The sequence below is a fragment of the Fodinicurvata fenggangensis DSM 21160 genome, from assembly GCF_000686045.1.
Lineage (GTDB): Bacteria > Pseudomonadota > Alphaproteobacteria > Kiloniellales > DSM-21159 > Fodinicurvata > Fodinicurvata fenggangensis.
Genome location: NZ_JMLV01000005.1, coordinates 115343 through 173013, shown reverse-complemented (window position 1 = coordinate 173013; position 57671 = coordinate 115343). Strand labels below are relative to the sequence as shown.

Genomic DNA, 57671 nt, shown 5'->3' with positions numbered 1-57671 from the left:
CACGAAGGGGGCAGACGGCAGGGACAGGCGTTGCGCCTTCCGGCTGTCGGGCCAACTGAGCGGTGCTCCGTCAAGATAGCGGAGGACATGCTCTTGTGCTTCCGCCGCAGTGTCCGCACAGGCTGCGATTGCCTCCTCTGCGCCCGGATTATTTGCCAGGCTTGCCTGCCGAACGCCAGCACCCAACTCGGCAAGCTGCGTCAGCAATTCCTCGCGAGTCTGCACAGCGGTGGCAAAGCGATGTTTCAGGCCATCGCGGCCCGTGGCGAGGGTGAAAGCGATATCACGCACGGCAAGGCTGCTGTCCCCCAAAATACGATGATGCAGCTTCCTGGCATAGTCACGTAAGGCCGCATCGCTGCCGGCCGAAAGCGCAACGACATAGATCACGCTTGCATCGCCGGGCGCATCCCCTGGCTCGGCGACGACCGGCGGCGCTTCCACCACCAGGTGCGCATTGATTCCGCTCAGGCCAAAGGAACTGACCCCCGCGCGCCGTGCCTGGCCACGATCGGGAAGTTTTTCCAGTCCTTTGGGAACGCGCACCGAAGCACGCTCGAAATCGATCTTGGGATTGGGGCTTTCGAAGTAAGGCTGCGGCGGCGCGTGATCGTGGCGGAGTGCCAGGATAGCCCGGGCAAGGCCAAGCGCCCCCGCGGCACCGTCCAGATGACCGTAATTTCCCTTTCCCGAGCCGATAAAGGCCGCTCCAGGCACCCGGTCACTCCCCTCGAGGGCTCTGGCCAAGCCATCTATCTCGATCGGATCTCCAAGTGAAGTGCCCGTTCCATGTGCCTCGAAATAGGAAAACCTCGAAAGATCGATATCGGCCGAGCTTGCCGCCTGGCGAATGACCTCGGCCTGCATGGCAGGGTTGGGCGCGGAAGCGCCGCTTGATGCGCCGTCTTGATTGACCGCGCTGCCGCGAATGACGGCATGGATGTGATCGCCAGCCTCCATGGCAGCACTCAAGGGCTTCAGGACGAAGATCGCACTGCCCTCGCCCACACCGGTGCCATCGGCCTCTGCATCGAAAGCGCGGGTGCGCGCGGTCGAGGAGTCGATGGCAAAGCCGGTATCGGCATCGGGCGGATAGACGAGCAGCTTCGCCCCGCCGGCCAGGGCAACCTTGCTGCTGCCGTCACGCAAACTCCGGCAGGCGTGGTGGATTGCAACCAGCGAAGAAGAGCAGGCCGTATCGATCACACTGGCCGGACCCTGCCAGTCTTTCAGGAAGGACAGGCGCGTAACGATATTGGACGGGACATTGAGGGCAAAGGCCTGCTCGGCCTTGCCAGCCGCGATCTGCTCCATCGCAAGCCGCCAGGCCGGATTGGCGCCGCCACCGGCGAACACACCCACTCTCTGGCTGCGCAACGCATCGCCACCGTAACCGGCGTCCTCCAGCGCCATCAGGGCCGTTTCCAGGAAGAGCCGCTGCTCGGGGTCCAGCAAGCTGGCATCCATCGGCGCCATGCGAAAACGCTGGGCGTCGAAATCGTAGATGCTCTCAAGATAGGCCGCTTCGCGGAAACGCTGTGGAGCCCTCATGCCGATGGCGGTGAAGAAGGCCCGCGTTTCCGCTTCACGCGATTGCGGAAGCGGGCGGACATGATCCCGTCCGGCTGAGATATCCCGCCAGAAGCTCTCGATATCTTCTGCCCCGGCAAGCTGGACCGCCATGCCGATCACGGCAATCGGTTCGTCAATGGCCAGACTCGGCTCGGCCGCAGGCGCCCGGGCGGCCGTCTTCGGTTCCGACGCCTGCTCCACAAGCAACTCAGCCTGGCGTGCAATCGACGGATTGGCAAAGAGATCGGCAATCCGAAGCTTCCCGGGCCAGCGCGCATCGATCTTCTCGAACAGGCGCAACAGAAGAAGCGAGTTCCCGCCCACATCGAAGAACCCATCCGCACGTGCCGGCGTGACATCCGGCAGCACTTCCTGCCAGAGCTGTGCGAGTTGCGCTTCAAGCAGGCCTGTTTGCGGAGCACTGTCCGCGGCCGGTGCTGCCTTGGCTTCTGCCGCTTCTGCTGCGGCCCCCTTCGAGGTCGCCCCCTTTGTCGCCGCCCCCTTTGTTGCCGCCAGGGGTTTACCGGCAAGCGCCTTGCGATCGACCTTGCCACTGCTGGTCAGCGGCAGGTGCTCCAGGACAAAGAAACGGGCGGGAATCATGTATTCCGGCAAGTGGCCGCGCAGATAGTCGCGCAATTCCAAGGGGGAAAGGTCGTCCCGGCTCAGGATGAAGGCATGCAATTCGTCCAGGCCGCCGACCTTGACGGGCTTGACCGGCGCCCGTTCAAGGGAGGGGTGACTCTCAAGTGCGGCCTCGACCTCGCCGCATTCGATGCGGAATCCGCGGATCTTGACCTGATGGTCGATACGGCCGAGGTACTCGATCGTCCCATCTCGGCGCCAGCGCCCCAGATCGCCGGTTCGATAGAGGCGCTGGCCGGGAGTGCGTGGATCGTCCGGAAACTTCTCTGCAGTCAATTCGGGACGGTTGCGATAGCCCTCCGCAATTTGCACGCCACCCAGGACAATTTCACCGGTCACACCTATTGGCAGGGGCTTCAAGCCCTCTGTCAGGATCTGGGCCGTTGTATTGGCGATCGGCTTGCCAATGGGGACGACGTTTCCGGGCATGCAGGGCGAGCAGGCCTGCCAGGTCACATCGACTGTCGCCTCTGTCGGACCATAGAGATTGTGCAACTCCGTGCCGAACCTGTCGTACAGAAGGCTGTTGAAACGCTCGACAAGCGGGGCATCGAGGGCTTCACCGCTGGCAAAGACGCGCCTGAGGCTGGAAAGCTTGTCGATATCGACCATGCCGCTTTCGATGGCGAACAGGAAGGTCGCAAGCATCGATGGCACGAAGTGCAGGGTCGTGACGCCGTTCTCGCAGATCGTCTCGGCAAGCTGCTGCGGATCGCGTTCAGCCCCCAAGGGCGGCAGGACAAGTTTCGCACCGGTCCACGACCACCAGAAGAGCTCCCAGACCGACACGTCAAAGGTGATCGGTGTCTTCTGCAGAATGACGTCTTCCGGTCCAATCGGGAAGGCGTCCTGCATCCACAGGATGCGGTTCAGCACTCCCCGATGGGCGATCTCGACACCCTTGGGGCGCCCTGTCGAACCGGATGTAAACAGTACATAGGCAAGATCGTCAGGCTCACCGGCAAGCGCGGGAATGTCGGCATCCTCGCTGCCATCGACCACAAGGGTCTGGCCTTCATCGAACAGACTCTCCAGGTCAGCCGTGGTGATCACCAGCCCGTTACCGAGATCCTCCAGCATGTCTCGGCGGCGCTGTTCGGGATGATCTGGATCAAGCGGGCTGTAGGCAGCGCCGGCCAGGAGAATGCCATGGATGGCGGCCAGCATGTCGATTGACCGCCGCAGCGCCACGGCAACCACATCACCCGGCTTGACCGACCTGGCGGCCAGTTCTGCAGCAATTCCCGAGGCGCGCCGGGCGAACTGCCTATAGGTCAGGCTTTCCAGCTCGTCCGAGACCGCGACGGCATCCGGAGTCTCCCGGACCTGATCCAGGAACGGCTCGGGAATGCTGCGCTCGATCGGCAAGTCTCGCGCGGTCGCGTTGAACCGCTCGATCAAGGTCCTTTCGGACTCCGGCATCATGGCCAGGCGCGCAACCGGAGTTTCGTCCGCAGCCGAGAGTGCCGTACGGCACAGGGTATTCAGACGGCCGACAAGAGCCTCAATGGTTTCGCGGTCGAACAGATCGCTATCAAACTCGATCTGACCCTGCAGACGTTCGTGACGACGCCAGAAATAGAAACCCAGATCGAACTTGGCGAAGGGGAACTCGGTTTCAACCAGCGAGAGATCTGCTTCCCCAAGCTTGCCCAGCTCCGGAATGCCGTCCTGCCAGGCAACCAGCACGTCAAAAAGCGGATTGCGGGAAAGCTCGCGCGGTGCGTTGACCGCGTTCACGATTTCCTCGAACGGCACCGCCTGATCGGACAGCGCATCCATGATCGTCTTGCTGGTGGCGGCAAGATGATCCGCAAAGCGCATCTCGGGATCGACCGTCTGGCGGACCAGGACCGTGTTGACGAAAAACCCGATGACGTTATCAAGTGCCCCCTGCTCGCGGCCGGCAACCAGCATTCCCAATGGGATGTCGTTCTGTCCGCAATGACGATGGAGCAGAAGCTGCACCAGGGCCGTCAGGATGCTGAAGGCGGTCGTGCCGTGACGCTCTGCCGTTTCCTCGATCAGTCGCGTCGAGTCCGCATCGAAGTCGAAATCGTGGAAGCCTCCGGCAAATCGCCGTTCCGCGCTGCGGGGTCGGTCCGTTGGCAGGTCGAGCGGCTCGGGAAGCGGTGTCAGGCGCTCTTTCCAGCGCGCAAGCGCGGCCTGGCCATCCGGACCTTTCAGGAAATCATGCTGCCAGCTTGCAAAGTCTTCATAGTGGCGCTCGAGCTCAGGGAGATCTGGTGCCTGGCCTGTGCTTTCAGCTTCGTACAATGCTGCCATTTCCTGCAGCAGGATCGGCATGGACCAGCCATCGCAGATCGCATGATGCAACGAGATCATCAGCCAGTGGCGCTCGGGGGCCAGGGCAATCAGATCGGCACGGGCCATCGGCGCATCATCGAGATCGAACGGCCGGGCCGCTTCGCTTGCGATGAAGTTGCGCGCCGATTCCTCATCCATGCGATGGCGGCGCAAGGTCCAGGAGCCGCCGGGCGCTAGATACTGACTGACACCGTCCGGATGACCGGAATCGCTTCTGAAGCGCAGGCGCAGCGCATGTTGACGGTCTTCCAGTGTATGAAGCGCGCGTTGCAGGACATCGGCATCAATCGGGCCATCGATCTGGAGCGTGGCCGGAACCGAATAAACGGCAAGATCCGGCTGCATACGCTGCAGAACCCAAAGCCGGGCCTGGCCGCTTGATAGCGGGAAGTGATCTCTCTCTGCCTTGGGCAAATTGCCGGTCCCTGTGACGCCCTTTTGGCGGTCCACCAGTGCCGCAATATTCGCAACCGTGCGCGCAGCAAAGAGATCCTGAATCCTGGGGCGGAAACCGGCTTCCTTCTCGATCAGGCCGGCAAGCCGCATGGCGATCAGGCTGTGCCCGCCAAGGGCGAAGAAGTCGGAGGCCGGCGTGATCTCGTCACCGGCAAACAGGTTTTGAAACAGGGCGATGACAAGCCCTTCCGACGGGCTCGACCTGGAGGCCGGCTGTTCGGACTGTGCTTCAGCGCTTGCGATCGTTGAATGCAGGGATTTGCGATCCACCTTGCCACTGGCGTTCACCGGCAAATGATCCAGAACCACCACGCGTTCTGGAATCATGTAATCGGGAAGATCGCGTGAAACCGTGGCAATCCATTCATCGCGTCTGTCGTGATCGGCGGCAATCGCCGCACCAAGAAAGGTATCGGCCCCTGAGCCGAGCGGCATAACGCAAATACTGCGGATATCCTCCAGTTCGGAGAACTTCTGCTCTATCGCTTGAAGCTCGACCCGATGACCACGGATCTTAACCTGGCCATCGTCCCGTCCCCCAAATTCGATCGTGCCATCGACCCGCCAGCGTGCCCGGTCTCCGGTCTTGTAAAGCCGCGCTTCAGCAATGCTGCCAACCTGTACGAAGGACTTATCCGTGCGCTCGGAAGCCCCGCTGTATCCCAGCGCCAGGCCGTCACCCGCGGCATGAAGCTCACCCCAGCAATCGGTCGGAGCAATCTGCCCCCTGCTGTCGAGAATATAGGCCCGAGTGTTGCCGATCGGTCCGCCGATCGGGATAGTGCCGGAGGACAGATCGTCCGCGTTGATGCTGTGCGTGCAGGTGAAAGTGGTGTTCTCGGTTGGGCCATAGCCATTGATGAGCGTCAGATCCGGACAGGCCTGCATGACCTTCCTGACATGAATGGGGCTCAGCGCCTCGCCCCCAATCAGCAGACGTTCCAGCGGCGCAAAGCTTGCCGGTGCGTCATCGACAATCCGGTTGAACAGGCTGGCCGTCAGCCACATGGTCGTGACACCGCTCTTGCCGAGGGCAGCTTTGAGCGCGTTCGGCTCAAACAGCGTATCCTCGTCGACGACACGAAGCCGCCCGCCATTCAGCAGGGCAGCCCAGATCTCGAGTGTGGACGCGTCGAAACCAAGCGACGCGGCCTGTGCGATGACGTCGTCCTGTCCGAAGGACAGTGAGACATTGTTCAGCACCAGACGCGCCACCGCCCGGTTCGGCACCAGCACGCCCTTCGGCTTTCCCGTCGACCCCGAGGTGAACATGACATATGCCAGATCACGCCCGGACCGCTTTGCCGGGACGGCTTCGTAAGCCTTGCTGTCCCGGGCAATACCATCGCCTTTCGGAAGTCCTGCCAACTGGACCCTGCCTTCCAATTCGGACAAGCGATCACGCTCGTTCGAATCGCACAGCAATGTCCTTGCGCCGCACTCGGCCATGAGTTCGGCAATCGCCTTGGCCGGCAGCGATTTGTCGATGGGCAGATAGGCGGCCCCATGCCAAACCAGACCCAGAACCGCAATGATACTGTCCAGGCCGCGCGCGGCGGCAAGACCGACAATATCACCTGCCCTTACACTGTTTTCGTCCAGTTCAGCGGAAATTGCGGCCAGCCTGGCTCCGAGTTCGCGATAGGTAACCCGAGAGGTCCCATCATCGAGGGCCACCCGGTCTGCGGACTCCGGATTGTCGATCCGCTGGGCCAGCAATTCGCCAAGCCCGCGGTCTTGCGGATAATCCGACTGCGTCGCGTTGAACTCCGTTACCAGCAGGTGCTGTTCTTCTGCCGGCAGCAGTTCGATATCGCCAAGCGGTTGCTTTGGATCCCTGGCAAGGGCGCAGGAAAACGTAAGAAAGCGATCCGCAAAGCGCTTGACCCAGCCGGTACTGAACACCGCCGTTTGATGCTCGATCGCCAGATAGGTGCCGGATCTACACTTGACCAGCGCAATCAGCAGCGGGAACTTGCCGGCACCGACATCGATCTCATCGATATCCTCCACGTCTTCATGGATCTCGATGAGGCTGACAGCATCGAACGGCAGATCGACGGGACCCTGCGACTGCTTCGAGAGATCCTGGGTCAACCGCGAGAGCGGATAGTCCTGAACATCCATGATCGAGAGAATTTCGCGCCCGACCTGTTGTAGCAGAGCCTCAAAATCTGCATCCATATCAGGCGTAATGGCAATCGGCAGGACATTTGCAAAACATCCAAGCGCCTGCTGGCTGTCGCCATTCCCACGTCCGGAGAATGGCAGTCCGAGGCTGGCGGCCCCGTTTGCCTTGTGGCGCGCAATGACCGCAATGGAAAGCGCCGACCAGAGTGCTGTTTGGGTGGCTTTGCTTGCATGCTGCGCAAGTGTCTCCAGCGCTTCGGCCTGCTCCGATGTCAGGGCCCACAGCAGACGGTTGGCCTGGTTGTCTTCTCCAGCGAACGGATCGGATGGAAGGCCGGCCTCCAGCAGTTTCTCGTGCCGCTCCTCCCAGAATTCGGTGGCCTCTCTCCCACGCTTGCCGGCCAGTTCCTGATGAGCACGCTTTGACAAGCGCTCGGCACGGATCGCGGCCTGCGGTGTCCCGCCCGCCAACTCTTCAAGCAGTTCCTTGCGCAGCAGCGCAATGGATTGGCCATCGAAGCAGAGATGATCAACGACAACCCCCAGAAGGGGCGGGCACCCATTGCTGGCCTCGATATATCCGAATCGCACGAGCGGACCCGTTTGCAGGTCGAACAGCTCGACCTGCAACTCTTTGAATGCTGTGACCCGGGCAATCGGAATCGGCATTTGTTCATGCACACGCTGGAACAACTGTCCATCCTGCTCAACGAAGGTGGAGCGCAGCGCGTCATGCCGGGCAATGATGCATTCCAGTGCCTGTTTCAGGACCTCAAATTCGGTGTCGGCAGGCAGGCGGAAGCACGTGGCCATATGATAGTCGTCGCCAGGCGGCTGGTCGCGACGGGCAAGCCATTGCCCTTCGATAGCCGGATGAGCCGGAAAGCAGGCAATGATCCCGCCGGTTCCCGGATCGTTATGGGCAGATTTTGATCCCTCCGCCCCCTCGCGCAGAATCCCGATGATCTCGTGCTTTAAAGCGCGCGCCCGCAGCTTGAGATCTTCGTCAAACGCACCGCTTGGCGCATCGAAAACAAGGTCGTGTCCATTCTCGTGAAGCGACAGATGGATATCGCGCTCCGCCAGCGTTTCAAGCAGATCCAGCGCGTCCTGTCGTTGACGGATCGGACTTTCGATATTCATTACAGCGCCCCGTGTTCACGCTTGGGCGAGTCACTCAGTGTTGCTGCCCTCGACAGCTGTTCCACAGCTTCTTGAGGCCCGGTTTCCAGTACACCGGCCAGCCTGTTGGCAGGTTGCACCCCCTGCCCGGCTGATCTCATCAGGTGCCTTGCAAGCGCATTGATGGTGCGGTGTTCGAAAACCTCGACCGCCAAGATCTTTCGGCCGATCAGTTCGCTCAGCCTATACTGGGCACGCGGGACAAGAAGCGAATGCGCGCCGATCTCGAAAAGATCCGTATCGGCCGGAATGTCGTCGGTCTCGATGAGATCAACCCAGATCTTCTTGATTTTTTCCGCAAGTTGACGTTCGTGCAGCTTGTCGGTCGGGGGCAATTGTGAAGGCGGCATCATCGGCGGCTGTTCCTGCTCCCCCTCCCAGAGCAGACTATCGCCATCACTCAGATGCAGTTCGTCCAGATCCTCCGTCACAATTTCGGCAACGGCAGCGATGTCCTGTTCCGGATCGGTGATGACCGCATTGAGAAGACGACGGAAGCGCGCAGCAATCCCTTCAACAGTTTCGCGATCCAGCCGGCTGGCATTGTACTGCCAGATCAGTTCGGCTTCGTTCTCGCTCTCGCTGAGCGCCTGGACAAAATAGACGAGCCCCAAGTCATTAACCGGCGCGTTATAGATATTCATCCGCTTGGCCCTGACGCCATCGAAATCCAAGGGCGTCATGGAATCGAGACTGTTGAAGAAGGCCCCTCCCCCCGCCAGGCTCTTGGGCCCCAGGCGCTCCGCACGCATGCGAACCGGACCGAAGCGAATGTGCCGGACATCCCGGCGTGCACGGGTAAAGATATCCTTGGCCAGTTCGGAAAAGCTTTGATGCGTGCCCAGGTTGATGTCGAATGGCATGACACAGGAGAATGCCCCCGGCGTGTTGCGCTCATCCCGGCCAATCCGGTTAAGCAGCGACAGGGTCAGGATCGGATGGCTTTCCCCGGACATCCGAGCGAGCAGCACCGCAAATATCCCCATCATCAGCGAGGCCGGTGAGGTGCCGCATGTCCTGGCAGCCGCATTTATGGCATCCAGCTCGGCGTTGCTCAGGCTTTGCGGAAACTGTGTGTGTCGTGAGGCCATGGTGTCTGCACGTGCAGAAAAACGTGTGACCGTCCTGTCGTCTTTCAGGCGTTCCTTCCAATAGGCAAGCGCACGCTCGTAGGATTTGCCCTCGGAATAACGTGCATCCGATGTGATGAAATCGCGATAGGAGCGAAAAGAACATTCGGAAATGGCGTCACCTGAGCGAAGTGCGCGATAGATTTCCGAAACGCGGTCGGCCAATAGATGCCCGGCGAAACCGTCACAAACCAGATGGTGGTACACCCGGACCCACCAATAGCTTTCATCTCCCAGACGCAGCAGGCGGTGACGACAGAGGAAGCCCTTTTCCGGATCCAGCAGGTGTGTTCGGGTGGCATCGATTTCCCGGTAGGCAGCCGCCTCGGCATCATCGGAATAGCGAAGGTCAATCACACTGAAATCGGTCGGTCTGCACGCGGCGGCAAAGGACTGGGTAACCTCTCCATCTTCATTGGAAAAACGCAGCCGCAGGGCGTCGTTCTCACGATCTGCCTGCACAACGGCCCGCCATAGTGCATCTACATCAAGGCGACCATCGAAGGGGATGACATTGCAGATATTGTAGCTGGAGGGATCGCAGCCCTTGTTCCAATCCAGCCAGATACCCGCTTGAGGTGTTGTCAGATTGAATTTTTCACTCTCCTCCGCGTCGGCTACCCCCCTGGACTGCTGCACCTTATGCGCTTTCAATGCCTTGCCCTCAACAGCGAACTTTCACCAAGAGTCTTTCAATCCCTGCTTGTTTTTTGCGCAAGGTTTGCGTCTCAAATGTATTTGTGTGACAGACCCAAGAACAATTTTGAGGCAAATATGCCTCCCATTGCTACGCTATTGCAAGCTGCAACATGATCCAATTTGGCTAAATCCACGAGAGCCTTTGTAACTTTCGGTAGGCCTACCTTGAAGACAGCTCCTCCCTGGACGCTGTCCCTCTCTGGACATAACTTGAAAGAGTAGGTTGCTGATAGAGGCCGTTTGCGAAAATGGCTGCGTTGGAATCGAGCTGCCGCTCACACCACTAGTATGCCTGTCATTGACAGCTTGGCAAACCATCCAGAGCGTTTCTCACGGCCGAGAGAAGGATGCATCCATTTCTGAAAGTGACAATCAGAAGCCACTCTATTCGCGAAACATCGTTTCAGGACTTTTCACCTCTCCACCGGCCGTTGCAAAAGCGATGAACCCTTTGTTAACACGATCAGGTCAAGGCTGGTCGCCATGTGCGGACGATCAGAAGTCATTTCATAACCCGACCTGCAGAGGACATGGAGAATGATGTCGACGGGGACCTACGGTCTGGAGCTGACGACACAGCAAAGATCGATCTTTTTCGACCAGATTCTGCACGCAGACGCACCCTGTTACGTCGTGGGGGGATACTACGACTGCCGGTCCGTCTGCCCGGAGCGACTCGACAAGGCGATCCGCCAGGTCCTGGCGCGCAACGATGGACTGCGCGTCGTCATCCGCCAGGACGAGACCGGGCCCTGGCAGGAGATCGCGGAACCGCCTTCGGCACCGGTTCTCACCGTACATGATTTCCGAGAGGCAGGTGACGCAGCAGCCCTAGCCTATCTTAAGCGGGCCTTCCCTGTGCCGATCCCGCTCGACGGCGGACCGCTCTACCGTTTCGAGCTGTGCCACGGCGACACCCAGACCTTCTGGTCCTTCGCTGTGCATCACATCGCAATCGACGGCTATGGCAGTGCTCTGCTGGTGCAGGAAATCGCGGCTGCCTATAACGACGAACCGATGGCGCCGCCTTTCAGTTACAGCCAGGCTGTTGCAGACGATACCGAATACCTCGCATCCAAGGCCTACGAGGCCGATCGCGAATTCTGGCGTGAAGAGATAGGCCAAGTCCAGGAACCGCTGCTGCCGCGCCGGCATGCTGCGACCTATCCGGGAAAGATGCCGCCGAGCGATGTCCTCGACCTGATGCTCTCGCGTGCCTTCTACGACCGGCTGCAAGCACATGCTGCGGCGCGCAGCCTGTCGTTTCAGCACCTGCTGCTTGGCGCTTTTGCCTGCATCTATGCCCGTACCGAGGACCGCGAGACGGTCACCTTCGGTGTGCCGCTTGCCAACCGACGTGGGCAGGTCGCCAAGCAAACGGTCGGTCTCTTTGCCAGCACAGCGCCTGTCGAGATTGCCGTCGATCCGGCCGCCAGCCTTGACGATTTGCTTGCCCACACAAGCCGGGCCCTGCGCCGGATCTATCGCCACCGCCGCCTGCCAGCCGACGAGATATACCGCCTCAGCGACGCAGCAGAACGGCCCGACGGCAAGCTGTTCGACATCACGCTGTCCTACACCAACCTGGACTACACGCTTAATCTTGATGGCGAGACAGTCCATGTCGTTCCGCTGGACAACGGCTGCGAGCAGATGCCGCTGACCCTTCAGGTCCGTGATTTCCAGACCACGGGCGACGTTCGTCTGGCCTTCATGCACAATCTGGCCTTCCTTGACAGAGACGAGGTGCGCGCCCTGCAAGCACGGCTCGTTCATGTCCTGACGGCCATGCTGGAAACGCCCCAGCTTCCCATCGGCGATCTGGATATCCGTCCGCCGGAGGAGCGCAAACTGCTGGCACGTCACGGAACGGGCGCGGACGCTCCCACAGCCGGCGGCCGGACTCTGTTCGATCTGATTGCCCAACAGGCAGAGGAAACACCGGATGCCATCGCGCTCGTCCAGGGCGCCGAGCGTTGGCGCTATGGCGAACTGTTATGCCGGGCAGAGCGCATCGCCGCCGCACTTGCCAATGCAGGTGTCCAGCCCGGACATCCCGTGCTGCACGCTGCACACCGCACACCGGCGGCAATTGCCGGGATTCTCGGCATCTGGCGCGCGGGCGGAGTCTATGTTCCGGCAGAGCCCGATTATCCCGACGCTCGACTTGCCTTCATGGCTGCGGATTGCGGCGCCTACGCGGTCCTGACGGATAGCGACCTGGCGCCACGGCTGAAGGCCGCCCTCGACCTTCCAACAGTCGCACTGGATGAAATCGAGGCAAAGCCTTCCGCGAGTTCACGTCCGATCGGGCCCGATCCCGAGGGTCCCGCCTATGTCATCTACACTTCGGGGTCGACAGGCACGCCGAAAGGCGTGCAGGTCAGCCATTCGGCCATTGCGGGTCACATACTGGGTATGTGCGACCTCTATGAGATGTCCCCGGAGGATGTCGTGCTCGCCTTCTCATCCTTGGCCTTCGACGCCTCCCTGGAAACGATGATGGGGGCGTTCATCTGCGGCGCCGGGGTGGTTGTACGCGACGATACCCTCTGGACGCCGGAGGAACTGCACGACAAGGTGCTGGCAGAAGGCATTTCGGTCGCCAACCTGCCGCCTGCCTATCTTGCGCAGTGGGTCGCGGCATGGTCAGACCTGCCACCGCTTGCCGGCAGTGCGTTGCGCCTCCTGATCTCCGGCGGCGATATCCTGGACAACACCGTGGTTCCGGCGGCCGAGGCAGCAGGCGTGCGGCTTCTGAACGCCTACGGCCCAACCGAGGCGGTCATCACAACGACAATCTTCGAGGCAACCGGGCCGTCAAAGGGCCATGAATCGACAGCCGGTGCCCGGCGCACTCTGCCCATAGGACGGCCGACACCTGGCCGGCAGCTTCATATCCTCGACAGGCATGGGCGCCCGCAACCGCATGGCGCCGAGGGCGAACTTCATATCGGCGGGCCGTTCCTGGCTGATGGCTATCTCGGTCGGCCAGAGTTGTCGGCCGGGCGCTTTGTCCCTGACCCCTTTTCCGTAAAAGCCGGGGCGCGGCTCTACCGTACCGGTGATCTCTGCCGCTGGCTGCCTGACGGGAACCTGGAGTTCCTCGGCCGTCTGGACGACCAGGTGCAAGTGAATGGTTTTCGCGTGGAACTGGGCGAGGTCGAGGCCGCAGCCCGGGACCTTCCGGAGGTATCAGACTGTGCCGCAACTCTGACCCGGGACACCAGCGGCGCCTATCTCGTATTGCATGTGGTAACCAGACATGGACAGGAAGAAGCCTCGGACCAGATGCTGCGAACAGCGCTCGCAAACCGCCTGCCCGGCCATATGGTGCCGACATCCTTCGTGCAACACGCAGAACTGCCACGTCTTTCTTCGGGCAAGATCGACCGTATGGCGCTCGCCGAGCACCAACCAAAACTGGGAGAGGCGACAGATACGGATGCCGCGCCCTCCACCCCTGAGGAAGAACGCCTGTGCACCATCTGGGCAGAGATCCTGGAGCGCCCGGTGCGCAGCGTCCACGAAAGCTTCTTCGCACTGGGCGGGCACTCGCTGCTCGCCATGCAGCTGGTCTCGCAAGTCCGCACGGCCTTCAGCATCGACCTCTCCATGCGCGACGTCTTCGAGGCCCCCACCATCACCGAGATGGCGGCACTTCTGCAGGAGAAGACTCCCACCACAACCGAGTGGGGGATCGAAACGGATGCACCAGACAGCCGTGAGTTCGTGGAGACTTCACGAGAACAGCACCTGATCTGACGTCCATGGAAGACAGACATCAGAAACTTCGGCCTGAGGCAATCGTGTTATGCAAATGCTCCCGGTCAGAGCGCTAAGGAAAGCAACCTTAAACGCCCAACTCCTTGATTGTTCCCTGCGCAGTGCTAAGGGCAAAAGCTGGACGCATTAAGGTCCAGTCTGACAAGGCAAATGAACGCAATCAGCAAGTTGCTCAGTTCAGAGCGTTACTTACAAAGTTGACCGAAGCGCGGCCGACCATGGGATCAAGCGGGTTGACTCCGCGCATGATAACCATGGCCTCTTCCGCCAGTTTTGATTTCATCAAGTCACGCTTGCTTTCCGACAGGCGACTGGTCAGGACGCAACAGCTGATGGCGGCCACAGGATGATCGTTGCGATCACGCACAGCGACCCCCAAGCCTGTGTACTCCGGAAGCACACGACTGCCAGTTCCGCGCGCAAATCCGCTATCACAAACCTGCAGCAACTCGTTCAGCAATCGTTCTCGGTCTATCCCGTATTCCCGTTCCAGGATGGGAAGATTATGTGAGATGATCTCGTCCTGTTCTGCCTTCGTCATGCGCGCCAGGATGGCAATAGAGGCTTGGCCAAGGCCAAGAGGCACCCTCCCTCCAATACCTCTGGTATAGCTGCGCACCGGATAATCGCCATCGCAGATATCGAGACAGACCACGTCGTATCCATCCGGCACGAAGAGAAAGAAGCTGTCTCCAAACTGCCCAGCAAGCCGAAGCAGGCTCGGCCTGGCCAGTTCCCTCAGGTGGGATCTATTGCTAGCTGTCGCGCCCCAGGTTAGAAAGGTAAGCCCCAGATAATAGCTCCGCTTGTCCTCACCCATGGCCAGCAGCCCCTGATCTACGAGGGTCCGTACGATGCGATAGGCCGTCGCCCTGTTCAGGCCGGTCCGCGCGACAATCTCGCGCAGGCGACAGGGAGCTCCCTCGGCAGACGCCACAGCATCAAGCACTGCAACGGCACGCTCTATTACCTGAACAGACACCTGATTTGCCCCTACAGTTACCGGACCGGAAAAATCACTCGAAAGTCTCGCCTCCGTGCAGGCGATCCGCAAGCCAGTCTTTTGTCCGGTTCCAGGTCATGAAGGCGGCGTGCAGGAACGCAAGCCGCCCGGCAGAGCGGTTCACCCCCTTGCGCACTGGCAGGGCAATGTCATCCGCTGTCGTCCCGGTCAAAAGACGCCCCAACTCCACCCCTGCAGCACTTGCAGTGGGAACCCCTCGCCCTGAAAACCCGATACAGGCCCATAAGTTCTCGTCCAGCCAATGGACCTGCGGCAAAGTCAAAGGCTGGGCATCCAGCCGGCCCGACCAGGGATGCTGGAACCGGATTGACTCAATCTGTGGGAACATCCAGCTGGTACGGTCCTCGAGCCACCTTGCTGTCACCTCTGGGTCGCGACCGATACGTCCCTTTGGATAGGCTGTCGTGACCAGCCTGTTATCGTCTGTCCACTTGTAGAGGATAGGATCCTTGTGCGTATCAACGAGAGTCTGATCCCCCGGAAGAACGGTGTGCCGCGTTTCCGCGGGCAGCGGGGCGCTCGCAAAGCCCATGATCGGGACGGGATAGGTTGCGCCCTGCAACAACTCTTTGGCAGGCCCTACGGCATAGGCTCCCGTTGCCAGAAGGACTTTTCGTGCAACGACACCCCCATGCGGTGTCTGCAGTTTCCAACCTTCGGCCTGGCGCGCAAGATTTGTAACCGGCGAGTCCTGAAAGAGTTGCGCACCTTCCTGAAGGGCCGCACGCGCCAACCCACGTGCATAGGCAGTGGGGTTCAGGTGTCCTGCACCTTTCAGAAGCCAGCCGCCATGGGCCCGTGGCGATCCCGACAGTTCCCGTGCTGCAGCCGCGTCGAGAATCTCGCCTTCCAGGCCCAAGGACTCGTAGAGTTCCTTTTTCTCCGATAGCTCCGAAAGCCGGTGGGGGCCATGAGCGATGCGCAGATAGCCGTTGCGCTTTGCTTCACAGGATATCTGGTAACGCTCAATTAACGAGAAGACCTGTTCCGCCCCGGACACCTGCAGGTGCGTCAACTGATCCGCCTTTGCCTTTCCCAATCGCTTTCTGAGTTTATCGGGAGAGGTGAGGTGAAATGTTGGTGTACAATGCCCGGCATTGCGGCCTGAAGCTCCGAAACCGATATGCCTGGCTTCCAGCACGACACACTCAACACCTGTGCGCGCCAGGTCGATCGCCGTACTCAGTCCGGTATAACCACCGCCAACAATGGCAACTTCACAAGTAACTGTTTCTTGCAGGGACTGGAGTTCCGGTCCTTTGGGTGCGGAGCGCCACCATATGCAATCTTCCTGCTCCCAGGGAATGTGTCCCAAGTCATCTGCAGCCATGCCTCAGACACCCTCCACCTGTTCACCCATCACTGAAGGATCATGCAGGTGGCAGGCCACGTGCCGGCCGGGTTCCACTTCGCGCATTTCGGGATAAACTTCACGGCAATGCGGCATTGCCTTCGGGCAACGTGGGTGGAAATGACATCCCTGGGGGGGATCGAGCGGAGATGGCACCTCTCCGGCCACTTTGACCGTGGCACGCGCAGTTTTCGGATCCGGCGAAGGTGAGGCCTCTCTCAGCATCCGTGTATAGGGATGCAGGGGCCGATCCAGCATGTCACGGGTCGGACCGCTCTCCACCAGACGCCCCAGATACATGACGCTGCCGCGTTGGCAGAAATAGCGCAGGACGCCCAGGTCATGGGTAATGAAAAGGAAACTGAGATTTCGTTCGGCCTGGAGCTTCTGAAGCAGCAGCAGAATCTGCGCCTGAATGGAGACATCCAGTGCCGAAACCGCCTCGTCCGCGACAATGAACTCGGATTCCAGAGCCAGGGCCCGGGCGATACCGATACGCTGCCTCTGGCCACCACTGAATTCATGCGGGTACTTTGTCGCCGCTTCAGCAGGCAAGCCCACGCTCGTCAGCAGGCTTGCAACGCGCTCGGGTATCTCGGCATCGGTGACGATCTTGTGGACCTTCAGCGGCTCTGCCAACAGGTCCCCAACCAGCTGTTTCGGATTCAAGGACGCATAGGGATCCTGGAAGATGATCTGTATATGCCGTCTCAATTCACGCAAGTGTCGCTTGGAAGCGGAGGTGACAGATTGGCCCTTGAACTCCACCTCTCCGGAATCGGGCTCGATCAGTCGCAGGAGCGCACGACCGGCCGTGGACTTCCCGCAGCCGGACTCGCCGACCAGGCCATAGGCTTCACCGGCCTTGACTTCGAAAGAGATGCCGTCAAGAGCATGAACCTTGGCCTTGCGGCCCAGGAAACCGCTTCGACTGTCAAACGTCTTGCGCAGTTGGGTAACCTTCAGGATTGCGTCATCGCTCATTGCCCCGTCTCCCCGTTTTCAGATTCGTAGAGCCAGCAGCGCACCTCAGTGGACCCAACCTGGAAACGGGGCGGCGCTTCCTGACGGCAGCGAGGCATTACGTGAGGACATCGCTCTGCAAATCGGCATGCCTCGGGAAAATCTACAATGGAGGGCACCTGCCCCGGTATGACCTGCAAGTCCTCCTTGTCGCTTTCCACGGAGGGGATGCTGGCAAGCAAGGCCTGTGTATAGGGATGGCGGGGTTCCTTGAAGACAGTCTCCACCTCCGCAACCTCGACCACTTCCCCGGCATACATGACCGCCACACGGTCCGCGACAGCCGCGACAACGCCCATGCTGTGCGTAATGAAGATAACGGACATCTGATTGCGCTCGCGAAGTTCGCGCAACTCGGAAAGGACCTGTGCCTGGATCGTTACGTCCAGGGCCGTCGTCGGCTCATCGGCCAGAAGAACGCTTGGCTGGCACGCCAAAGCCATCGCGATCACCACCCGTTGGCGCATTCCACCGCTGAACTGGTGGGGATAATCACGATACCTTTGCTCTGGAGCCGGGATCCTGACGGACTCCATCAGCTCCAGCGTTCTGCGCCTGGCCTCTGCCCCGGAGACCTGCATGTGGCTGGTTATGGCCTCCGAGATCTGCTCCCCGACACGCATGACCGGGTTCAGTGCGGTCATCGGTTCCTGAAAGATCATGGCCAGATCCTTACCACGGATGTGCTGGAACTTCCTGTCCGGCAAACCGACCAGTTCCTGGCCCTTGAAGTTGATTGAACCACGCGTACGAGAGCCTGGCTCGTCCACCAGCCCCAGAATGGCACGGCAGGTGATTGACTTTCCGCAGCCGGATTCCCCCACGAGGGCCAGTGTTTCGTCGGCCTTGAGTTCGAAATCGACGTTTCGGGTTGCCGCATACCACTTCCTGCCAATGCGGAACTCGATTCGAAGATCCTCGACTTTCAGGATCGTATCCTTTGCGCTCTGCACAGCATTCTCTGGCATCATTTTTCGCCCTTCAGCCGCGGATCCACGGTGTCACGCAATCCATCTCCCAGCATGTTCAAGGCAAACACGAGGATCAGGATTGCCAAACTGGGGAATATTGCGAGCCAAGGGGAATCCAGAATGTTCTTGAATCCATCCCGGATCATGCCGCCCCAGGTCGGGGTGGGAGGTCGAACACCCAGACCGATGAAGGCAAGAGAGGCCTCGACGCGAATGGCCGTTGCCAGCCACAAGGACCCCATCACCAGAACTTCGGGAAAGATATTAGGCAAGACATGGCGATACATGATGCGCAGGTCCGAGTATCCAAGCGCGCGGCCTGCCTGGATGAAATCCCGTTCACGCAGTGAAAGCGTTGGTGCCCGCGCAACGCGCGCGAACTGCGGAACCGTGGTCAAGGCGATCGCAATAATCAGGTTCGGCATGGTCGGACCCAGAATGGCAACGATCATGAGACCCAGAATCAGGGAGGGAAAGGCCAGCAGAACATCGGTTATCTGCGTTACGAGCTGATCGATCTTTCCACCATAATATCCCGCCAGAACGCCCATGGCGGTTCCGACAATCATGGCCAGTCCAACGGAAACCAGGCCGATGATCAGCGAGATGCGCGCCCCGTAGAGAATCCGTGAATAAATGTCACGGCCGACCGCATCTGTTCCCATCCAGTGCTCCGCCGATGGCCCCTGCAGGCGGAAAAGGATGTTCTGCTGTACCGGGTCATGAGTTGCAAAGATCGGCGCCAGCAGGGCCGCAATCACGATCAAAAGGAATACACTCATCCCAATCAAGGAATTGGTATTCCCCACGATAGCTCCAAGCGCATTACTGGCGGCATGTCGAAAGCGTGCTGTGCGGCTCGTCGCCGGGTTGTAGGGCATTGAAGTCATTGGTATTTCACCCTTGGATCAAGCAGTCCGTATACCAAGTCAGTTGCCAGGTTCACCAGAATTACGAGCAGGGTATAGAGCACCATCAAACCCTGGAGCATCGGATAGTCCCGCTGATTCATCGAACCGACGATCAACTTGCCGATCCCCGGGCGATTGAAGACGATCTCTGTCAGTACGGAATTTCCAATCAGGATTCCCACGTACAGGCCGATCACCGTGACAACCGGTATTATGGCGTTGCGCAAGGCATGGCGTCTGATGATCAGATGCCGTGCGACCCCCTTTGCCCGGGCTGTCTGGACATAATCCTCGCCCAGGACTGCAAGCATTGACGAGCGCGTCATGCGTGCGATGTAAGCAGCCATCAAGATACCAAGGTTCACGGTAGGAAGTGCCAGACTGAGTAGGCGATCCTCGAAACTGCCGCCACGCGCCGTGCTCAGCACAGGGAACCAACCGAGCCAGATCCCGAATACCAGTAGAAGCATGATTCCCGATACGAAGGCGGGAAAGGACAACCCCAGCAAGGAGCCGATGCGCGTCGCATAGTCTATGAATCGATTCCGGTGAAGTGCCGCCCAAATACCAAAGGGAATCCCCACAACGGCGCCGAACAAGAGGGAAGCCGCCGTCAGTTCAAGGGTGTAGGGCAACACCTCAAGTATGGAGTTCAGCACAGGTTCACGCGTATAAAGCGATGTTCCCCAGTCCCCTTGAGCCAAGCCCGTCAGGAAATCCAGAAACTGAAGATAGAGGGGCTGATCCAGGCCCAATCGCTCACGCAATGAGTCAATGGCGCTCTGGCTTGCCTGATCGCCCAACATCAACTGGGCCGGGTCTCCGGGGATAACCCTGGCAAGCATGAACACGAGCAACATCACTGCAAACAAAGTGACCATTGCATAGGATAGCTTGATCGTAACGTAGCGAAGCATGTTTGGAATCCTCCAGAACAGCCCGGACACCTGCCTGTAAGTGCAGGTGTCCGGGTTCTGTCAATCTGGATACCTAGAGCTTAGTTGACCTGACTGTTTTCAGTCAGGGCCGGACCAAGACTGAGGGACCCCTCAAGATCTTCGTATCCAAGATCCACGCGGTCGTTGATGACCCACATCTGCAAGGCTTCGTAGACAGGAACCGAGCAGACTTCATCCGCAATCAGTTCCTGTGCTTCCTGCCAGAGCTCAATCTGTCGATCTGGATCAGTTTCAACCCGAGCTTGTTCGATCTGTTCGTCAGCAACGTCACAATGGGAGAAGTTGGTAACAGCCCCTTCACGCCCGACAATGCTGTCCGAGTGATAGAACTGTGTCAGGTAGACATCGGCAATCGGAAAGCGGGCAGCAGCGTAGAGGACGACCTGACTGCGATCGTCACGAATCTGACTGTGGAAGGTTGCGTGCTCGACAATATCGAGTTCCAGATTGATCCCGGCTTCGGCCAGCTGTCCCTGAATGACTTCCATGGCTTCCTGCATCGTACCCAGGGAGGTCTGGATAGCCGTCAACTCAATTCCATCCGGATGTCCGGCTTCCTTAAGCAGCTCTCGCGCAAGCTCGGGGTCGTAGCTGTACTTGTCATCCAGATTGATGTGCCCGAGATACCCCTGCGGCACTGGCGAAACACCCGGTCGCACGACCTCTTCACCGCGGAATTCGACCATCAGGTCGCGCGGAATGGCATGCATGACGGCTTGCCGCACTTTGGGGTCATCCAGAGGCGGTTCGGTCATATTGAGGTGAATCGTGTAGAGTTCTGCCGGCTCCATGGCGACCACAGTGGTCTCCGGCAACTCGTTCATCCTGTTGTACCACTTCTGATCGGAACTGCCGTAAGCCATATCCAGTTCGCCGGACTCATAGGCCAGATCCCGCGAAGAAGTCTCAGGAATGAAGCGGTAGTCAATACGATCGATCTTGGGCTTGCCACGGAAATAGTCCGGGTTTGCAACCAATGTGACCGATTCCTGTTCGGCGTAGTCCGAGAACATGAAAGGGCCGGTGCCAATCGGGTTCAGTGCGAAGTCTTCCCCCATTTCCTCTGCGGCATCCTTGCAAACCATATTGCCGGCATGGACATTGATAAGCATGCCCAGAAGGCTGGGAACGGGCTCATTCAGATCAATCTGAAGCGTGTAGTCATCGACAGCTTCCACACTTTCGAAAGCATCGAGGTCGGATGCAAAGGCAGATATATCCGGATCCTGGGCACGACGAAGAGAATAAACCGCGTCCTCAGCGGTGAACTCGCCGTACTCGCCATGACACTGGACGCCTTCACGCAGATTAAAGGTCCATGTCAGTCCGTCCTCGGAACTTTCCCAGCTCTCAGCCAGGTCAGGTTCGATGAACTCCGGATTGGCCTTTCCCGGCTGAATGCGAACAAGGCCGTTGAACATCCAGCCAAAAAGCGCTTTCTCCGGCGTGCCGGTAGAGACATGTGGGTCGAGACGGCCTGCGTCGGAAGTTGCCATACCGATCCGCAGGACCTTCTCGTCATCCTGTGCATTGGCCGACAGACTGGTGCCGACACCAGCCGCCAGTATGGCCGCAAGGGATGCGGCCTTCATGTATCTGGAAGAAAGTTTCATTCTTCACTCTCCCTGTTCTGAAGGATTAAGTTGATTTGAGGTTGTCCTCACGCCTGCCCCGTCCTGGGTGAAACGCGTGATGGATAGCTCCTCGATGGATGTATCCGTACGTCCATCGAGAATCAGGTCGCCGAGTACGGCGCCTATGGCGGGTCCTAGCTGGAACCCGTGACCGGAAAAACCGAAGGCATGAAAAAGACCGGCTGTCGTGCTGCTGGGACCGACGACCGGGATCTTGTCCGGCATCAGGCCGTCTATGCCGCTCCAACTGCGGATGATCCTGGCCTCCGCCAGGAAGGGCATGGCATGGATCAGGTTCCGTGTTGCCAACTGGCTGGATGAAGTCCTGGGACGTGTGCGATTCTTCTCGAAATCGGTAATGGCGCGCGTCCCACCGCCAAAAATCACATTCCCTCGGGGTATCTGGCGCGCATAGATATCACCACCACACATCCCGAAGCTGCACTTGACGCGATAGGGCAACGGCTCCGTCACGAGCATATTCGGGGATAGCGGCGCCTCCGCGACACTCTCGCCGAAGCTGGCCGCAACCTCGTACCCCCAGGCTCCGGCTGTATTGACCAGGACGTCCGCAAAGGCCGTCCGGCCATCGCCGAGCTCGATACGGAAGTTGGTTCCCTCCCGCTCGGCAGCGGCCACATCGACCCCTTCACGGACGTCTGCCCCGGCTCGTTCTGCGGCACGCGCAAAATGGGGGGCCACCAATCTGGGATTGGCCTGCCCGTCCTGGGGCATGATGGAAGCGCCGGCAAGCGATGATCCAAGGTAGTCAAAGCGATCCCGAAGCTGGTTTCCGGTCACCAGGTCAACCTCGAGACCAAAGTCCCTTGCAACGCGCGCCCAGGCTTCAAGCTCACCCATGTCATCCTGCGTACGGGCCAGCTTCACATGGCCGCTCGCGTCGAACTCACAGTCGTGACCAATCAAGTCGGGAAGTTCATCCCAGATTGTACGTGCCCTGATGGACAGTGGTATCTCCGCACGATGCCGCCCATGCTGGCGCACGCCACCATAGTTCACACCCGAAGCCTGGCTGCCGCATTGGTGCCTTTCGAACAGAACTACGGACAGTCCCGCACGCGCCAGGAACAGCGCTGTCGAGCAGCCTGCCGTGCCACCGCCAATGACGGCGACATCGTATCCTGACTGCAAGGGCGTACGATCCAGGTCCATCATTCCCGTGTTCCCTCTGGATCCGGCACATAGGCATCGGCCATTGCAGCCATCGGAACGGGTTTGATCGGAGGCTGAGTTCTTTGCCAACCTATGGCTTGCGGCCCCTGCTCCTTCGCACGCTCAACAATTGCCTGAACATTCAAGGCACACATTCGCCCCTGGCAACGCCCCATCCCCGCACGCGAGAAGGCCTTGGCGCGATTGACATCTTCGGCACCGGGCCTGACCAGTACGTGGCGTATCTCGCCTGCAGCAATCGCTTCGCATCGGCAAACAAGCGTGTCGTCCGCCAATTCATCGAGCAGATGCATCGGCACAGGGTACATACGGTCGAGCGCAGCACGTGCGCGCCACTGCTTCTTGAGGGATTTCTCAAGCACCTGTCGCCGACTGGCATCTACGGAGTGACCAAGGTCCTGCAAGAGGGCAAATCCTGCCAACTCCCCTCTCACTTCGGCCGCATCGGCACCGCAAACCCCAGCACCGTCTCCGGCCAGATACAAACCGTCGACCGACGCACGAACATGGTCCGTCAGATCGGGAACCCATTGCTGCTGGATGTCGGACCAACTGAGTTGCGCACCGGCCAATTCGGCAAGTTGCCATTCAGAGCGCACACCAAATCCCATGGCGGCCGCGATACAGGACAGCCGATGGCTACGACCTCCAGATTCGAACGAGACAGCAGTAAGACCACAGTCGGACTCACCCTCAAATCGTATGGCATGAGCCCCACGGTAGATGGGTACGCCCATACGTCGCAGGGAAAGCATGAACCCGACGCCACGTACAGCTGCGGACGGAAGATGAGCCAGTCCGGATGCATGGCGAAGCTGGTTGGACCAGGATGCCGTCTCCACCACTGCCTTCACATCGGCCCCGGCTTTTGCATATTGCAGGGACACCAGATAAAGCAGGGGGCCTGTTCCCACGAAAACCACCTCCTGACCGATCAGGCTGTGGTGGGCCTTGAGCGATATTTGCGCCCCGCCCAGGCTGTACACTCCCGGCAGGGTCCAACCCGGCAGTGGCAGCGTGCGATCGGTAGCCCCGGTCGCCAGGATCAGGTGGCTGGCCTGTAAACGTCCGGCTACATCAGCGGACTCATCATAGTAGTCGACTGAATCCCCGATCACGTTCCAGACCAGGGTCCGCGGGCGGTAGTCAATATTCGGACGTATCCTCTCAAAGGTCTCGTGCAATGCGCACGCCTTCTCCGCTTCACTGCCATAAAGGTCCTCAGGTTCGCGTCCGTCCGGCACAGGCGGCTGGCGATAAATCTGCCCACCCGCTTTGAACCCTTCATCCAGAACCACGGGCCTGAGGCCTGCCTTCACAAGGGTTTCAGCTGCACGCACTCCGGCTGGCCCTGCTCCGACGATGACAGGTTGCCATGCCTTTCCCCGCTCGCTGGTCAAAGCTTCAGCTCCGGCAAGGAAACATGGGTTCCCTCTTCAAGCAGGGTTGTACAGGCCCGAACCTTGCTCCCGTCACTCAACTCAACCCAACAATCCTGACAGGCCCCCATGAAGCAGAAACCTGCACGAAGACCATCCCCGAATTCCGACTGCCGCACCGCCTTGTGATTCGTCAGGATGGCCGTCAAAAGGCTGTCACCCTCCCGACCCGCTACTTTCCGCCCATTGATCAGGAATTCCACGGTCTTGCCAGGCAGTGGGTTTTGGAGATGATGCAAGCGCCCCGGCATCAATAGATATCCTCGCACCGGCAATTGACGATCAATTCGGCGACATTCGCCTGGTTGGGAAGTTGCAGCACCGTCCCCACCAGTTCGGCAAGGTCGTGTGGAGAGGTCATCTCCTCCTGCGCAACCTTGGTGACCGTGGCGGTCAGGTCGGTGCTCACGAAGCTGGGGCAGATCACGCTCGCACGAACGCCGTCCTCCCAACCGGCCTTCCGCAGCGCATGCGTCATGGCGACGACTGAATGCTTGGACATTGCATAGGCGACGTTGTCGTTCTTGACCCGTTTCCCTGAGAGGGAAGAGATGTTGATGATGCGCCCTGCATCGACTTGGCGAAGGTACGGCAGGCACAAGCGCGCCAGGCGAAGCGGCGCCTTGACGTTTATCTCGAGGGTGCGATCGAGATTGGTCTCGTCATCGTCCTCGACAGTAAAGGGCAGCACGACGCCAGCGTTATTGACCAGAGCATCGATACGCCCCCAGCGATGCAGGGTTTCCTGGACCCATGCCGCGTCTGCGCCTGCGTCTTCGGCATCATAGCGCGCATGGAGGACGCCGCTGCCAGCTTCTAGCGTATTGCCAAGAGTCTCGGGTTGCCGGGCGCCAAGACTGACCCGCCATCCGTCCTCTACAAGCTTGCGTGCAATGGAAGCGCCGATTCCCCGGGATGCCCCGGACACCAACGCAACGGACCCACTTCGATCCAGCATCTGCCCTCGCCTCTCTTTTTGTTATTAGGCGGAGGGTGCGAAGTTGTTTCGGCAGAGTCAGCGAAATCATTCAATCAAATCACATTATGATCATTAAATTCTATACGATTCATATTGTGATGTGATTCCTCATTCAAACAACATGTGCCCCTGAACGCTGGTACGCTCCCTGCGAATCACGCAATCGTTTTCGGCAGGAATTGCGACGGTTCGCCCGGCGCTATGACGGTCAGACGGTGCATGGCGCGTGTGCAGGCAACGTACAACAGGTTGCGTTCCAGGTCGGTGTGATAGGTGTCGGCCGAGGCATCCGTGACGATGACACGATCGAACTCCAGGCCTTTGGCCAGGTGCGCCGTGCAGACCATGATACCGGCGGAATAGCCCTCGCTGTTCGCATCCAGCAGGCGTGTTTCGACGCCGGTCTCCGTCAATTGCCGATGCAGCCGGTTGGCCTGTTTCTGCGTCTTGGCAATGATGGCCAGGCTGTTGTGATCGGACACACGGAAAGCCTCGATCTCATCGACAATCCTGGCCTTCGCATCGCTTGGGCGCTTGCAGGGAATGACCTGCGGTGCCTCTCCGTGCCGCTCCAAGGGCTCCAACTCCTCGTTTGGCGAGACACACAGGGCGAACTACATGATCTCCCAACTGGAGCGATAGCTCTTGGTCAGCTTTACGGGCGCCGGGGCCCGCAGGACGCGCTGGATATCCTCAGGACTCGAAGCGCTGTAGGGATTCACCGACTGGCTGGCGTCACCCAGGATGGTCTTGCGACAGGAGAACAGCTTACCGAGGACGGCGTATTGTACGGTTGTATAGTCCTGCATCTCGTCGACCAGCAGGTGCTTCACCTCCTTGCGGGGATTGTCCACCCCCTCCAGCCGCATCTTCAGGTAGATCAGCGGGAAGACATCCGCATACTCCAGCATGCCGCCCGCAGGCTTGAAGAGGTCCGGCCGCTCCATCCAGGCGAACATCTGCTTGTAGGCCTCGCGCAGGGTGATCTTGCGCGCCATGCCCCGGACAGCCTCGCGCAGCGACTGCCGCTCGTGGGTCAAAAGCTCGTAATTGTAATAGAGCCCGATGTTGTGCTCGGCCGCCTTGACCACCTCCGCAACACGCTCGGTAAAGGGCAGGCCGCGATGCTTGCGCCAGGTCTCCTCGAAGAACCAGTCCGGCACCAGCTTGCGGCCCACACGCCACATCTCGGCCAGGAACGAGTTTGCTTCCAGGTGATCCGCATAGGCATCGATCTGCTTCAGGAAGTCGGTGGTGGCCTTGGCCGCGATCCTTTCCTTCATGGCCGTATCGTTCTTGTCCAGAAGCTGCGCTGTCTGTTCGGCAAAGCTCTGGAAACGGTACTTGTGCCCCAGCAGCTCGCCCGCCAGCGTTTCCATGCCGATCTCGCCCACCTGTTCCTCCCCCAGCTCGGGCAGGACGTTACCGATATAGTCCGCGAACACGCGGTTGGGCGATATGATCAGGATGTCGTCGGAACTCAGCGTGTCCTTGAAGCGATAGAGCAGGAAGGCAATGCGGTGCAGAGCGATGGAGGTCTTGCCCGAGCCGGCCACCCCCTGGATGATCAGCGTCTGGGCCTCAGCATCGCGGATGATGGCGTTCTGGTCGCGCTGGATGGTCGCAACAATGTTTTTCATGCCCTCGTCGGACGAGCGGCTCAGTTCCTCCTGCAGGACCTCGTCCACAATGTTGACTTCGGTTTCCAGAAGGAATTCCAGCTTGCCTTGCCGAATTCGGAACTGGCGCTTGCGCGTTAGCTGCCCGGCAATCTCCCCGGACGGCGCCTGATAGCGGGCCGGGCCGACTTCATAGTCATAGAACAGCGAGGAAATGGGCGCGCGCCAGTCATGCACCAGCGTCCTGTCGGTCTTCTCGTCACGGAAGTCGTGCACACCGACATAGACAGCTTCTCCGGAAGTTCCCTAAGCGTCATCGCGTGCAAAGTCGAAGCGCCCGAAATAGGGCGACTTCTTCAGTTTCTTCAACTTCTGCTGCTGTTCCTGAAGCACCTCGCCCGACCGCATCTTCTGGTCGATGGTCTCCCGCACCGCGATCTTCTCGATATGGTCCATGTCACGCCGGGCTTCCCAGAGATAATCCTTGTTGGTCTGGATTTCCTGGGCATAGGCATTCAGGCGCGTGCCAATGCTTTGCAGGTTGTTGTCTATGCTCTGCAGGCAGGCATCCAGCCGTGCCTTTTCCTCTTGTTCGATTGCACTCATTGACCGCTTGCTTGCTCTCTTTCGATGACTCACCTGCCCCAAGGCCTGCCGGCAAGAGGGACAATCTCCCTCCCGAACATTTCTGGCGCTACGGGCTACAACACTTCGAAGATGATTTTTACATGGGAAGCGTCACTTGTTCCTTCTGGTCGGCCGCAACGCCCCTTGACCGGTCATGCGGGCGAGAGGAAATCGTCTTGCCGCCCCCGATCCGGTTCAGGCGGTGCGTGCGATCCCTGTCGCAAGCGCGACCTCTAACAAGCCAGGAGGCCCGATTGAAGCCAAAAGAAGGAAGGAGCCAGCCATGCCCGATGACTCCGTGAAAATCGGCCAAGTTTACATCTCTGTCAAACCGCCTCGTCGAGAATGGTATGTTGTCGAAGAACGGGAAAACACCTTTGTCCTGCAGCGCGCCGACAAGCCCACGGTGCGCCGTTTCCAGCAGGCTGCCGAACTGCGCGACCCCCAGCGCTATAGCCTGCAAAAGCGCTGAGGCATCAAGCGACCGACCTTCCCTTTCGTGATCCGGCACCCCTCATTCGTACCAGATGCGGGACGCCCCTCCTTAACGCGCTTTACTCTGTGCGGTCACCTGCCGTCCCAGGCGTTGTTCGCGATAGAAGACATACAGGCCCGAGGCCAGGATGATCGCCGTGCCCAACCAGGTCAGCGCGTCCGGGAAGTCATTGAAGATCAGATAACCCAGTACCGTCGCACTGATGATCTCGAGGTACTGGAAGGGTGCCAGGATGCTGGCTTCCGTACGCCGGAAAGCGGCGACGATCAGCATGTGTCCGATCACGGAAATGCCGCCCAGGCTCAGCAGGGGCAGCCAGAGCGACAGTCTGAGCGGCCGCCAGTCAAGCAGTGCACCGCCGACGCCCGCCAGATCCATCACCAGGACGCCCAGACCCAGGAACAGGGCGGCAAAGGCGCCGCTGTAGAACTGAAGCTGAAGGCCGCCCGTGCGCGCACTCATGGAGCGGATCACGGTCCACATGGCCGCGTAGCTGAGCGCCGAGAGCAGGGGAAAGACCGCCACGATCCCGAAAGCCATCCAGTTCGGCCGGATCACGATCAAGGCGCCCGCCAGCCCAACGGCAACTGCGGTATAACGCCGAATGCCGACTTGCTCCCCCAGGAACAGGGCGGAAAAGACGGTCAGGATCAAGGGCTGCACGAAGAAGATCGCGATGGCGTTGGCCAGCGGCATGTGCACCAATGCCCCGAACAGCAGGCCGACCGCCGCCCCCATGAGAGCCCCGGCAATGGCCAGGCCCGGCAAGGCATGCCAGGCCAGGCGAAAGGCGCGCCCACGCGTCAGGACCAGCAGGATCCCGGCCAACAGCAGGCTCTGGACGAAGAACCGCAGGAAAGCGATCTGAAAAGGCGACAGTTCAGGCGAGAGCGACTTCGCGATGGCATCGATCCCCGGCACCAGCAGCATGGCCATGGCCATCATCGCCATGCCGCGGCCCGGATCGTTCGTCCGTGCCGATTCTTTTGAGGACAAGGTCATGCGCCGTTGACCACCTTTCCCTGGGCAAAGACATCCCTTCACGCCCTACAGGCGAAGTGGACTGCAATTTCCGTTGTTTATCTTGATTGCGAATGCTCGGGCAAATACCAGATTATCGCCCGAGGATTTGAAGGCTGGAGTCTAGCCCTGCCACCCGGTGGCAAACAACCACATCCAGCAAGAATCCAGAGCACGACAGATCCAATCTCACCCTTGCCCGGCCTGCCCTGAACCACAGTCTTCCAGCGCCTCGCAAAGCTTGCGAGCCAGATCGGCCCGCTTGTAGGGCTTGGCCAGAAGGTGAACCGTCTTGTCCTGGTTATCGCGCCTTGCAAGTTCCTCGCTGTAGCCGGAGGTAAAGAGGACTGGCAGATCGGGACAAAGGCGCTGCGCCGCCTCAGCCAATTCCCGTCCATCCATGCCGTCCGGCATCACGATGTCAGTGAACAGAAGGTCAACACACTGCTGCCGTTGCAAGGCCTCGAGGGCGGCTGGTCCATTTTCGCAGGCCACAACCTGATACCCCAGCATGGAAAGCTGATCAGAGACGTGGCTGCGAACCAACGCGTCATCCTCCACCAACAGGATCTTGCCCGTTCCCTGGCTGCCGGCCTTCTCCTCCACCTTGTCCTCGATTGCACCTTCATCCGCACCGGCACGTGGCAGGTAGAGCGTGACCCTTGTCCCCATACCTGGAGCCGAGTCGATATGAGCATGGCCCTTCGATTGCCGTGCGAAGCCATAAACCATGCTCAGGCCCAGACCACTGCCCTTGCCTACATCCTTGGTGGTGAAGAAGGGCTCCACGGCCTGCTCCAGCGTGCTTTGATCCATGCCAAGCCCGTTGTCGGTAATGGACAGGGCCACATAGTCGCCGGGCTCCAAATCCTCTGCCCACGGGGGAGCCTCTTCCCGCAGATCGATCCCGGACGTTTCAAGAACGATTCGGCCGCCCTCGGGCATGGCGTCCCTGGCATTTAGGCAGATGTTCAAAATGGCGTTTTCCAGTTCCACCGGATCCACCATGGCGGGATAGAGGTCGTCAGACAGAGCCAGTTCGATCTCGATGGTCTCGCCAAGCGTCCGGCGCAGCAGCGTCTCGAATTCTGTCACCAGCGGATTGATGTCCGTCGCCCCCGGCTTCAAGGGTTGCTGACGCGAAAAGGCCAGCAGGTGACTGGTCAACTCGGCCCCGCGATCAGCAGCGCGGGCTGTCATATCGACCAGACTTTTCAGGTTTGCGTCCTCTCCCAGACGCTCCGACAGCAATTCGATATTGCCCAGGATAACCGTCAGGAGATTGTTGAAGTCATGGGCGACGCCTCCAGTCAATTGACCCACGGCATCCAGCCGTTGCGCCTGCCGCAGCTGTGCTTCCAGATGCCGGCGCTCCGTCAGGTCCTGCAGGCTTCCAACCATGCGCGCGGGCTTGCCCTGCTCGTCCGGAATGATGACGCCCTTGTCCAAAACCTCGGCATAGCTTCCGTCGGCGCGCATGAATCGATACTCGCATTGCCAGAGCGATTGCTCCTGCGCCAATACGGAGTTCAATGCAGTCACTACGCGCTCCCGATCTTCGGGATGCAGATGGCTGTCCCAGAAGGAAGCCTCTGTCATGCCAGTCTCCAGTTCATAGCCGAAGACTGAGGAGAGACCATCGTTCCACCAGATTCGGTCCATGTTGAGGTTCCAGTCCCAGATCACGTCGTTTGTCGCCTGGGCGACGGTCAGGAACCGCTGCTCTGCCTCCTTGCGGGCCGTTATGTCCATCAGGCTGACCAGTACGCGACCGGAGGAGGCATCCAATTCAGGCAGGGCCATGCCAAGCAGAACGTGAATCGTGCGACCATCCATCGTCCGCATCTGCATTTCAGTCTGGTAGGTGCGCTTGCCTTCAGCCAGGGCGACAAGAACCTCCGCAAGCCGCACCTTGCTGTCCGGTGTATCGAGGATTTGCGGCAAGGATTGCAGAAGTTGGTGCTTGCCCTCTGCCTTGAAGATCTCCAGCGAGGCCTGATTTACATCCAGCGTGCGAATGAGTTGCAGAGCCTCGTCAACGATCTCTGGCTGCTCTTCCATATAGACCTTGAGATCACCGCTTTCACGCGCCCGCAACTCCGCGGCAATTGGCAGGATGGCGCTCCAATCCTCTTCCCAGATGGAAACCGGAACCAGGTTGAAGAGCGAACGATAGCGCGCCTCGCTTTGCTCCATGCGCTTGTGCTGGCGGGTCCGTTCGATCGCCACGCGCACATATTGGCTGATTCGCCGGATGAGTTCCATTTGGCGGCGATCAGGGGCGCGGACTTCGCCGTAGTAGACGGCGAAGGTTGCCATGGTTTTCCCCTTGGCATCCAGGATCGGGACCGACCAGCAGGCGCGCAGACCACAGGAATCGGCAAGCTCGCGATAGTCCCGCCAAAGCGGATCGCTGCGGATATCACTGACGATCACCGGCTCTCCACGCCAGGCGGCTGTCCCGCAGGAACCTGCATTATCGCCAATCGGTTGGCCGTCCAGGGTCCTGTTGTAATCTTCCGGCAAGCCGGGCGCCGCGCCATGGAGCAGGCGGCCATTCTCCACCAGGAGTACCGAGGAGTGCACCCCTGGCAGCAGACTGTCCACACTCTCGGTAATGCCTTCCAGGACTTCGGACAGAGGCGATGCCGAACTGACCCGGTCCAGAGTCTGCGCCTCCAGGACCCTCAGATTCTCCTCGAGGCGTTCGGTCGTCACGTCGCGGAAGCCCACGACACCTCCGGTGATCTCACCTTCCGCATCGACAATCGGAGCTGCCATATAGGACGCAGGAAAGGAACTGCCGTCCTTCCGGAAGAAGACATCATCCTCGACCTGGCGAACCTGTCCATCCTGAAGGGTATGAAAGATGGGGCAGTCCTCGATGGGGTAAGGCGTGCCATCGGCATGATGATGGTGAAAGTGATCGTGGGCGTGCTGCCCCATCAGCTCACCCTCCTGATAGCCGAACATTCTGGCAGCGGAAGGGTTCTCGAAGATCACCCTGCCTTCGGCATCCACACCGTGAACACCAAAGGGAATCGCCTTCAGCAGGGCCTCGTGCTGTTTTTCGGTCTGCTTCTGGTCATGGATATCCACAGTCGTTCCATGCCAGCGGACAATACGGCCCTCGGCATCGCGCTGGGGCCTGGCGGCCACAAGGTGCCAGCGATAGTTTTGGGAGGCAGCGTGATAGATGCGAAACTCGACCTTGTAGTCGGTTTCTTCCTCCCGCGCTCTGACCCAGACTTGCAAGGTTCGCTCCCGGTCATCGGGATGAAGCATCTCCAGCCATTCACCCGCCGCGGCATCGATTTCCTCGACACCACAGAAATCGTTCAGATAGCGGCTGATGTAGTCCACCACACCATCGGGACGGGCCGACCAGACCATGTGCGGCAAGGCTTCGGCCAGCTCCAGTTGCAGGGGATGCAGCTCCTTCACGCCTTCCTTCTGCTGTTGCCCCTCCAGCAGTTGCCCAGCCAGTTCCCCATAGTGTTGAAGGTCCCTGCCCTCTTCCGGTAACAAGCTTCGCCGTTCGCGGTCGGCCACCCAAAGAAGTCCAACAGGCACACCCTTGTCGGCAATAACGGGAACGGCCGCAAGGAATCGAAGGTCGGAACAGATCTGCCTCACAGGAAACGGCGGCGCAGCATTTGAAGCCTGCAGGTCCTCCACCACCGTCAATCCATCGAGGGCTGCCTGGGCCCAGGCAGCACTATCGAAGGCGCCCGGCGCGAAGCCCCTGGATGCTTCAAGCCGCATGCCCCCCGCGTCCTTCAGCAGGAGCGCCCCGACAGGCGTCGCAAGATGGCGGGTCGCAAGCTGCAGGACCTGGCTACAGCAGGATTCCCTTGGCATGTTCGCCTCACTCCGGCCAAAAAAGGTCCCTGTTCAGCAGGTGGCCATGCTGCGAGCTGAAGAAAACCGGCCCTGCATGGCCTGCGGCATCACACGCATCCTGCCTGTGTCATCCAGTCCTGATTAGCTTATTCATTGAACGTATGCCACAACTTTCGCGCTAAGCAGCACTGTGCCGGCAAAACCATGAAAGGGAGTATGGCCAGGGCATCGGCCAAGGGGGTGCATGGCGACCTGTCAGGCCCTCCTGGAGTCAGCATGCTCCTCTGCTGCATGGGCAACCTGGTTCGCCTGGTGCTCCTGGATCATCCGGCGAAGGCGCTGCATGACTTCCAGGTTACTGTGCTCCATGGATTTCAGGGCGGACAGAGCCGCTTCAAGATCGCCGGCCTGATAGTGTCGCACGGCGGCACGCGCCTGCTCATGGACAAGGCGATGCGGGGCTTCCAGATCGCCGAAATCTCTCAGATTTCCGAAAAGTGCCTGCCCATGCCCCTCGAAGTACCATTGACCCAGCCGACACTCGCTGTCGCTGGGAAAGTCCTCCGCCGTCGCCTGGGACTGTCCCATGAAGACGCGGTAGACCTCCAGCTTCAGTTCCAATTCTTCCAGGTTTGCCAGTTCGATCTCGCTCAGGAGTGCGGCCGTGGACAGCGCCGCACCACTTTCCCGAGAAATCGACAACAGCCGCTGAGTCCGCTCCAGCAGATGATCGGCAGACCCCTCCAGCCCTTCCGTGGAGTCTGCATTGCTGCGCATCCTGCTGTCGGCCCGGCCGGCCTGTTCCTGGATTGCGCGAACCAGGCGTTCGATGTCCAGGGTTGCCTCGCCGGAACGCCCGGCCAGGCTGCGCACCTCCTTCGCCACGACGGCAAAGCCGCGACCCGACTCTCCTGCGCGCGCGGCTTCGATACTCGCATTGAAGGCCAGTAGTTTCGTTTGGCGGGAAACCTCCTCGATCAGGGAAAGGATCGAGCCGACTTCTCCTGCATGCCCGTTCAGGGCGGTGATCTGTTCCGAAGCCACCTGGATCTCGCCGGTGACCTGGGAAATGGACTGAACCATGCGTTCCAGCCCGGCATAGCTTTCCCCGGATTCCCGATAGCTGTCGCGATTGGCACGGCTGTTCTGGATCAGAAGTTCCGAAAGACCGGCAAAGGATTGCCGCAAGGCACTCAGAGATTCGCCGAAACGGGACAGGCTGGTAAAGACGGCGCGATCAATATCCCTTTGCCGCTCCAATTCGGCAATGCGCGCCAACAGGGCTTCACGAGAGGTACTGTGGTCGGCATCATACGCAGCATCCTGCTGCAGCTCAGGCGGCATCTCCGACCTCCTCCCTGGGCACCCGGAAGGTGCTTCCGGAAACCAGTATCTCTGTCAGTTCCTGCAACAAGGCCTCAGCCGTGAAGGGCTTTTCCAGCACGCGTTCCGCGCCGCTGCGCAGGGCCAGTTTTCCGATATCTAGGCCACAGAGCGCACAGCCGCTGGACATGGCGATTACGCGTGTTGACCACTCCAGGCCCAGGATTTCGCGAATCACTTCAATGCCATCACGGTCCGGCATCAGGATGGACGTGATCACGGTCTGGACACTGTTGCTGTGGTAAACTGCCAGAGCCTCCTCTCCACTTCCGGCCTGAAGCACTACGTAGCCCGCACCCTCCAGGGCTACGGCCAGCTCTTGCCGGAAGGTCTTCTCGTTATCGGCCAGCAGCAGTGTTGCCATCATGAATCTCCTGGCCTGTTCCTGCTTGCGGCTCTGCTCCCGAGGATTTCGCAGCAAGCACACCACTTTCCAGTGATGTCGTTTCGTCGTTCGTGTAGTCACTGGCCTCATCATCCGTCAGATGCCGAACCCAATAGAGGCGCTCGTCCTCCAGGCCGCTGCGGAAGCAATGGGTTTCGTTCCCCAGGCCGTGAGGAGCCCTGGGTCGATCCAGCTTGGCGGCCTGTACACGCGCCATGGAGGCTGTCGGTGCCCGCACGACGACATGGTCCCAGATCGTACGCCCCTGCCAACGCGAATCTTCTGGCCAGGTAACCGGATAGATCATCCACATCGGTCTTCTCCTTCTCCTCGGTATGACCCGCCGAGGTACAACTCGATTAATTATGTATATAATATACTTCTTTCTTGCGAGGCACTCTCACGTTCTGCGACAGAGAATCGCAGGCGCGGCAAGCTGCCCCTCGCGGTTCTTTGGCGAGGGGCAGCAAACGATCAAGCCGCGTGGGTACGGACTTCGCGCGCCGCTTCGACCATGTTGGCCAAGGCCGGTCGCACCTCGTCCCAACTGCGGGTCTTCAGGCCGCAATCCGGATTGACCCAGATCTGGCGTGCATCGAGCCGCTCTGAAGCCTTCCTGAGCAGGTCCGTCATCTCCTGAACCTCGGGACAGCGCGGCGCGTGTATGTCATAGACACCGGGCCCGATTTCATTGGGATAGCGAAAGCTCGTGAAGGCTTCCAGCAGCTCCATCTTCGAGCGTGCCGTCTCGATGGAGATCACGTCGGCATCCATGGCCGCAATGGCATCCATGATGTCGTTGAACTCCGAGTAGCACATATGGGTGTGGATCTGCGTCTCATCCGACACGCCCGAGGCGGCAAGCCGGAAGCATTCCACGGCCCAGTCCAGATACGCGCGCCAAGCGGCACGACGGAGCGGGAGACCTTCGCGGACGGCCGGTTCGTCGATCTGGATCGCTCGGATGCCAGCCTGTTCCAGGTCGGCAACTTCGTCCCGCAGGGCCAGGGCAATCTGGCGACAGGTCTCTGCACGTGACTGGTCATCGCGCACAAAGGACCACTGCAGCAAGGTCACCGGACCCGTCAGCATTCCCTTTACAGGCCGGTCGGTCAGAGATTGGGCATAGGCTGTCATCTCGACGGTCATCGGCTGAGGACGGGAAACATCGCCGTAAAGGACCGGCGGCCGCACATAGCGTGTGCCGAAGCTCTGCACCCAGCCGTGACGGGTGAAGGCAAAGCCCGAAAGCTGCTCGCCGAAGTATTGCACCATGTCGTTGCGCTCGAACTCGCCGTGCACCAGCATGTCCAGGCCGATCTCCTCCTGACGGCGCACGGCCGCTTCCATTTCCCGGCGCAGGAAGGCCTGGTAATCGTCGTGGCTCAGGTGTCCCTTGGCATGGGCGGCACGGGCCTTCCGGATATCCGAGGTCTGGGGAAAGGAGCCGATGGTGGTTGTCGGGAAGGCCGGCAGGTTCAGACTCCGCTGCTGGCGTTCACGACGTATCGAGTGCTCGCTGCTGCGCCGCGCCATATCGCGTGTCACGCTTTGAAGCCGGGTTTCCACCGCTGCATCATGGATCTTCGATGAGCTGCGGCGTGCCTTCACCGCTTGCGCCGAAGCCTCCAGAGAGTCAGCGACCGCATCGCGGCCTTCGTTCAGGGCACGGCCGAGAATGGTAACCTCTTCCACCTTCTGCACGGCAAATGCTAGCCAGGACCTGAGATCCGGATCCAACTCCTCTTCCATGTCCAGATCGATGGGAACGTGCAGCAGGGAGCAGGAGGGTGCAATCACCAGCCTGTCCGTGTCACGCGCCTTCACCGCTGGTGCGATGCGATCCAGGATGGTCTCGAGGTCACTTCGCCAGACATTGCGCCCATCGACCACACCCAATGACAGCGTTAGCTCGCTGGGTGCGGCCGCAAGCACCTCGTCCAGCTGCTCCGCTGCACGCACCAGATCCAAATGCAGGCCCGAAACGGGCAGGTCTAGAACCGTTTCCAGGCTTTCGCCCAGACCGCCGAAATAGCTGGTCAGCATGATATCCAGGCCGCCTGAAGCCTCGGCAAGGGCTCCATAGGCCTGCTTCAGGGCATCCTGCGCCTCAGGGCCAAGATCCAGGGCCAGGCAGGGTTCATCGAGCTGGACCCACTGTGCCCCGGCACTGGCCAGGCGCTGCAGGACCTCGGCATAGACCGGCAGCAGACTCGGCAGCAGTGCCAACGGATCGAACTCCGCACCCACAGTCTTTCCAAGCAGCAGATAACTGACCGGTCCCAACAGGACCGGGCGTGTCCGGATGCCCAGGGCCTGTGCCTCGAGGAATTCATCCACTGGCTTGGTGGACGCCAGCGCAAAGGACTGATCTTGCGTGAATTCGGGCACCAGGTAGTGATAGTTGGTGTCGAACCACTTGGTCATTTCCAGGGCTGGCAGGTCGCCTCCGGCACGTCCACGGGTACCGCGCGCCATGGCAAAATAGGTCTCCAGGGAGACAGGGCCCCCATTCCAGCCATAGATATCGGGGATCGCGCCGACCATGACACTGGTGTCCAGGACCTGGTCATAAAGCGAGAAATCGTTGGAGGGAATGATATCCAGCCCGCTCTGCTTCTGGAGTTGCCAGTTGTGCGCACGCAGGCCCTTGGCCTCCTCGATCAACTGCGCTTCCGTCAGGTCTCCACTCCAATAGCTCTCGGTCGCTTTCTTCAATTCACGACCGCTGCCAATACGCGGAAAACCAAGATTTGCTGTGTAAACCATCTCTGGCTCCTTTCATTTTGATCTTGAAAGGAAGATAGCCCCGACAATGCATGACAAAAAATGTATTGTTCTCATGAAACAGTGAACGTATGTCATGTTTCATGATTGACCTGCAGCACCTGGCCATTATCCGCGAAGTCCACCGCAGCGGCCGCCTCACGACCGCGGCCGAACGCTTGTGCCTCAGCCAGTCCGCCGTAAGTCACGCCATGCGCCGCTTCGAGCAGCGTTTTGGTGTGACCGTCTGGCAGAGGGAGGGGCGCAGCATCCGGCTGACCCGCGCGGGCAGTTACCTGCTGGCCTTGGCCGAGCGCATCCTGCCCCAGATCGAGCATGCCGAAATAGCGCTTGAGGACTTTTCATCGGGTCGGGGCGGCGTCCTTCGCATCGGCATGGAATGCCACCCCTGCCATCAGTGGCTCATGCGCGTGGTCAATCCCTATCTGAAGGACTGGCCTGCCGTGGACCTGGATGTCACCAGTGCCTTCCGATTCGGCGGGCTCGGGGCATTGCTGGGACACGAAATCGACCTGCTGATCACGCCGGATCCCATCGAACGGCCGGGCCTGACCTACCTGCCCGTCTTCGACTACGAAATGGTCCTGGCCGTCGCGCCCGGGCATCCGCTGTCCGACAAGGACGTGGCGGCGCCATCGGATCTGAATGGCGAGACATTGATCACCTATCCCGTCACCCCCGAGCGGCTGGATATCTTCACGCGTTTCCTGGTGCCAGCCGGCTGCCTGCCAAGACGCCATCGAACCGTGGAAACCACGGAACTGATGCTGCAGATGGTGGCGACAGGACGTGGTGTCAGCGCGATACCGGACTGGCTGATCCGCGAGATGCCCTGGGGAGAGGGTCTGCACACCCTGCGTCTTGGCCCAGAGGGCATCGACAAGAGCATTCATATCGGATTGCGGGACGAGGACCTGGAGACCCGTTATATACAGGGCTTTGTCGATATAGCCCGCAGGACCACCAACGCGCCGCGCTGAGCCCCAGCCCTCTATGCGACTGCAGCCGCGGCGTAGTCTTCCAGCTGTCGCTGCAGGCTTTTCTTGCGCTCGGGCGAGACAAAGCTGGCCTCGATCCCGTTGCGCGCCAGGGTCAGGATATCCTCGCGGCCAAGATCCAGCGCCTCGCTCACGGCCAGGTAATTCTCGCTGACATAGCCATCGAAGTACGAGGGGTCGTCCGAGTTCATGGTCGCCTTCAGGCCCTGGTCCAGCATGATCTTCAGGGGATGCTGCCTCAGGTCATCCACAACGCAGAGCTTGTAGTTGCTCAAAGGACAGACAGTCAGCGCCATCCCGCTGGCGGCCAGGCGTTCGACCAGCGCGTCGTCCTCCAGGGCACGGTTGCCATGATCGAGCCGGTCCACCTGCAACAGGTCCAACGCCTCGCGCACATACTCCGGCGGGCCTTCCTCGCCGGCATGGGCCACAGCCACGCGGAAACCCTGCTTCCGGGCCTCGGCAAACACCCGCTGGAACTTCGAGGGGGGATTGCCTTGCTCGCCGCTGTCGAGCCCGATTCCCAGGATCCGGTCCTTGTAGGGCAGGCTTTCGCGCAGCGTGGCAAAGGCGGCCTCCTCGTCCAGGTGACGCAGGAAACACATGATCAGCTGCGAGGTGATGCCCCAGCGTTCTTCGGCCGCGTCCATGGCTCGCGTGATTCCCTTGATCACGGTCTCGAACGGCACATCCCGGTCGGTATGGGCCTGCGGGTCGAAGAAGATCTCGGCATGGGCCACGTTCTGCTCCGCAGCCCGTTCCAGATAAGCCAGCGTCAGGTCATGGAAATCCGCTTCGGTCTTCAGGACCGACATGCCGGCGTAGTAAAGATCCAGGAAATCCTGCAGATTCTCGAAGCGCGCCCCGCGCCGGAACGCCGCTTCGATTTCCTCGACACTGCCATAGGAAAGCTCAACGCCGTTGCGCTGCGCCAGGTCGAACATCATCTGTGGCTCCAGGCTGCCTTCGATATGAAGATGCAGCTCGACCTTGGGCATTGCCTTGATGAATTCCTGCAGACTGCTCATGACCTTCCCACCCTGCTGTCGCAAAAGAGGGCAAGATAGAACAGCGCCACGAAGCCGCTCAACCGCAAACCCGCCTGCTTTCGCTCGAGAAAGCCCCTTGCACAGCCGCGCGCAGCGCGGCAAGACTGCACCGGACGACGGAAACCAGAAGTACGGAAGGACCTCCGCGTGAACGATACGGAAAGCCCCGAAAAGAAACCCGTTACCGAGATCGTCGGGCGTTTCGCCAAGCGCAAGAATTTTGCCCGGGCTGTTGAAACACTGCAGGAGGCCGGATTCGAACATGCGGATCTATCGGTACTGGATTCCCATCAGTCCATAGATTCGGCTCTCGAGGACGAAGAGACCCCCTGGCATGAACGCCTCTCCAGCCTGGTCGGCGAGACGAAGTATGTAGGCCCCTTGACCGCGGCCGGATTCATCGCCGTTGCCACGGGTCCTCTGGGCGCGGCCATCGCCACGGCCGTCGGCGCTGGCGTGGCCGGCATGGCCGCCAAGGAATTCCTGGAACAGGTGGAGGCCACGCCGCGCACCGAGGAGTTCGCCCGGGCCCTGGAACAGGGCGCGGTGCTGCTGTGGGTCTATGCCGAAACCAATGAACGACAGAAAACAGCCAGAGAGATTCTGACAGCCAACGGTGCCGAAGACGTGCACCTGCACACCCGCAGCTGACAAGCGTACAAGCAAGGAAAGGGCGCAGGGAATGACCGTCATCCTTACGGGATGTGCCGGTTTCATCGGCAACGCCGTAGCACTGGATCTGGTGGGCCGGGGCTATCAGGTTCTGGGCATCGACAACCTGAACGACTACTACACGCCGCAACTGAAGCGTGACCGCCTGGCCCGTCTGGACGGCTATCCCGGCTTCACCTTCCTGGAGGCCGATGTCTCGGACCGAACGGCCATGCTGGACCTGCTCGACAGCCACGCCGACACCCGCTGGCTCGTGCACCTGGCCGCACAGGCCGGTGTCCGTTATTCGCTGGAAAACCCCTACGCCTATGCCCAGTCCAACCTGATGGGCCAGGTGGTGATGCAGGAACTGGCCCGTCATCTGCCGAAACTGGAACATTTCGTCTTCGCCAGCTCCTCGTCGGTCTATGGCCTTGATGCCACGCTGCCCTTTTCCGAGGACCAGGCGGCCGACCGTCCGGTTTCGCTCTATGCAGCGACCAAGCGTTCGGATGAACTGATGGCGCACAGCTATGCCCATCTCTATCGCATACCCAGCACGGGCCTGCGCTTCTTCACGGTCTATGGCCCCTGGGGCCGGCCCGACATGGCGCCCTGGCTGTTCACCGATGCCGTGCTGCGCGGCCAGCCGATCAAGCTGTTCAACAACGGTCAGGCCCGGCGGGATTTCACCTACATCGACGACATCGTGGCCGGCGTGACAGCTGCGATGACGCGCCCACCGGCCGATGGTGGCGCCAAGGCGCCGCCCTATGCCCTCTACAACCTGGGCAACAATCAGCCGACAGAGTTGATGGATTTCATCTCCGAGATCGAACGCATCACGGGCGGGAAAGCCCAGTTGGATCCCCAGCCGGCCCAACCCGGCGACATGGAAGCCACCTTCGCCGACATCACGGCTGCGCGACGCGACCTCGGTTTTGCGCCCCGAACGAACCTGTCCAAGGGCCTGGAACGGCTTACGGCCTGGTTCCGGGAGTACTACGGGCTGTAACCGTCATGCCCCAGCCCGTCCGGGCCAGGCCTGGCTGAAGGCCACGGCCTGCCGGAAGCGCTCCATCAGATAAGCGCGCGGCGCTGTGGGTCCAATCACACTTCCGACCGATTGATAGCTGACGGGCTGGCCGGCCGCTTCGGCCGCCAGTTGAAGGGTCCCCAGTGCTGTCAGTTCCGTGCTGGCGGCCTGCACGATATCGCGCTCCAGAAGGTCGGCCAGGAACTGCCTGAAGCAGGGATTCTTGGCCATCCCTCCGTCAATGGACAGCGCATCCGAAATGGCCAGACGCGCCTGCATGGCGCCCAGCACCTCGCCCGCACGGCAGGCCACGCCTTCCAGGACGGCTCTGGCCATGTCCAGCCCACTGGTTTCCAGGGAAAGGCCGGCCCAGAGACCGCGTGCACCGCGATCCCAGTGCGGACAGGCCAGGCCGGCAAGCGCCGGCACGAAAACCACCCCGCTCTCCAGGACCGGAGGCCCCTCGAAGGCATTCAACTCCTCGACAGTTCGGAAAAGGCCCAGATCGCGGGCCCAGTTGACGGCCGCACTGGCACAGTAGATTCCGCCATCCAGCGCATAGACCGGAGCTTCGCCCGCCTTCTGCCAGGCAACAGTGGGCAGCAGACCCTCCTCGGGCGCCCGGAAGATCTCCGAACCGGTCACCATAAGCGCGAAGGCCCCGGTGCCAAAAGTTACCTTGGCATGTCCAGCCTGTCGGCATCCATGCCCATAGAGTGCGGCCTGCTGGTCGACGATGCTGGCGGTTACCGGCACTGCCCCCTGTTCGGTCTCGATGACACCGAAATCCCCGGTCGTGGGGACGATCCGGGGCAGGCAGTCCATGGGGACACCAAAAAGCCGGCAGAGTTCTTCATCCCATGTCCCCGTTGTCAGGTTCATCAGCGAAGTCCGCGAGGCCGTCGTGATGTCGGTGACGAACCTGCCGGTCAGGCGGTCCAGGAAAAAGGCGTCCGTGGTGCCCAGGCGCAGGCGGCCTTGCTGATGGAGGCTGCGCGCTTCGGGGATGTTCTCCAGGATCCAGGCCAGTTTCGAGGCCGAGAAATAGGAATCCAGCGGCAGGCCCGCGCGCTCCAGTGTGACGCTTTCCGCACCCTCCGCCTCCAGCCAGTCGATCCGCTCCTGGGTGCGATTATCCTGCCAGACGATGACCGGGGAAACGGCCTTCTTGCTTTCGGAATCCCAGGCCAGGCAGCTTTCGCCCTGGTTGTCGATGCCGATGGCCGAACAGGCGCCGGCCGCTTCGATGCAATGACGCAGGGAAGCGATTAATTCCTCCGGATCGTGCTCTACCCAGCCGGCCCGCGGATAGAACTGCCGGTGTTCGCGGGCGGCCAGAATCCTTGGCTGGCCGCCATCGTCCATGACAACAGCCCGTGTGCTCGTGGTGCCCTGGTCGAGTGCGAGAACGCTCACAGTCCCTCCTCCTCTTCGAAGACGACCTCCACGGGATGATCCGGCGCGGCATTCTTCAGGACATCCAGTGGCAGGAGGATCCGTCGCTCAGGCAAGGCCGAGAGGCGCCGCCCCCACAGGATGCGGCCGGCCGAACGTATTAACAGGCTGCCGCGCGCAGGCCGGGCCACGCGAAGCTGGATGCTCTCGAGCGCCGCCTCCTCGAGCGGCAGGGTCACCCTCTGCGGTACCAGATAGCGAATGGCATCGCCCTGGATCTGAAGTTCCAATGTCACTTCCCGGGCACGCGGAGCCTCCAGGTCACGGGCTAAGCTCTGGGCCACGCGCAGGCCTTCCTTCCAGCTCCAGCCCGCCGTTTCGACGGGGCGCAGCAGGTTCCCGGCAACAAAGACATTCGGATCCGAACTGCGCCCGTCCTGGTCCACGCGCGGCCCTCCTGTGCCGAGGTCCAGTTCCAGATGCCCCATGCGTGCCAGGGTGGCTTCTGGCGTGAAGCGGCCGGTCATGAGAACGCCGTCGCAGGCCAGCTCCCATCGCCGTCCCTTCCTGTCGCGCAGCTGCACGGCCTCCACCTGCTCGCGGCCAATGATCCTTTCGATCTCGCATCCCAGATGTACGGGTACGCCCAGCAGTTTCGGCAAGCCTTGAGCAAAGCTGCGCGCCGTCACGCGCTCATTGGGCTCGATCATGGCCTGGGGGGCTATGCCGGCATGACGACAGGTCATCAGGGCTGAAAAGGACACCAGTTCGCTGCCCAGGATGACCGGTCGCGCGAAGGGCTTCATCTTCTCCAGGTAGACCAGGGACTGCAGGGCCCCTGTTGGCAGGACACCTTGCGGACGCTGGCCGCCGATCAGCCGTGCGGCCCGGCTGGTTTCCCGAACTCCGGTACAGAGCAGGATCCGCCTGGCCTGCAGTTCTCCCGTCCCTTCTGGAGTGATAAGCGACAGGATTCCACCCGGCTGTATGTCCGTTACGGTAACGCCGGTCTGTATCTCTGCCCCCGCCTGTTCGGCACGCGCGACCAGGCGCCCGGCATAGTCGGGGCCTCGCAGGACCTTGTGAAACTCACGCATACCGAAGGGATAATGACCGCAGTGACGCGGAATACCGCCGGCTGCCGGCTCGCGATCCAGGACCACAACACGCGGAACGCCATGCCGTTTCAGCTCCGTGGCCGCCGCCAAGCCAGCCGGGCCGCCACCGACAACAGCAACATCGCATGCGTCGGGCAGGTTTGGGGCCTCAGGCATCCTCATCCTCACCCTCTGCCGCGCGCACGGCCAAGGGGCTATCGAAGGCCCCTTCGGTGATCCGAGCCAGGGCGCCCGTGCAGTAGAATCCCTGGCAACGCCCCATGGTGACACGGGTTCGCCGCTTCAGGCCGGACAGGCTGCGCGGGGGCAAGGGCCCCTGCAGGACCCGTTCGATCTCGGCCCGGGTCACCAGTTCGCAATGGCAGACAATACCGCCGTTTCCAGCTTCCTCCCATGCGCGGGGGTCATACTCGGATAAACGAGATGGCACCTCAGGCACCCTTGGCTGTCGTGGGGCTGTAAAGCGAGGACCAAAGCCCTGATGCAGGCCAAGGACATGCCGTGCAATCCCTAATGCCGCGCTGAGCCCGGTCGAACGTATGCCGCCAACCGAGACATAATTGCGTTCCGGATACGCCTGGATGCGATAGTCCTTCTGTTCGCTGGCCGGACGCAGGCCGGCATAGGACGCCGTAACGGGAATCTCGGCCAGACCGGGCACGATCTCGGCCGCCTTGCCCTGCAGGCTCTTCAGCGTCGCGGCGTCCGTGGAGCTGTCGCAGCGGCTCTCCTGATCCTCGGCCGTAGGACCAACCAGCACGTTTCCAAAGACCGTTCGGCAAACCACGATTCCCTTGGTCTTCTCGGTCGGGACCGGCAAGATGATCGATGAAACCAGTTGCGCCGCTGCCTTGTCGAAAACCAGGAACTGTCCCTTGCGCGGCTTTATGGAGAAGCCCGTCTCGCCCAGCAGGCGCTGATCCAGTAGATCGCCAAAGAGCCCGGCACAGTTTATCACGCTGTGGGCGCGCAAGACCTCCGTGCTGGTCTCAAGCAGCCAGCTGCTGCCATCAAACTGACCACCGGTCACTTCGCAAGCACGCCGCACTTCAGCCCCGTTGGCGAGCGCCTGGAGAAGATAGGCGTGCGGGGTGCTCCAGGGGTCCATCAGGGCTTCGCGCGGCACCCGGAACCCCCCCTTCACCTTGCCGGACAGGCTGGGTTCGGCCGCGCGTATTTCTGCGGCTGAAAGCGGGACAATGTCATCCACGCCATTCGCACGCGCCTGGTCCATCAACTCCTCCAGGCGCGCCACCTCTTCCTCGCTCCAGGCCGCCACGATGGCACTGCACTGCAGCAGCGGCAGACCCAGGCTTTCGCGTATCTCGAGGAATTCGGCATGCCCCTCGGCAATGCAGCGCTGTTCCAGCGAACTTGGCGGTGCATCGAAGCCTGTGTGCAGGATGGCACTGTTGCCCTTGCTGGCCCCGTCAAGGATATCCACAGCCTTTTCCAGCAGGACCACACGCGCCCCCTCCAGGGTGAAGCGGCGTGCCATGGCGCAGCCCACAACACCGCCGCCCACAATGGCAACGTCATAGCGCTCGGGAAGGGACGCATCTGCCTGCGACAAGAATCGAAACCTTTCGCATGGACGGCACCCACTGCGGGCAGAAGGCGCATATCTGTCGAATTTTAGGGTTGTGCTGATCAGAACCAATTCGTAACGTAGCCCATATTGACCTTTCGGTCAATTAGCAGGCAAACAATTGTTATTATAAATACAATAATATCAGTAAGTTGAACAGGTGACTGTTGATTCGGTCAATGAAATCAGGATTTCACATACAGAGTCCGGACAGCAGGCTGGCTGGGCGATGAAGGCGTCTCGTGTTCGCCGGACGCAAAACCAGTCGCCACAGTTGCGGCAATCCAGGATTGCCGAGCTCGTTCGCGAGAAAGGTCAAGTCAGCGTCGAAAGCCTTGCAGAGAGCTTCAACGCCTCGCAGGAAACGATCCGGCGCGACCTGAGTGCCCTGGCGGAAAGCGGTCTGATACAGAAAGTGCATGGCGGCGCGAAACTGCCCCGCAAGCGCCGGGAAGATCCTTTCGACCAGCGCATGGACCACCAGAGCGCCGCCAAGCATGTCATGGCCCAAAAGCTGGCTGAACGGATATCACCAGGCGAAACCCTTTTCCTCAATACCGGTACCACTACAGTGATCGCCGCACAGGCACTGTCCCGCATCGAACGCCTGACCATTATCACGAACTCCCATCGCATAGCCGGGATCCTGTCGTCACAGGCGCCGCACAGCGAGATTTTCCTGCTGGGCGGGCGCTACGATGCCGACAACGGGGAAACACTGGGCCCCATGACCCTGCAGAGTATCCGTGACTTTCACGCTGACCATGCAGTCCTGACAGTCGCTGCTGTCGATGCCAAACAGGGCGCAATGGATGCCAACTTCGAGGAAGCACAGGTCTCACGCAGCATGATCGAGCAATCAGACAGCGTCTTCATCCTTGCGGATTCCTCGAAACTCGACCGTCGAGCGGCCTTCGCTGTCTGCCCGCTCGAAACCATCGACTGCCTGCTGGCGGAACGCCTGCCCGATGGCGCGCTCAAGGCCAGCCTGGAAAGATTAGGTGTGGCATTTTAATGGCTAGCTCTGCTATCAGGCTCTACCCTTTCAACCCGCTGAAGGTTCGCTCGCGCTTCAGAACAGGGGGCAATGACAAAGGAGGACGCAGCAACCATGCCGCGGCCAATACGGCTTTACGTTAAGACAGTGGACTGGGTTTCGCACAAGGTCGGACTCATCGCCATGTACCTGATCTTCCTGATGATCCTGGTCCTGCTCACCGATGCGATCTCGCGCAACATCATCAACATGAACATCCACTGGGCCATTGAGATGGCCCAGTTCACGCTGGCCGCCTATTACATCGTGGGCGGTGCGCATTCTCTGCAGTTGGGCACCCATGTGCGCATGGACCTGATCTACGGTCAGCTCTCGCTCAAGGGCAAGGCCTGGGTGGATGTGCTGACCAGCGGCTTCATGCTGTTCTACCTGGCCATCCTGCTGTTCGGATCGATCTCCAGCACGATCTACGCGATCGAGACCGACCAGCGGAACTTCTCCATGTGGAACCCCTCGATGATTCCCATCAAGGTCATCATGGTCTTTGGTATCGTCCTGATGCTGCTGCAGGTCATTTCCACCTTCTTCAAGGATCTGGCCGCCACCCGCGGGCGCACGATTGATGGCGACCCGATCACCGAGAGCAGCGAGGAGCCGGTCGTATGAGTTATGAAATGATCGCGATCACAATGTTCGCGACCATGCTGGTCATGCTGCTCACCGGCCAGCGGGTCTTTGCCGCTATCGGTGCGGTTGCTGCCGGTGCGGCCTTGCTGCTGTATGGCACCGGCTCCATGGAAATGCCCTTCAACGCAGCCTTCCAACTGTTCAACTGGTATCCGCTGCTGACCCTGCCCCTGTTCATCTACATGGGCTACATCATGTCCGAGACGGGGATCGCGGACGACCTCTACCGCATGTTCCATGTCTGGTTCGGGCGTGTGCGCGGTGGCCTGGCGATTGGTACCATCGGCCTGATGGTGGTGATCTCGGCCATGAACGGACTCAGCGTTGCCGGCATGGCCATCGGCGCCACCATTGCCCTGCCCGAGTTGCTGAAGCGCGGCTATGACAAGCGCATGGTCACGGGGGTTGTCCAGGCCGGCAGTTCGCTTGGCATCCTGGTGCCGCCCAGTGTCGTCCTGGTGCTCTATGGCATGATCGCGCGCCAGCCCGTCAGCCAGCTCTGGTTGGCCGGTGCCGTACCCGGCCTGATGATGGCCGCCATGTTCATCATCTACATTGCCGTACGCTGTCGCCTGCAACCGCATCTGGCACCCATCCTGCCCAAGGAAGAGCTGGATATCCCCCTGCGCGATAAGCTGAAGCTGCTGCGCGCCGGCGTTACGCCCTTCCTGATCTTCTTCTTCATGACCGGGCTCTTTGTCATGGGCTATACCAGCCTCGTGGAGAGCTCGGCCGTGGGCGCGACAGCGGCAACCATTGCAGCGCTGGTGCGGCGACGCCTGACCTTCCGCATCCTGCACGAAACGGTAAAGAAGACCTTGGGCATCTCCTGCATGTTCCTCTGGATCATCCTGGCAGCCCTGGCCTTCGGCTCCATCTTCGACGGCATCGGTGCATCACGGGCCATTGAGACGCTGTTCATCACCAATTGGGAACTTTCGCCCCTGGAAGTCCTGATCATGATGCAGCTCTCCTACCTCATCCTGGGCATGTTCCTGGATGACACGGCGATGCTGGTGATTGTGGCACCGCTCTATGTGCCCCTGATCGTGTCCCTGGGCTACAACCCGATCTGGTACGGTGTGCTCTACACCATCACCTGCCAGATCGCTTACATGACGCCGCCATTCGGCTACAATCTGTTCCTCATGCGGTCGATGGCACCGCCCGAGGTATCACTCTGGGACATTTATCGATCCATCGTCCCCTTTGTTCTGGTGATGACGTTGGCATTGATACTTGTGATCGCCTTCCCGGAAATCGCGCTCTGGCTACCGGGGCAGTTTTCCAACTAAGGCGGTTTGTAAAACGAAAAAGAGAGAGGAGAACAGGACCCATGAAAAAGACCAAGCAGTCCAAGACCGACGCGACGCAAGTCCAGTCGGGCCGGCGCAATTTCATCAAGAATGCCGGCCTGGGCGGTGCGGCTGTGGCCGCATCCTCGTTTGCCGCACCGGCTGTTCTGTCGCAGAATGGACCGATCCGCTGGCGCCTGCAGACCTATTCGGGTGCCCCGCTGGGCGCCCACGTGATCAAGCCGCAGATCGAAGCCTTCAACGCGGCGGCCAACGGCGAAATGGAGATCGAACTCTACTACGCCGACCAGCTGGTTCCGACCAGCGAACTCTTCCGTTCGCTGCAGAACGGCACCATCGACGCTGTGCAGTCCGACGACGCCACCATGGCCTCGCCGGTGGACGTTTCCGTCTTCGGCGGATACTTCCCCTTCTCCACCCGCTACAGCCTGGACCTGCCGGTCCTGTTTGACCGCTACGGCCTGAACGAGATCTGGGCCGAAGCCTATGGCGAGGTGGACGGTGTCGAGTGGCTGAGCGCCGGCGCTTGGGATCCCCTGCACATCTTCACCAAGGAGCCGATCAACTCCCTGGCCGATATGGAAGGCAAGCGCGTCTTCGGCGTACCGACCGCCGGCAAGTTCCTCTCTCGCTACGGCCTGGTTCCGGTGACCGTCCCCTGGGATGACGTGGAAGTTGCCCTGCAGACAGGCGAGTTGGACGGCGTGGCCTGGTGCGGCTTTACCGAGGCCTACGAAGTCGGCTGGGCCGATATCTGCAACTACGCGCTGAGCAACAACGTCACCGGCGCCTGGTGCGGCTCCTACTTCGCCAACAGCGACAGCTGGGCCAAGGTACCGGATCACCTGAAACAGCTCTTCAAGTCCACCATCGACCAGTCGCACTACTACCGCCAGGTCTGGTACTGGGGCGGCGAAGCCGACCTGCGCGTGAACGGCGAGAAGCTCGAGCTGACCACCATCCCGGCCGAGGAATGGGACCAGGTGGTCAAGGACGCCGAGGAATTCTGGGAAGAGATCGCCGAGACCAGCGATCGCACACGCCGTGTGGTCGATACCTTCCGCGAATACAACGCGCTGATGGAAAAGGCGGGCATTCCCTACCGCTACTCCTGATCCTGATTCAATCTGGATCGAATACCAGACAGAACAGATAACCTTGAACGCCGCTCCGTAAATCGGAGCGGCGTTCAATCTTTTTGTGACTCCACAAACAGATCTATTCCGAGATATTTCAGTTCATTTTTTCTGAATTTTATGCCAATTGCGCGATTGCAATTTATGAAGAATAATATTTCGCCAGCAAAACAATCACAAAAACAGTTAATGGGGGCTTCCATATGTCAGGGAACGCGAAAGTATCCTACGTTCTTACGATAGCCGTTCCAATGCTGTTTCTGGGGGGATGTGTACCGGACTATTATGCAGGTGCACCCTATTACGGTTACGGGGCGACGCCCATGACCGGTTATGGCTACGGCAGCTACGGCTATGGCAGCAGTGTCGTCGGTATGGCGGCCGGCGCCATGGCTGTAGGCATGGCGGCGGAGATGGCAGAAGCCGATGCGGCCGCTGCTACTCCAACTCAGGATACCCGGCTTGCCCTGCGCCCATCTTTACCGGATTCGCAAAACGCACAGGTTGAAAAGAAGCTTTCCGAGCGGCTCAATGCCTTTAGAGGGAGCCCCGGCTATTTCCTGAATGCTGATGCAGGGACGAATTGCGTACTTGATGAAGATATCAAGTGGCAAATCAGCGAACAGATGAGCGAGACGGAATACAACCGCATCGTTGGCAGCAGTTTCCGGGACTCCGGCATGGATTTTCGCGTGGAATCGATTGATGCAAGCCTGTTGGATGGGACCTGCGCGAACAATGTACCGGAAGGCCCCTTCACGGCAAAAAGCCGTATCGTCTGGAGCTTCACAAACTCCGGGATGACCACACGGATGATCGTCAATCGTCATGTGGAAGGCACGATAAAGAATGGCGATCTCAATGGTGAGCTGATCATGACGGCGCGACAAGACAGTACGGAATCAGAAGAAAATGGGCCGGCTACAAGCGTTAATGGCTTTATTGGCTATTTCCAGGATGGAGAGGCCGTTGGAACGGGAATCTTCATCCAGGATGCTCAAATCAGCCGCAGCACCATCGTGCGAGAACAACTTGGAGACAACCGACGGCAGGATACAATGTATTTTGGCGACCAACTGCACCAGGAGACCTTCTACAAGAACGGACTGAAACATGGCTGGATGATCACCCATCCAATTATGATGTATGGAACCACATCTGAGGGAAGCCGTGCTTGCTATCAAAACGGGACAGAAGCACCGGATACGGCATGTGGCACCCCACCAACTACATGATGGAAACTTCAGCCTGAAAAATCAGCCTGGGCAAGTTGACTTGAGACCAATTAATCCTGTTCTGGCTGCTCGCTGGGCTTGTCCAAAACCCCCCGCACCTTGCGGGCCAGATCGGCCATGCGGAAGGGCTTGCTCAGGAGTTGCACGCCAGGATCCAGGCGACCATGGTGTACGATGGCATTCTCGGTGTAGCCCGACATGAACAAGACTTTCAAGCCCGGGGCACGTTTGACGGCTTCGTCCGCCACTTGTTTTCCGGTCATGCCACCCGGCAGCATGACGTCCGTCAACAGCAGGTCAAAACGCTCCCCGGCATCGAAATAGGTCAGGGCCGCAGCGCCATTCGCACATTCGGTAACATCATACCCCAAGTTTAGCAGGCTGGTGACCGTATGTCGGCGAACCAGTTCATCGTCTTCCACCACCAGTATGTGCTCGGTCCCGGACTGGAGCGGCGAGGAAGCGGCAGGCGCCTCCCGGACATCCGTATCTTCCTCGGCGCGTGGAATATATAGGCGGATTGCACTCCCTGCATCCGGCTCGCTGTAGATACGCACCTGTCCACCGGTCTGGCGCGCGAAGCCGTAGACCATCGAAAGACCAAGTCCGGAGCCCTTGCCCTTCTGCTTGGTCGTGAAAAAGGGCTCGAAGGCTTTTTGTTGCACATCCAGAGACATGCCCCGGCCGGTATCGGACACGGCCAGCATCACATACTGTCCCGGTTGCAACTCATTATCGGCTGCATAACTGTCATCCACGGCGATATTGGCCGTCTCGATGGTCAGGCGTCCCCCCTCCGGCATGGCATCACGTGCATTGATCGCCAGGTTCAGAACAGCATTTTCCAGCTCGTTCGGATCCACCACGGCTTTCCACAGGCCGCTGCCGCGCACCAACTCGATGTCGATCTCCTCGCCCAGCGTGCGCCGCAGCATCTCGCCCATCCCGGTCACCAACTGGTTCAGGTCCGTCGGACGCGGATCCAGCGGCTGGCGCCGTGCAAAGGCCAGCAATCGATGAGTCAGTTCCGAAGCCCGTTCGCCAGCCTTCAGGATCGTTTCTGCCCGCAGGCGCGGTCCCTCGTCGGCATCCGAGAGCTCTTCCACCAGGACATCGCTGTTGCCCAGGATGACGGTCAGCAGGTTGTTGAAGTCATGGGCGATGCCCCCCGTCAACTGGCCGATGGCATCCATCTTCTGGGCCTGGCGCAGGCGCTCTTCCGTTTCGACCTGCTGTGTGATGTCACGCAGATAGGTCGTCAGGCCCTTGGCGTGCGGATAGGCACGGATGGCAAACCAGGACCCCATGGCCGGATAGTAGAAGTTGAAACTGACAGCTGTCTGTTCCTCAACTGCTCGGTGGTATTCGTGATCGAGATCCGTGCCAATGACATCCGGAAATTCTTCCCAGAGGACCTTGCCCTGGTAATAGTCCTGCGACTGTCCCAACAGGATCTCACACTGCCTGTTCAGGTAGACGAAACGCCAGTCGTGGTCGAAGGCTTGCACCGCATCCGAGATCGAGTTGAAGATGGTCTCCACCTCTTCCCGGGCGGTATTGGCTTCGGCCAGAGCCTCATCCCGGGCCTGCAGGGACAGCAGGTTCTCCAGGGCTGCACCCGTAATGCTGGCCAACTGCTTCATCTCGTTCAGGTCATCTTCGGTGAACTCTCCAGTCGCCTTGTCGGACAAATGGATCAGGCCCAGGTTGCTGCCGTCCTGGGCCAGGATCGGAACGGCAAGCCAGCCCCGCATGGGCGGATGCTTGTCCTTGGAATAGCCGAATCCCTTCCAGTCGGGATGGGCCTCCAGTTCCTTCTGGGTCAGCATCATCGCCTGGTTGTTCTCACAGACCAGATGATAGATGCCCGAGCCGTCGGAGGGCTCATCGTAGTCCCGCCAGGCGGCGTACTTGTCCGAAAGGGTGACGGCCATCTCGGCCTGGGCATAGGTCGTATCCCGGGTCAGGCTTGCCAGGGCCTGATGTGCCGATGTCAGGCGGCTGGCAACGTCGGTCACATGCTGCAGCAGTCCCTTGACGTCGCCGTACTGTCCCAGGGCCGCCGATTCCTGGGCCAGCACCCTCAGGCGTTCCGAACGATCGGCCTCCCACTGCTGCCGGCGCACCAGGTTTCGCCAGAACAGGGCAGAGACAGCGATGAAGAGCCCCATCCCAAGAAGCGCGAGCAGGCCGGTGAAGACCATGTGATCGTACCAGGGGGCCAGAACCTCATCGCGTCCGAGCCCGACGTAGACAAGCGCACGTTCCTCTCCGGTTGGCTCATGAATCACCTGCCTGAAGGCCGTATAGCGCAGAATGTCCTCGCCGGGCCAGAGACGCTCGAACCGGCCGCTTTCCGCCTTGGACAACACTTCGCGGTACAGGTCACTCTCGCTTAGATCCGTACCGACCGTCTCTTCGTCGAAGGGACTGCGTAGTATGATCCGACCGTGCGCATTCATCAGTCCGACAACGCCTTCATCCCCGATGCGCAACGCGTTATAGAATCCCAAAAGATAATCCAGGGAGACTGCAGCCGCGACAACGCCTGCCAGGGAACCATCGGAGGTCCGTATGGGCCGCGATACATTGGTCAGCCACTGGTTGGCCGCATGTCCGACCTCTCCCTTGCGAGGTGGAGCAATGAACAATCCGCTGCCCGGGTTGTCATGGTGATGTTTGAATACTGGGTATTCGGACAGATCCGCTGCACCTGGATCGGGAGACCTTGAACTCCCAACAGCGCGTCCCTCGCCATCCAGGACAAAATAGGCCAGGCTGACAGACGAGGCCTGCTGGCGGTTGACCAGGAGTTCATGCAGGTTTTCGGGCCAATCTTCCCCATCACGCCACGCCCCGCTTATGGCCGCGTCGATGGTTGTCAGTGCCAGGTCGATGCCATTGAGAGTTTGGGAGGTTTGTTCCGCCAGTGCATCACTGAGATTCTCTGCGTCACGAAAGGCCACTTCTATGATGCCGTCATGTTCTTCTATGGCCTGCAGAGCCAACAGGGCGGATAGAATCAGGGCGACCAGAATGTTGGCAAGTATGATCGCCCGCTTCATACCGCTCCCCCAATTCCTAACAGAGGCAATTTCTCGCACAATCCACTACTGGCAAGTGCATACGTGGAAACCTCCACCCTAATTCAACTCAGACGGCAGGAGCAACTCGAAATAGCAACCAAAAAACGACTGCAAATCAATCTGCAAGGCTATTTCAGTCCGATGAGCAAAAACCCTGCACGACCGGCAATCCCAATCCATGTGCCAAGGCCATGTCCTCGGTAGTGAATTCGCTCCTCAAGACAGACGACAGCAGGCCGCACACTGCAACCAACCAGAGTAGAGTTTGAGGTATGTCTGCTGGCGTATCCGTCCGGCCCCTTCACAGGTATCCCCGGGACAGATTGCAGTCCTTTGCCGCTGAGTGCGGGTCAGCCCCATCCGTCCGGGTGGAGATGTTCGGGAACAAAGTCATCGGGCAGCAGTGTCCTGCCCCCGGCCGGTCATAGCCGATGACGGTAAAGCGTAGCTTCCAGGCCCGGCTGGACCCTGCTCCAGGCCGATGGCTCATTGCGTGCGAGACGAGCACACTGTTCTTTTGACGCCAGCCTGATACCTGAAGCCTGGACCGCTTGGCTCGTGGACCGTCCGTTCGGATTTCGGCCTGGGCATCTTCCATCAGGTATCTCACCTGTTCTGGCGATTTTGAACATACCCTAGAAAATCATCCACGGGCAGGGGACGTGAAAAATAGAAGCCCTGCACCAGGTCAAACCCCAGTTCGCGCAGGGTTTCCAGGTCGGCGGCACCCTCAACGCCTTCGCCTACGACCTCGGCTTCGAAATCATGGCCTAGCTGAACGGCAGCTTGACAAATGCTCCGCAACTGCCGGTCACTGGCACAACCTTTGACCACGGTGCGTTCCAGCTTCAATTCAGAGAAGGGAATATGGCGCAAACGCTCGAAGGTGGAGTAGCCGCTGCCAAAATCATCGATTGAAACGGCGAAGCCGTGTAGCACGGCGCGCGTGGCGAATTCCTGGGCCGCCTCAGTATCCTCAATCACGTCACTTTCTGTGATCTCCAAGGTCAGTCGTGCCGGCGATTCGGCACGATCGCGAATGCCTTTCAACTGGTCCAACAAGGCGGGATGGTGCAGTGTCCGGCCCGCCAGATTGATCGAAAGACGGGGCTCAGGCAGCAGGCCTTCGAGGCGACGCCCCATGGCAAAAGCATCCTCCACCGCCTGCATCGTCAGGGCATGCAAAGCATCCGTCCCCGCCCCCGGCAGGAAGGCCGCCGGCGACAGGATGCCCCGTTCCGGATGACGAATGCGCGCCAAGCCTTCCGCTCCGATCACCTCAAGATGCTTGAGCTCGATCTTGGGCTGATACCAGAACTCCAGCCATTTCTCGCGCAATGCCTGCTGCAGAAGCGTGGGGTCATCGCTTGATATCTCTTCATCCTCATCGCCAACTGCCGGTGCTGACTTGCTGAAAAGCAGGTCGCGCAGATCCTTCTGCCGGAAGGGCTTGCGCAAGACACCGCCTATCGTGATGCCACTGCGCTGGCCGATGCGACGGGCGTGCTCCAGGACTGCCCCACCATGCCCACTCATCAGGATGACGCATCCGGCAAAACTGCGCTGGCTGAGCATCTGGAAAATCTCGACAGCATCGCTGTCGCCAAGCGACAGGTCCAACAGCAACAGGTCGGGAGGCAGTTGGTCCAGCGCCGAGATCAGTTCCGGTTTCGTACAGACACCCTGGGCACGCAGGCCGATTCTCTCCAACTGTTGGACAGCCAGACGGCATACCTCTATCTGGTCGTCCATCACCAGCACGCTGGATGATTCAGTTGCCAACATGATCCTGGAATATTCCCTGCAGCTTATGTGATTTCCGGGCGAGAGTTGACGTGATTTCTCTCCCCCGCATGATCATCATCGCGATAGAAAAACATACTTCAAGATTTTCCTTTCACGACAATTAGTCCAATCACTCTGGAAAATTTCCTTTTCCTCTTTTTAATTCCACAGCAAGACCCTAATACGCTTCGGCGAACAACCCGACACTATAAGCTTGCCACCAACTCTTGTGCTCTCCCTACAGCAACCTCGGCACAGCTATTTCTGCTGATACGTGACATCGCTGCGCGCATCCATATACATGTCTGCCTTGATCAACCATGAACCATCCGGCTGGCGCGCAAGTAGCTTCATGGAATAGTTGTGACGCACAGGCAGAACCTTCCCGTTTGCGGTTTCCTGTCCCTTGATCTTCACGAAGGTCTTTACCATCACGGCACCTTCATTGATCGGCAATACTGTAATATCGGGAGCCGAGTTGATTTCACCTGCGGCAAAGGATGAATCTGCGAACAGGCCCCGCAGATATTCGATGATTGCATCATTGCCTGTCTCCTCATGCCCGAAGGCATTGGTCCAGTCGGCATCATCGGTATAGAGGCCATCCAGCATATCGGCATCCTTCTCCGAGAAACCCTTGTAGAACTGCTCCATCAATTGGTTTATCGCTTTTCGTTCCTCTTGAGCCTGATTGCTCATGTCGTCCGGAGCGGCAGCAGTCGACAAACCTCCGGCAAACAGCAGCACAGCCATAATCGACAACATACAGACAACTTTGCCGGAACCATATGGAAGACGATGAATCAAGGTACCCTCCATTCATACCGTTATTTGACCTGTCAGCACGCCACCTATTGACCACAGCAGGTGAAGCATACAACCCCATTCCGCGATAATTTATACACACCAAAAGCTTGCATAAACGTAAAGTGGCTGCTCAATAGAGCATGTCATCGGTGACAGTGGAAAAAAACAGGGGGCTGATTTGTCACTTAGCCGTTTCACACCTTCCTTGGTGCGGATTGAAACCCTTTCCGACGGCATCTTCGCCATCGTGCTGACCCTGCTGGCCCTGGAACTCAAACTCCCCGATACCGACGGAAACGCCGATTTCCTGACCGTGCTGTACCAGAACAGTGGCACGCTGGAAGGCTATTTCATCTGCTTTTTCATCGTTGGCAATCTCTGGCGGCTTCATCATCTCGTGACCGACCACCTGCCACCCGCAACGCCTGGGCTCTACCTTCTGAACCTGCTGTTCCTGGCAAGCGTGACCCTGACTCCCTGGAGCCTGAACAATCTCGTCATTTTCGATGCCGATCGTGGTTCCATTATTGGATTCTCCGGTATCCTGACGATCAGTTGGTGCCTGCTGATCACCATGCTTTCCTCTGCCCTGCCGCTTCTGAAGGAGGATCCGGATCAAGCTCGAATGGTTCGTATTATCCGCATAGGATTGCTGGGGGGCGCGCTTGCCGGTCTGGCTTCGATCCTATGCGCATTGTTCTTTGAAAGCCTAGCTCTCTACGCCTGGTTCCTGCTGATCCCCTATGGATTTCTCTCCCGCAGTATAACTCGGCGCCTATCAGAGAGCGCCTGAAACAGGCTACATCCGGTTTGAGGATTGCACACAACGACTAGGTCTATCGCGCCAGGATGCACAGCGTTAGGGTTCCAGATGACAGGTGCGTTCTCAACCACGTTGACCTGTGTTTTTCTTAGCATTTACAAGGGACTAACATGCAGGATAACTCGTTCAAGACGGCACTGAGACAAAAGCAGCCTCAGATCGGCCTCTGGATGTCGCTGGCCGATTCCTATGCTGCTGAGGTCTGTGCCGGTACGGGATTCGACTGGCTTTTGGTCGATGCGGAGCACTCTCCCAATGATGTCCGGTCCATCCTTCAGCAGTTGCAGGCGCTTGCGCCCTATCCGGTGCACCCGATCGTACGGCCGCCTATCGGCCAGACGCATCTGATCAAGCAGATGCTGGATATCGGGGCACAGACCCTGCTGATCCC

Annotated in this window: 41 protein-coding genes and 1 pseudogene (2 of these 42 running past the window's edge); 12 read left to right on the top strand and 30 right to left on the bottom strand. The window is 59.8% G+C overall.

Translation table 11 applies throughout. The annotated features are described in order from the left end of the window. Both BP38_RS19960 and BP38_RS0109570 read right to left on the bottom strand, forming a co-directional pair. On the bottom strand, positions 1–8274 hold the 5' portion of the coding sequence (locus BP38_RS19960; protein ID WP_035724503.1) for a non-ribosomal peptide synthetase. The gene continues 7302 nt to the left of window position 1, outside the view; 8274 of the gene's 15576 nt are visible here — the first part of the coding sequence; its start codon is at positions 8272–8274; its stop codon lies beyond the left edge, outside the window. Further along, a complete protein-coding gene (locus BP38_RS0109570; RefSeq protein ID WP_035724501.1) occupies positions 8274–10082 on the bottom strand; it encodes a condensation domain-containing protein in 1809 nt (602 codons plus the stop codon). The genes BP38_RS19960 and BP38_RS0109570 overlap by 1 nt, the downstream gene beginning before the upstream one ends. 597 nt (positions 10083–10679) lie before the next feature. Between BP38_RS0109570 and BP38_RS0109565 the strand changes: the two genes are divergently transcribed. After that, on the top strand, positions 10680–13907 hold the full coding sequence (locus tag BP38_RS0109565; RefSeq protein ID WP_035724498.1) for a non-ribosomal peptide synthetase: 3228 nt from the start codon (positions 10680–10682) through the stop codon (positions 13905–13907). 193 nt (positions 13908–14100) lie between these two features. On the opposite strand, the gene BP38_RS0109560 is transcribed toward BP38_RS0109565, so the two are convergent. The 15 genes and pseudogenes from BP38_RS0109560 to BP38_RS22955 all read right to left on the bottom strand — a co-directional run bounded on the left by BP38_RS0109560 (position 14101) and on the right by BP38_RS22955 (position 27638). Beyond that, entirely contained in the window at positions 14101–14910 is an 810-nt protein-coding gene (locus tag BP38_RS0109560; protein ID WP_026987547.1) for an IclR family transcriptional regulator, read from the bottom strand. A gap of 34 nt (positions 14911–14944) precedes the next feature. Next, positions 14945–16282 carry an NAD(P)/FAD-dependent oxidoreductase gene (locus BP38_RS0109555; RefSeq protein ID WP_081816572.1) on the bottom strand — a complete coding sequence of 446 codons (1338 nt, stop codon included), beginning with the start codon at positions 16280–16282 and terminating at the stop codon, positions 14945–14947. A gap of 3 nt (positions 16283–16285) precedes the next feature. Then, the gene (locus BP38_RS0109550) at positions 16286–17287 is read right to left on the bottom strand and encodes an ABC transporter ATP-binding protein (RefSeq protein WP_026987545.1); all 1002 of its coding nucleotides are present in this window, start codon (positions 17285–17287) and stop codon (positions 16286–16288) included. Then, positions 17284–18297: an ABC transporter ATP-binding protein gene (locus BP38_RS0109545; RefSeq protein ID WP_051609180.1), complete on the bottom strand. Its 1014-nt coding sequence runs from the start codon at positions 18295–18297 to the stop codon at positions 17284–17286. Before BP38_RS0109545 ends, BP38_RS0109550 begins: the two co-directional genes overlap by 4 nt. Beyond that, complete coding sequence (locus BP38_RS19955) at positions 18294–19187, bottom strand: ABC transporter permease (RefSeq protein WP_035724495.1); 894 nt, start codon at positions 19185–19187, stop codon at positions 18294–18296. Before BP38_RS19955 ends, BP38_RS0109545 begins: the two co-directional genes overlap by 4 nt. Then, positions 19184–20125: an ABC transporter permease gene (locus tag BP38_RS0109535; RefSeq protein WP_026987543.1), complete on the bottom strand. Its 942-nt coding sequence runs from the start codon at positions 20123–20125 to the stop codon at positions 19184–19186. Before BP38_RS0109535 ends, BP38_RS19955 begins: the two co-directional genes overlap by 4 nt. 80 nt (positions 20126–20205) lie before the next feature. Further along, positions 20206–21780: an ABC transporter substrate-binding protein gene (locus BP38_RS0109530; RefSeq protein WP_026987542.1), complete on the bottom strand. Its 1575-nt coding sequence runs from the start codon at positions 21778–21780 to the stop codon at positions 20206–20208. A 3-nt stretch (positions 21781–21783) separates the two neighbouring features. After that, entirely contained in the window at positions 21784–22977 is a 1194-nt protein-coding gene (locus BP38_RS19950) for an NAD(P)/FAD-dependent oxidoreductase (protein WP_245602377.1), read from the bottom strand. Next, entirely contained in the window at positions 22974–24395 is a 1422-nt protein-coding gene (locus tag BP38_RS19945; RefSeq protein WP_035724490.1) for an FAD/NAD(P)-dependent oxidoreductase, read from the bottom strand. The genes BP38_RS19950 and BP38_RS19945 overlap by 4 nt, the downstream gene beginning before the upstream one ends. Beyond that, positions 24392–24685 (bottom strand): (2Fe-2S)-binding protein, encoded by a 294-nt coding sequence (locus tag BP38_RS0109515; protein ID WP_035724487.1) that lies wholly within the window; start codon positions 24683–24685, stop codon positions 24392–24394. The genes BP38_RS19945 and BP38_RS0109515 overlap by 4 nt, the downstream gene beginning before the upstream one ends. Beyond that, positions 24685–25392 (bottom strand): SDR family NAD(P)-dependent oxidoreductase, encoded by a 708-nt coding sequence (locus BP38_RS0109510; protein WP_026987540.1) that lies wholly within the window; start codon positions 25390–25392, stop codon positions 24685–24687. The genes BP38_RS0109515 and BP38_RS0109510 overlap by 1 nt, the downstream gene beginning before the upstream one ends. A gap of 176 nt (positions 25393–25568) precedes the next feature. Then, complete coding sequence (locus tag BP38_RS23100) at positions 25569–25988, bottom strand: 3'-5' exonuclease (RefSeq protein WP_245602376.1); 420 nt, start codon at positions 25986–25988, stop codon at positions 25569–25571. A gap of 39 nt (positions 25989–26027) precedes the next feature. Continuing rightward, a complete protein-coding gene (locus BP38_RS22960; RefSeq protein ID WP_496196050.1) occupies positions 26028–27053 on the bottom strand; it encodes a UvrD-helicase domain-containing protein in 1026 nt (341 codons plus the stop codon). 72 nt (positions 27054–27125) lie between these two features. Then, positions 27126–27314, bottom strand: a pseudogene (locus tag BP38_RS23425) (hypothetical protein); the annotation flags it as partial. Positions 27315–27338: 24 nt separating this feature from the next. Continuing rightward, complete coding sequence (locus BP38_RS22955) at positions 27339–27638, bottom strand: hypothetical protein (protein ID WP_211250285.1); 300 nt, start codon at positions 27636–27638, stop codon at positions 27339–27341. A 304-nt stretch (positions 27639–27942) separates the two neighbouring features. On the opposite strand from BP38_RS22955, the gene BP38_RS0109500 reads away from it, so the two are divergent. Next, entirely contained in the window at positions 27943–28131 is a 189-nt protein-coding gene (locus BP38_RS0109500) for a hypothetical protein (protein WP_026987539.1), read from the top strand. Between the two features lie 72 nt (positions 28132–28203). Here the strand turns inward: BP38_RS0109500 and BP38_RS0109495 are convergent, their stop codons facing one another. From BP38_RS0109495 to metE, 6 genes are all read right to left on the bottom strand, one after another. Further along, positions 28204–29157, bottom strand: a complete 954-nt coding sequence (locus BP38_RS0109495) for a DMT family transporter (RefSeq protein ID WP_051609178.1) — start codon at positions 29155–29157, stop codon at positions 28204–28206. 207 nt (positions 29158–29364) lie between these two features. Beyond that, positions 29365–33036, bottom strand: a complete 3672-nt coding sequence (locus BP38_RS21755; RefSeq protein ID WP_051609177.1) for a PAS domain S-box protein — start codon at positions 33034–33036, stop codon at positions 29365–29367. Between the two features lie 237 nt (positions 33037–33273). Then, positions 33274–34362: a methyl-accepting chemotaxis protein gene (locus BP38_RS19930; RefSeq protein WP_051609176.1), complete on the bottom strand. Its 1089-nt coding sequence runs from the start codon at positions 34360–34362 to the stop codon at positions 33274–33276. Beyond that, complete coding sequence (locus BP38_RS21750; protein ID WP_051609175.1) at positions 34352–34765, bottom strand: response regulator; 414 nt, start codon at positions 34763–34765, stop codon at positions 34352–34354. Before BP38_RS21750 ends, BP38_RS19930 begins: the two co-directional genes overlap by 11 nt. After that, on the bottom strand, positions 34740–35099 hold the full coding sequence (locus BP38_RS22835; RefSeq protein WP_026987537.1) for a hypothetical protein: 360 nt from the start codon (positions 35097–35099) through the stop codon (positions 34740–34742). The genes BP38_RS21750 and BP38_RS22835 overlap by 26 nt, the downstream gene beginning before the upstream one ends. 161 nt (positions 35100–35260) lie before the next feature. After that, positions 35261–37555, bottom strand: coding sequence for a 5-methyltetrahydropteroyltriglutamate--homocysteine S-methyltransferase (gene metE / locus BP38_RS0109470; protein ID WP_026987536.1), 2295 nt, complete (start codon positions 37553–37555; stop codon positions 35261–35263). 101 nt (positions 37556–37656) lie between these two features. Here metE and BP38_RS0109465 point away from each other — a divergent pair, with 101 nt between their 5' ends. Beyond that, the gene (locus BP38_RS0109465; protein ID WP_035724482.1) at positions 37657–38553 is read left to right on the top strand and encodes a LysR family transcriptional regulator; all 897 of its coding nucleotides are present in this window, start codon (positions 37657–37659) and stop codon (positions 38551–38553) included. Positions 38554–38564: 11 nt separating this feature from the next. Here BP38_RS0109465 and BP38_RS0109460 read toward each other — a convergent pair whose 3' ends face one another. Further along, entirely contained in the window at positions 38565–39599 is a 1035-nt protein-coding gene (locus BP38_RS0109460) for an adenosine deaminase (protein ID WP_026987534.1), read from the bottom strand. A gap of 168 nt (positions 39600–39767) precedes the next feature. Between BP38_RS0109460 and BP38_RS0109455 the strand changes: the two genes are divergently transcribed. Further along, positions 39768–40271, top strand: coding sequence for a hypothetical protein (locus BP38_RS0109455; RefSeq protein ID WP_026987533.1), 504 nt, complete (start codon positions 39768–39770; stop codon positions 40269–40271). Positions 40272–40302: 31 nt separating this feature from the next. Next, positions 40303–41286 (top strand): NAD-dependent epimerase/dehydratase family protein, encoded by a 984-nt coding sequence (locus BP38_RS0109450; protein WP_026987532.1) that lies wholly within the window; start codon positions 40303–40305, stop codon positions 41284–41286. Between the two features lie 3 nt (positions 41287–41289). Here the strand turns inward: BP38_RS0109450 and BP38_RS0109445 are convergent, their stop codons facing one another. The 3 genes from BP38_RS0109445 to BP38_RS19920 are packed head-to-tail and all read right to left on the bottom strand — an operon-like array spanning position 41290 to position 45393. Then, positions 41290–42723, bottom strand: coding sequence for an FGGY family carbohydrate kinase (locus tag BP38_RS0109445; RefSeq protein WP_026987531.1), 1434 nt, complete (start codon positions 42721–42723; stop codon positions 41290–41292). Then, a complete protein-coding gene (locus tag BP38_RS0109440; protein WP_155992327.1) occupies positions 42720–43976 on the bottom strand; it encodes an NAD(P)/FAD-dependent oxidoreductase in 1257 nt (418 codons plus the stop codon). Before BP38_RS0109440 ends, BP38_RS0109445 begins: the two co-directional genes overlap by 4 nt. Beyond that, the gene (locus BP38_RS19920) at positions 43969–45393 is read right to left on the bottom strand and encodes an NAD(P)/FAD-dependent oxidoreductase (protein WP_035724479.1); all 1425 of its coding nucleotides are present in this window, start codon (positions 45391–45393) and stop codon (positions 43969–43971) included. Before BP38_RS19920 ends, BP38_RS0109440 begins: the two co-directional genes overlap by 8 nt. A gap of 244 nt (positions 45394–45637) precedes the next feature. On the opposite strand from BP38_RS19920, the gene BP38_RS0109430 reads away from it, so the two are divergent. The 5 genes from BP38_RS0109430 to BP38_RS0109410 all read left to right on the top strand — a co-directional run bounded on the left by BP38_RS0109430 (position 45638) and on the right by BP38_RS0109410 (position 50779). Next, a complete protein-coding gene (locus tag BP38_RS0109430; protein ID WP_051609174.1) occupies positions 45638–46423 on the top strand; it encodes a DeoR/GlpR family DNA-binding transcription regulator in 786 nt (261 codons plus the stop codon). A 96-nt stretch (positions 46424–46519) separates the two neighbouring features. Beyond that, positions 46520–47071 carry a TRAP transporter small permease subunit gene (locus tag BP38_RS19915; protein ID WP_051609197.1) on the top strand — a complete coding sequence of 184 codons (552 nt, stop codon included), beginning with the start codon at positions 46520–46522 and terminating at the stop codon, positions 47069–47071. Continuing rightward, a complete protein-coding gene (locus BP38_RS0109420) occupies positions 47068–48387 on the top strand; it encodes a TRAP transporter large permease (RefSeq protein ID WP_026987528.1) in 1320 nt (439 codons plus the stop codon). Before BP38_RS19915 ends, BP38_RS0109420 begins: the two co-directional genes overlap by 4 nt. Positions 48388–48428: 41 nt before the next feature. Beyond that, positions 48429–49523, top strand: a complete 1095-nt coding sequence (locus BP38_RS0109415) for a TRAP transporter substrate-binding protein (protein ID WP_026987527.1) — start codon at positions 48429–48431, stop codon at positions 49521–49523. Between the two features lie 344 nt (positions 49524–49867). Beyond that, complete coding sequence (locus BP38_RS0109410) at positions 49868–50779, top strand: hypothetical protein (protein WP_026987526.1); 912 nt, start codon at positions 49868–49870, stop codon at positions 50777–50779. A 50-nt stretch (positions 50780–50829) separates the two neighbouring features. Here BP38_RS0109410 and BP38_RS21745 read toward each other — a convergent pair whose 3' ends face one another. The 3 genes from BP38_RS21745 to BP38_RS0109395 all read right to left on the bottom strand — a co-directional run bounded on the left by BP38_RS21745 (position 50830) and on the right by BP38_RS0109395 (position 56457). Beyond that, positions 50830–53844, bottom strand: coding sequence for an ATP-binding protein (locus tag BP38_RS21745; protein WP_051609173.1), 3015 nt, complete (start codon positions 53842–53844; stop codon positions 50830–50832). A gap of 627 nt (positions 53845–54471) precedes the next feature. Further along, complete coding sequence (locus BP38_RS21740) at positions 54472–55650, bottom strand: EAL domain-containing response regulator (RefSeq protein WP_051609172.1); 1179 nt, start codon at positions 55648–55650, stop codon at positions 54472–54474. A 258-nt stretch (positions 55651–55908) separates the two neighbouring features. Beyond that, positions 55909–56457 carry a YybH family protein gene (locus tag BP38_RS0109395; protein ID WP_162175144.1) on the bottom strand — a complete coding sequence of 183 codons (549 nt, stop codon included), beginning with the start codon at positions 56455–56457 and terminating at the stop codon, positions 55909–55911. Between the two features lie 178 nt (positions 56458–56635). Between BP38_RS0109395 and BP38_RS19900 the strand changes: the two genes are divergently transcribed. Next, positions 56636–57250, top strand: a complete 615-nt coding sequence (locus tag BP38_RS19900; protein WP_162175143.1) for a TMEM175 family protein — start codon at positions 56636–56638, stop codon at positions 57248–57250. A 140-nt stretch (positions 57251–57390) separates the two neighbouring features. Beyond that, on the top strand, positions 57391–57671 hold the beginning of the coding sequence (hpaI, locus tag BP38_RS0109385) for a 4-hydroxy-2-oxoheptanedioate aldolase (RefSeq protein WP_026987524.1). The gene runs 502 nt beyond the window's last position; 281 of the gene's 783 nt are visible here — the first part of the coding sequence; its start codon is at positions 57391–57393; its stop codon lies beyond the right edge, outside the window.

Bases quoted from the DNA above. Each gene is read 5' to 3' on its own strand.
- BP38_RS0109565 (WP_035724498.1), top strand. From the start codon at position 10,680: ATGATGTCGACGGGGACCTACGGTCTGGAGCTGACGACACAGCAAAGA.
- BP38_RS0109555 (WP_081816572.1), bottom strand. From the start codon at position 16,282: ATGGCTGCAGATGACTTGGGACACATTCCCTGGGAGCAGGAAGATTGC.
- BP38_RS0109550 (WP_026987545.1), bottom strand. From the start codon at position 17,287: ATGAGCGATGACGCAATCCTGAAGGTTACCCAACTGCGCAAGACGTTT.
- BP38_RS0109545 (WP_051609180.1), bottom strand. From the start codon at position 18,297: ATGATGCCAGAGAATGCTGTGCAGAGCGCAAAGGATACGATCCTGAAA.
- BP38_RS19955 (WP_035724495.1), bottom strand. From the start codon at position 19,187: ATGACTTCAATGCCCTACAACCCGGCGACGAGCCGCACAGCACGCTTT.
- BP38_RS0109535 (WP_026987543.1), bottom strand. From the start codon at position 20,125: ATGCTTCGCTACGTTACGATCAAGCTATCCTATGCAATGGTCACTTTG.
- BP38_RS0109530 (WP_026987542.1), bottom strand. From the start codon at position 21,780: ATGAAACTTTCTTCCAGATACATGAAGGCCGCATCCCTTGCGGCCATA.
- BP38_RS19950 (WP_245602377.1), bottom strand. From the start codon at position 22,977: ATGATGGACCTGGATCGTACGCCCTTGCAGTCAGGATACGATGTCGCC.
- BP38_RS0109515 (WP_035724487.1), bottom strand. From the start codon at position 24,685: ATGCCGGGGCGCTTGCATCATCTCCAAAACCCACTGCCTGGCAAGACC.
- BP38_RS0109510 (WP_026987540.1), bottom strand. From the start codon at position 25,392: ATGCTGGATCGAAGTGGGTCCGTTGCGTTGGTGTCCGGGGCATCCCGG.
- BP38_RS22960 (WP_496196050.1), bottom strand. From the start codon at position 27,053: ATGAAAAACATTGTTGCGACCATCCAGCGCGACCAGAACGCCATCATC.
- BP38_RS22955 (WP_211250285.1), bottom strand. From the start codon at position 27,638: ATGAGTGCAATCGAACAAGAGGAAAAGGCACGGCTGGATGCCTGCCTG.
- BP38_RS0109500 (WP_026987539.1), top strand. From the start codon at position 27,943: ATGCCCGATGACTCCGTGAAAATCGGCCAAGTTTACATCTCTGTCAAA.
- BP38_RS0109495 (WP_051609178.1), bottom strand. From the start codon at position 29,157: ATGACCTTGTCCTCAAAAGAATCGGCACGGACGAACGATCCGGGCCGC.
- BP38_RS21755 (WP_051609177.1), bottom strand. From the start codon at position 33,036: ATGCCAAGGGAATCCTGCTGTAGCCAGGTCCTGCAGCTTGCGACCCGC.
- BP38_RS19930 (WP_051609176.1), bottom strand. From the start codon at position 34,362: ATGCCGCCTGAGCTGCAGCAGGATGCTGCGTATGATGCCGACCACAGT.
- BP38_RS21750 (WP_051609175.1), bottom strand. From the start codon at position 34,765: ATGGCAACACTGCTGCTGGCCGATAACGAGAAGACCTTCCGGCAAGAG.
- BP38_RS22835 (WP_026987537.1), bottom strand. From the start codon at position 35,099: ATGTGGATGATCTATCCGGTTACCTGGCCAGAAGATTCGCGTTGGCAG.
- metE (WP_026987536.1), bottom strand. From the start codon at position 37,555: ATGGTTTACACAGCAAATCTTGGTTTTCCGCGTATTGGCAGCGGTCGT.
- BP38_RS0109465 (WP_035724482.1), top strand. From the start codon at position 37,657: ATGATTGACCTGCAGCACCTGGCCATTATCCGCGAAGTCCACCGCAGC.
- BP38_RS0109460 (WP_026987534.1), bottom strand. From the start codon at position 39,599: ATGAGCAGTCTGCAGGAATTCATCAAGGCAATGCCCAAGGTCGAGCTG.
- BP38_RS0109450 (WP_026987532.1), top strand. From the start codon at position 40,303: ATGACCGTCATCCTTACGGGATGTGCCGGTTTCATCGGCAACGCCGTA.
- BP38_RS0109440 (WP_155992327.1), bottom strand. From the start codon at position 43,976: ATGCCTGAGGCCCCAAACCTGCCCGACGCATGCGATGTTGCTGTTGTC.
- BP38_RS0109430 (WP_051609174.1), top strand. From the start codon at position 45,638: ATGAAGGCGTCTCGTGTTCGCCGGACGCAAAACCAGTCGCCACAGTTG.
- BP38_RS19915 (WP_051609197.1), top strand. From the start codon at position 46,520: ATGCCGCGGCCAATACGGCTTTACGTTAAGACAGTGGACTGGGTTTCG.
- BP38_RS0109420 (WP_026987528.1), top strand. From the start codon at position 47,068: ATGAGTTATGAAATGATCGCGATCACAATGTTCGCGACCATGCTGGTC.
- BP38_RS0109415 (WP_026987527.1), top strand. From the start codon at position 48,429: ATGAAAAAGACCAAGCAGTCCAAGACCGACGCGACGCAAGTCCAGTCG.
- BP38_RS0109410 (WP_026987526.1), top strand. From the start codon at position 49,868: ATGACCGGTTATGGCTACGGCAGCTACGGCTATGGCAGCAGTGTCGTC.
- BP38_RS21745 (WP_051609173.1), bottom strand. From the start codon at position 53,844: ATGAAGCGGGCGATCATACTTGCCAACATTCTGGTCGCCCTGATTCTA.
- BP38_RS21740 (WP_051609172.1), bottom strand. From the start codon at position 55,650: ATGTTGGCAACTGAATCATCCAGCGTGCTGGTGATGGACGACCAGATA.